At 45.6% G+C, this 57,671-nt stretch carries 38 protein-coding genes (1 of these 38 running past the window's edge); 20 read left to right on the top strand and 18 right to left on the bottom strand.

Going from position 1 to position 57,671, the window contains the following annotated elements:
• On the bottom strand, nt 1–1,210 hold the 5' portion of the coding sequence (locus QVD32_RS04395) for an aldehyde dehydrogenase (protein WP_021891537.1). 170 nt of this gene lie to the left of the window's left edge; only the first 1,210 of its 1,380 coding nucleotides appear in the window; the start codon lies at nt 1,208–1,210; the stop codon falls past the left edge of the window.
• Between the two features lie 278 nt (nt 1,211–1,488).
• On the opposite strand from QVD32_RS04395, the gene QVD32_RS04390 reads away from it, so the two are divergent.
• From QVD32_RS04390 to QVD32_RS04380, 3 genes are read left to right on the top strand one after another with little or no spacing between them, the layout of a single operon-like run.
• On the top strand, nt 1,489–2,919 hold the full coding sequence (locus tag QVD32_RS04390) for an efflux transporter outer membrane subunit (protein ID WP_021891538.1): 1,431 nt from the start codon (nt 1,489–1,491) through the stop codon (nt 2,917–2,919).
• Nucleotides 2,920–2,937: 18 nt separating this feature from the next.
• Nucleotides 2,938–4,074 carry an efflux RND transporter periplasmic adaptor subunit gene (locus QVD32_RS04385; RefSeq protein WP_021891539.1) on the top strand — a complete coding sequence of 379 codons (1,137 nt, stop codon included), beginning with the start codon at nt 2,938–2,940 and terminating at the stop codon, nt 4,072–4,074.
• Between the two features lie 22 nt (nt 4,075–4,096).
• Complete coding sequence (locus tag QVD32_RS04380) at nt 4,097–7,249, top strand: efflux RND transporter permease subunit (protein ID WP_195242035.1); 3,153 nt, start codon at nt 4,097–4,099, stop codon at nt 7,247–7,249.
• A gap of 699 nt (nt 7,250–7,948) precedes the next feature.
• Here QVD32_RS04380 and QVD32_RS04375 read toward each other — a convergent pair.
• The 5 genes from QVD32_RS04375 to purL all read right to left on the bottom strand — a co-directional run bounded on the left by QVD32_RS04375 (nt 7,949) and on the right by purL (nt 17,109).
• On the bottom strand, nt 7,949–9,652 hold the full coding sequence (locus QVD32_RS04375) for an acyl-CoA dehydrogenase family protein (protein ID WP_118687122.1): 1,704 nt from the start codon (nt 9,650–9,652) through the stop codon (nt 7,949–7,951).
• 90 nt (nt 9,653–9,742) lie between these two features.
• Entirely contained in the window at nt 9,743–10,762 is a 1,020-nt protein-coding gene (locus QVD32_RS04370) for an electron transfer flavoprotein subunit alpha/FixB family protein (RefSeq protein ID WP_021892435.1), read from the bottom strand.
• 34 nt (nt 10,763–10,796) lie between these two features.
• Complete coding sequence (locus QVD32_RS04365) at nt 10,797–11,669, bottom strand: electron transfer flavoprotein subunit beta/FixA family protein (protein ID WP_021892436.1); 873 nt, start codon at nt 11,667–11,669, stop codon at nt 10,797–10,799.
• Nucleotides 11,670–11,851: 182 nt separating this feature from the next.
• The gene (locus QVD32_RS04360) at nt 11,852–13,255 is read right to left on the bottom strand and encodes an amidophosphoribosyltransferase (RefSeq protein ID WP_021892438.1); all 1,404 of its coding nucleotides are present in this window, start codon (nt 13,253–13,255) and stop codon (nt 11,852–11,854) included.
• A gap of 89 nt (nt 13,256–13,344) precedes the next feature.
• A complete protein-coding gene (gene purL, locus QVD32_RS04355; protein ID WP_271696353.1) occupies nt 13,345–17,109 on the bottom strand; it encodes a phosphoribosylformylglycinamidine synthase in 3,765 nt (1,254 codons plus the stop codon).
• Between the two features lie 617 nt (nt 17,110–17,726).
• Between purL and QVD32_RS04350 the strand changes: the two genes are divergently transcribed.
• The gene (locus QVD32_RS04350) at nt 17,727–18,377 is read left to right on the top strand and encodes a LysE family translocator (RefSeq protein ID WP_008862239.1); all 651 of its coding nucleotides are present in this window, start codon (nt 17,727–17,729) and stop codon (nt 18,375–18,377) included.
• 5 nt (nt 18,378–18,382) lie between these two features.
• Nucleotides 18,383–19,033 (top strand): carbohydrate-binding family 9-like protein, encoded by a 651-nt coding sequence (locus tag QVD32_RS04345; protein ID WP_008862238.1) that lies wholly within the window; start codon nt 18,383–18,385, stop codon nt 19,031–19,033.
• 709 nt (nt 19,034–19,742) lie between these two features.
• Here QVD32_RS04345 and QVD32_RS04340 read toward each other — a convergent pair.
• The 11 genes from QVD32_RS04340 to QVD32_RS04290 form a co-directional block, all read right to left on the bottom strand.
• Nucleotides 19,743–22,583, bottom strand: a complete 2,841-nt coding sequence (locus QVD32_RS04340) for a M16 family metallopeptidase (RefSeq protein WP_118687124.1) — start codon at nt 22,581–22,583, stop codon at nt 19,743–19,745.
• Between the two features lie 21 nt (nt 22,584–22,604).
• Nucleotides 22,605–22,823: a helix-turn-helix domain-containing protein gene (locus QVD32_RS04335; RefSeq protein ID WP_008862236.1), complete on the bottom strand. Its 219-nt coding sequence runs from the start codon at nt 22,821–22,823 to the stop codon at nt 22,605–22,607.
• 9 nt (nt 22,824–22,832) lie between these two features.
• On the bottom strand, nt 22,833–23,471 hold the full coding sequence (locus QVD32_RS04330; RefSeq protein WP_040296053.1) for a DUF2975 domain-containing protein: 639 nt from the start codon (nt 23,469–23,471) through the stop codon (nt 22,833–22,835).
• 111 nt (nt 23,472–23,582) lie between these two features.
• Complete coding sequence (locus tag QVD32_RS04325) at nt 23,583–24,137, bottom strand: LuxR C-terminal-related transcriptional regulator (RefSeq protein WP_021892442.1); 555 nt, start codon at nt 24,135–24,137, stop codon at nt 23,583–23,585.
• Nucleotides 24,138–24,146: 9 nt separating this feature from the next.
• On the bottom strand, nt 24,147–24,857 hold the full coding sequence (locus tag QVD32_RS04320; protein ID WP_008862233.1) for a hypothetical protein: 711 nt from the start codon (nt 24,855–24,857) through the stop codon (nt 24,147–24,149).
• A complete protein-coding gene (locus QVD32_RS04315; protein ID WP_021892443.1) occupies nt 24,848–25,411 on the bottom strand; it encodes a 5-formyltetrahydrofolate cyclo-ligase in 564 nt (187 codons plus the stop codon). The genes QVD32_RS04320 and QVD32_RS04315 overlap by 10 nt, the downstream gene beginning before the upstream one ends.
• Nucleotides 25,408–27,045 (bottom strand): S41 family peptidase, encoded by a 1,638-nt coding sequence (locus QVD32_RS04310; protein ID WP_021892444.1) that lies wholly within the window; start codon nt 27,043–27,045, stop codon nt 25,408–25,410. Before QVD32_RS04310 ends, QVD32_RS04315 begins: the two co-directional genes overlap by 4 nt.
• Nucleotides 27,046–27,068: 23 nt before the next feature.
• Nucleotides 27,069–27,527, bottom strand: coding sequence for a deoxycytidylate deaminase (locus QVD32_RS04305; RefSeq protein ID WP_021892445.1), 459 nt, complete (start codon nt 27,525–27,527; stop codon nt 27,069–27,071).
• Between the two features lie 134 nt (nt 27,528–27,661).
• Nucleotides 27,662–28,552 carry a carbon-nitrogen hydrolase gene (locus QVD32_RS04300; protein WP_021892446.1) on the bottom strand — a complete coding sequence of 297 codons (891 nt, stop codon included), beginning with the start codon at nt 28,550–28,552 and terminating at the stop codon, nt 27,662–27,664.
• A 12-nt stretch (nt 28,553–28,564) separates the two neighbouring features.
• Complete coding sequence (locus QVD32_RS04295) at nt 28,565–29,596, bottom strand: agmatine deiminase family protein (protein WP_021892447.1); 1,032 nt, start codon at nt 29,594–29,596, stop codon at nt 28,565–28,567.
• Nucleotides 29,593–30,132, bottom strand: coding sequence for a ferredoxin domain-containing protein (locus QVD32_RS04290; RefSeq protein WP_008862227.1), 540 nt, complete (start codon nt 30,130–30,132; stop codon nt 29,593–29,595). Before QVD32_RS04290 ends, QVD32_RS04295 begins: the two co-directional genes overlap by 4 nt.
• Nucleotides 30,133–30,474: 342 nt before the next feature.
• Here QVD32_RS04290 and QVD32_RS04285 point away from each other — a divergent pair, with 342 nt between their 5' ends.
• The 13 genes from QVD32_RS04285 (at nt 30,475) to QVD32_RS04225 (ending at nt 51,644) form a co-directional block, all read left to right on the top strand.
• Nucleotides 30,475–30,711: a hypothetical protein gene (locus QVD32_RS04285; RefSeq protein ID WP_008862226.1), complete on the top strand. Its 237-nt coding sequence runs from the start codon at nt 30,475–30,477 to the stop codon at nt 30,709–30,711.
• Between the two features lie 313 nt (nt 30,712–31,024).
• The gene (locus QVD32_RS04280; protein WP_474113721.1) at nt 31,025–31,957 is read left to right on the top strand and encodes a glycoside hydrolase family 5 protein; all 933 of its coding nucleotides are present in this window, start codon (nt 31,025–31,027) and stop codon (nt 31,955–31,957) included.
• Nucleotides 31,958–32,042: 85 nt separating this feature from the next.
• Complete coding sequence (locus tag QVD32_RS04275) at nt 32,043–35,231, top strand: SusC/RagA family TonB-linked outer membrane protein (RefSeq protein ID WP_040296151.1); 3,189 nt, start codon at nt 32,043–32,045, stop codon at nt 35,229–35,231.
• An 11-nt stretch (nt 35,232–35,242) separates the two neighbouring features.
• Complete coding sequence (locus QVD32_RS04270) at nt 35,243–37,009, top strand: RagB/SusD family nutrient uptake outer membrane protein (RefSeq protein ID WP_021892451.1); 1,767 nt, start codon at nt 35,243–35,245, stop codon at nt 37,007–37,009.
• A 28-nt stretch (nt 37,010–37,037) separates the two neighbouring features.
• Nucleotides 37,038–38,228 carry a glycan-binding surface protein gene (locus QVD32_RS04265; RefSeq protein ID WP_046411495.1) on the top strand — a complete coding sequence of 397 codons (1,191 nt, stop codon included), beginning with the start codon at nt 37,038–37,040 and terminating at the stop codon, nt 38,226–38,228.
• Between the two features lie 85 nt (nt 38,229–38,313).
• Nucleotides 38,314–39,417 carry a glycoside hydrolase family 5 protein gene (locus QVD32_RS04260; RefSeq protein ID WP_021892453.1) on the top strand — a complete coding sequence of 368 codons (1,104 nt, stop codon included), beginning with the start codon at nt 38,314–38,316 and terminating at the stop codon, nt 39,415–39,417.
• Between the two features lie 8 nt (nt 39,418–39,425).
• Nucleotides 39,426–41,996 carry a glycoside hydrolase family 2 protein gene (locus tag QVD32_RS04255; protein ID WP_021892454.1) on the top strand — a complete coding sequence of 857 codons (2,571 nt, stop codon included), beginning with the start codon at nt 39,426–39,428 and terminating at the stop codon, nt 41,994–41,996.
• A 15-nt stretch (nt 41,997–42,011) separates the two neighbouring features.
• The gene (locus tag QVD32_RS04250) at nt 42,012–43,037 is read left to right on the top strand and encodes a glycoside hydrolase family 5 protein (RefSeq protein WP_021892455.1); all 1,026 of its coding nucleotides are present in this window, start codon (nt 42,012–42,014) and stop codon (nt 43,035–43,037) included.
• Between the two features lie 7 nt (nt 43,038–43,044).
• Complete coding sequence (locus QVD32_RS04245) at nt 43,045–44,400, top strand: glycoside hydrolase family 140 protein (RefSeq protein WP_287710153.1); 1,356 nt, start codon at nt 43,045–43,047, stop codon at nt 44,398–44,400.
• 33 nt (nt 44,401–44,433) lie between these two features.
• On the top strand, nt 44,434–45,597 hold the full coding sequence (locus tag QVD32_RS04240; protein ID WP_021892457.1) for a glycoside hydrolase family 130 protein: 1,164 nt from the start codon (nt 44,434–44,436) through the stop codon (nt 45,595–45,597).
• 6 nt (nt 45,598–45,603) lie between these two features.
• The gene (locus QVD32_RS04235; RefSeq protein ID WP_021892458.1) at nt 45,604–47,019 is read left to right on the top strand and encodes an MFS transporter; all 1,416 of its coding nucleotides are present in this window, start codon (nt 45,604–45,606) and stop codon (nt 47,017–47,019) included.
• Between the two features lie 17 nt (nt 47,020–47,036).
• Nucleotides 47,037–49,694 (top strand): alpha-L-rhamnosidase, encoded by a 2,658-nt coding sequence (locus QVD32_RS04230; protein ID WP_021892459.1) that lies wholly within the window; start codon nt 47,037–47,039, stop codon nt 49,692–49,694.
• An 18-nt stretch (nt 49,695–49,712) separates the two neighbouring features.
• A complete protein-coding gene (locus tag QVD32_RS04225) occupies nt 49,713–51,644 on the top strand; it encodes a sialate O-acetylesterase (RefSeq protein ID WP_118687125.1) in 1,932 nt (643 codons plus the stop codon).
• A 73-nt stretch (nt 51,645–51,717) separates the two neighbouring features.
• On the opposite strand, the gene QVD32_RS04220 is transcribed toward QVD32_RS04225, so the two are convergent.
• A complete protein-coding gene (locus QVD32_RS04220) occupies nt 51,718–53,259 on the bottom strand; it encodes a sulfatase (protein ID WP_021892461.1) in 1,542 nt (513 codons plus the stop codon).
• Between the two features lie 167 nt (nt 53,260–53,426).
• Between QVD32_RS04220 and QVD32_RS04215 the strand changes: the two genes are divergently transcribed.
• Both QVD32_RS04215 and QVD32_RS04210 read left to right on the top strand, forming a co-directional pair.
• Nucleotides 53,427–56,012 (top strand): glycoside hydrolase family 31 protein, encoded by a 2,586-nt coding sequence (locus QVD32_RS04215; RefSeq protein WP_021892462.1) that lies wholly within the window; start codon nt 53,427–53,429, stop codon nt 56,010–56,012.
• A gap of 85 nt (nt 56,013–56,097) precedes the next feature.
• Complete coding sequence (locus QVD32_RS04210; RefSeq protein ID WP_147401588.1) at nt 56,098–57,588, top strand: choice-of-anchor Q domain-containing protein; 1,491 nt, start codon at nt 56,098–56,100, stop codon at nt 57,586–57,588.
• The last annotated feature ends 83 nt before the right edge of the window (nt 57,589–57,671 follow it).

Genomic DNA, 57,671 nt, shown 5'->3' with positions numbered 1-57,671 from the left:
GGAGGTTTCCGTTGGCGGTTTGTACAATGGTGTCGTTGATACAGGCTCCGCCCGATGTGGTGTGTTGTATCATGTAGCGTGCCCGTTTTTTGCTGCGGGTAAAGTAGTAGAGGGCGAGGGGCTTTTCCCGGTCGTTGACGTATTCGACACAGTCGTCGATGTCGTCGAACGGGAGTACGGGGAGTATGGGGCCGAAGATTTCGTCGGTGAGCAGAGGGGATTGCAGGGGTATGTCGGTGAGCAGCGTGGGGGCTATGTATCGGTCGGCGGGATCGCTTGTGCCTCCGCAAAGTATCGTGCCGTGCGAGAGGAGCGCCGACAGGCGGTCGAAATGCCGAGCATTGACGATACGGGGATAATCGGGGCTTTGTTGTGGATTTTCGCCGTATTGGCGGGTGATTTCGTCACAGATATATTCTGTGAGTTTGTCTTGGACTTTGTGATGTACCATGAGGTAGTCGGGGGTTACACAGGTTTGTCCGCAGTTGAGGAACTTGCCCCATACGATGCGGCGTGCGGTGGCTTTCAAATCGGCATCGTCATCGACGATACAGGGACTTTTTCCTCCTAGTTCGAGTGTGACGGGGGTGAGGTGACGAGATGCGGCTTGCATGACGTGACGCCCGTATTCGACACCTCCTGTGTAGAAGATGTAATCGAATCGTTCTTGCAGGAGTAACTCGGTGGTTTCCCGATCGGCATCGGTAACGGCGATGTATTCTTCCTCGAAACATTCGTCGATAAGTTCTTGCAGAGCGGCAGCCGTACGGGGTGCTTCGCCCGATGGTTTGACGATGGCACAGTTACCGGCTGCTATGGCTCCGATAAGGGGGGATAAAGCTAATTGCAGCGGGTAATTCCACGGGGCAATGATGAGTGCACAACCGTAGGGCTCGTAGTGAATGCGACTTTTCGAGCCGAAGAGAAAGAGGGGGGTAGGACGACGTCGGTCGCGAGCCCAGCTTTGCAAGTGATTTTTTATTGTCCGTATTTCGTGGAGGAGGAATCCGATTTCGGTGGCATAGCTTTCGAATGCGGATTTTCCCAAGTCGGCATGCAGGGCTTCACCGAGTTGTTTTTCCCGACTAACGAGAGCTTCGGCCAAGCGGTCGAGAGCACATAGCCGGAATGGAATTTCTCGTGTGATGTGTTCGTTGAAGAATGCTTTTTGAAGTTTTACCAAACGGGTGTATTTGTCATTTGTCATCATTCGATTTTTTTTGATAAAGATAGCGAATTGTTTCGTAGGAAGGAAAATTAGGAACTGAATCTTTGAAGAGGTCGATTTTCTATGGTGTGACTCGATAAGCGTTTTTCGCTTTCTCTTACAGGTGGGAGAGGTTCGATAAAGGCGGAAGGAGGCAGGAGTTTGGATTTTTGTAAACTATTTCGAATTACGACCGTTATAATTTATTATCGAAAAAGGCGTTGTCTCGAAAATTTGTTTCGATTGAACGATATAAATCAATTAAGAAACTGTTTAACGTTATGTGTAAAGTTTTTTTTATTCGAAGTCGGCTTGTTGCGTTGGTATTGATTCTCCTTTGCGGAGGGGCTGTTTATGCCCAGCAACCGGCTACTCGTTATTTGTCTGACGACATACCGAAGGCGTGGACTCCCGATACATTGTTTTCGCAGCAGTTGCCTCCTGAGGATTTATGGTGGAGCGGATTTAACGATGCTTGTCTCGACACGTTGATTCAAGAGGCGGTGGACAGTAACCATAATTTGTTGGCGGCCGCTGATCGTATACGTATGGCCAGAGCGGCTTGGCGTATGGAACAGAGCGGTTTCTATCCGTCGGTGAATTTTTCGGCCGGTTGGACGAAGACCCGTAATAGCAGTTATCTGGGGCGAGAGGCTGCCGATAACACTTATTCCCAATATGCTTCGGGTGATTTGTCGGTGAGTTGGGAAATCGATTTGTTCGGTTCGATACGTCAGAGGGCCAAAGCGAAGAAAGAGTTGTTCCGTGCTTCCCGGGACGAATATAACGGGACGATGGTGTCTCTGTGTGCCCAAGTGGCGACCGCTTATATGACATTGCGCACGTATCAGCAACAGTATATCGTGGCCGAGAGCAATATCCAATCGCAACGGAGTATCCTGCATATTACGGAGGTGAGGTACGAGACCGGATTGGCGTCGCAACTCGACGTTTCGCAAGCCAAGACGGTTTATTTCAATACAAAGGCTTCTTTGCCGTCTCTTGAAGCGGGTATAGAGAAACAGATCAATATTATCGCTATTTTGTTGGGGAAGTATCCCGATGAGTTGCGTCCGATGCTTCGGACGACAAAGCCGTTGCCCGATTATCAGAGGTTAGTGGGCATAGGTATTCCCATGAATTTGCTTCGCCGCCGTCCTGATGTGAGGCAGGCCGAACGGACGGTAGCATCGTATGCGGCTTCGGTGGGTGCAGCCAAGTCTGATTTTATGCCGAAATTGTATTTGAACGGCAGTATCGGATTCGCTTCCAGAGATATGGACCATTTTTTCAATAAGAGGAGTATGACCTATCAGTTGGCTCCTACGGTCTCGTGGCCTTTGTTTCAAGGGACACAGCGCATACAGGCTTTGGCATCGGCGAGGGCTCAGCTCGATAGCGGCATAGAGCAGTATAACCAAACTGTGTTGACGGCTGTCCAAGAGGTGGAGAATGCCATGAACAGTTATACGCATATCGTCAAACAAATTTCGATGTTGAAAGAGCTGGTGGCCGAGGGTGAAAAGACGTTGTCGCTCTCGCTCGACTTGTATAAGCGAGGCTTGTCGGGGTTCCAAAATGTACTCGATGCGCAGCGCTCATTGCTTTCGTATCAAAATTCTTATGTGTCGGCGCAGGGAAACGCCATCAATGCGCTTATTCTTTTATATCAATCGCTGGGTGGCGGTTGGATAGATTCGAGTCAACCCTAAAATTAAAATTCATATTTTATGAGACGTTTGTTTTCTTATATGCCGATAGTGGCTGTGGCTGTATTGTTTTCGCTTTTTTCCTGCCAATCGAAAAAGGGGGAGAAGCAAAGTGGCGATGTTCGGCTGCCCGAAATATCGGTGGCTTATCCGGCGGTCGATTCGGTGGTTTTGATAAAGAGTTATCCGGGTTACCTTACTTCGTTACAAACCGTCGATCTGGTAGCTCGTGTGAACGGATATCTGCAACAGGTGGCCTATACACCGGGTGAGATCGTAAAGAAGGGACAGTTGCTTTTCGTTATCGAACCTTCGCAATACGAGGATGCAGTGGAACAGGCCGAGGCAGCGTTGAAAACGGCTCAGGCACAGTATGATTATGCAGAGAATAATTACACCCGAATGAAAGAGGCGGCGCAAAGCGATGCCATCAGTACGATCGATTTGATACAGGCGGAGTCGAAATTGGAACAAAGTAGGGCCTCTGTTCGGAATGCCGAGGCTGCGTTGTCGACGGCTCGCATACAGTTGGGGTATTGTTATGTGAAAGCCCCGTTCGAGGGCCGGATATCACGCAATTTGTACGATGTGGGTAATTATATCAGCGGGTCTTTGCAATCGACGAAGTTGGCGACTATTTATCAGGATAAGAAAATGTATGCCTATTTCAATATCGAGGATAATCAATATTTGAAAATGTTGCTGAACCAGAGTAAAGGTAAACATTCCGTACCGAGCGATCGTGTGGAGATCCTTTTTCAGGAGCCTACCAGCCGCAGTTATTACGGTAGACTCGATTATTTGTCGCCGAATGTGGACTTGTCGACGGGTACGCTTTCGATACGGGCCGAGGTGGATAATCCTGCCGGCGAGTTGAAGAGTGGTTTGTATATCTCTATCCGGTTGCCGTATGGTAGCCGCGAGCATGCGATATTGGTGAGGGATGCTTCTATTGCCACGGACCAACTTGGCAAGTATATGTATGTGGTGAACGATTCTAATGTGGTGGAATATCGCCCTGTGGAGACGGGACAGTTGGTTAACGATACTTTGAGAGTGATCGACGAGGGGATTTCACCGACCGATCGTTATGTTACGAAGGCTTTGTTGAAAGTGAGAGCGGGCATGCCGGTTCGTCCGGTTTTGGAAAAGAATTAATGGTTCCTAAAAATGAATGGGTATGATTTCGAAATTTTTTATTAACAGGCCTATTTTCGCTACGGTCATCGCCATTGTTATGGTGCTGGTGGGATTGGTTACCATCTATACGCTCCCGGTCGCCCAGTTTCCCGATATAACACCTCCTACGGTACAGGTGACCGCTGTATATCCCGGGGCGAGTGCCGAGACGGTGGCGAAAACGGTAGGTGTACCTATCGAGGAGCAGGTGAACGGTGTGGACGGAATGATTTATATGAGTTCGTCGTCTTCGTCGTCGGGGCAATATACGCTGACCGTTACTTTCGAGGTGGGAACCGATATAGATATGGCGACCGTGTTGGTACAGAATCGGGTGAACATAGCGCAGGGAAATTTACCGGAGGCTGTCATACAACAGGGAATTATCACGAAGAAGCAGTCTACCAACATCGTCATGTTCTTGGCGTTGGAATCGGATAATCCATTGTATAACAGTTTATATCTGTCGAATTATGCCAAGTTGAACATTACCGACGAGTTGTCCCGTTTGCCGGGAGTAGGCGGTGTGACGGTGTTCGGAGCCGATAATTACAGCATGCGTATCTGGCTCGACCCGGAGTTGATGCGTATACGGAGCCTTACGCCGGCCGATGTCTATTCGGCTATTCAGGCACAAAATATGGAGGTGTCGGCCGGTAGTGTGGGACAACCTCCTACGGATACGGACGAGGCTTTCCAGTTTACATTGGTTTCGAAAGGTCGCCTTTCTACGCCGGAGGAGTTCGGACGGATCATCATCAAGTCGTTGCCCGGCGGGGAATATCTGAGGTTGCGCGACATCGCTACCATAGATTTGGGAAGTGCGACTTACAATACGACATCGACTATTAACGGTAAAGAAACGGCGGCTATCGCCATTTATCAGTTGCCGGGGTCTAATTCTCTCGATGTGGCAAAAGCTGTGAAAGCGAAGATGATGGATTTGAGCCGTTATTTCCCGAACGATGTGCAATATAAGGTGGTGCTCGATACGACTCAATTCGTGAGTGCATCTATCGATGAGGTATTGGTTACGTTTGTGGAGACTTCTCTTATCGTGATGCTGGTCATTCTTATTTTCTTACAAAATTTCAGGGCAATGATTATTCCTTCTCTGACCATACCGGTTTCGCTTATCGCAACATTTGCCGTGATGAAGTTGATGGGATTTTCTATCAATACGCTTACTCTCTTCGGCCTTGTTTTGGCAATAGCTATCGTGGTGGACGATGCGATCGTAGTGGTCGAAAATTCGACCCGGCTTATCGATACGGGAAAGTATAGTCGCAAGGAGGCGGTCGAGAAGGCCATGGAGGAGATTACGAGTCCGGTTATCGGCGTGGTATTGGTGTTATTGGCCGTGTTTATCCCGACAGCTTTTATCGGTGGTATCACAGGAGAACTGTATAAACAATTCGCTTTGACGATCGCTGTCGCTACCGTATTCAGCGGGTTCAATTCGCTGACGTTTACTCCGGCTTTGTGCGCATTGTTTCTCCAACCGACCCGCGAACCTTCGTTTTTTTTGTACAAGTGGTTTAATAAGGGATATGGAGCGACTTTGAACGGATATGTGAAAGTTATCGGCTCGATGTTGCGTAAACCTTTGGTGTCGTTGTCGGCTTTTATCGTGTTGGCTTTGGCTGCTTTCTATGGATTTGCCAAGTGGCCGACTTCGTTTATTCCACAGGAAGATCAAGGTTATTTTATCGTATCGGTGCAGTTGCCCAATGCCGCATCCATGGAACGGACCCGCAAGGTTTGCGATGATTTGAATCGAATTATACAGTCGTACCCCGAAGTGGAAAATGCCTTGAATATCGTGGGTTTTTCGGCGTTACAGGGTGGAAGTTCGTCCAATTCGGCAACGTTTTTCGTGGTACTGAAACCCTGGGACGACCGGAAGGGGAAAGAACATAGCGTGTTTAATGTGGTGGAGCGGCTGAACCGGGATGCATCTGTTTTGCAAGAGGCTATCGTGTTTGCCGTCAATCCGCCAGCTATCAGCGGACTGGGTGTTTCGGGCGGTCTTGAAATGCAACTCGAAGATCGCAGCAATTTGGGGGCGGGCGAATTGGAATCCGCAGCGAATGCTTTGATCGGGAATATCGGTAGCGAACCGGCCTTGATGCAGATAAACTCGATGTTTCAAGGGAATACCCCGCAATATACATTGAATATAGATCGCGATAAGGTGGAAATGCAGGGGCTTACTCTCAGCAGTGTTTTCTCGGCTTTGTCGTATTATATGGGGTCGGCTTATGTGAATGATTTCGTGGAGTTTGGCCGTATCTATCAGGTGAAGTTGGGCGCTCAGGCCGGAGCGAGGGCTCATATCGACGATGTGATGAAACTGAGCGTGCGAAACCGGGACGGTAGCATGGTTCCGTTTTCTTCGTTTACACAGGTCGAGGAGATGATGGGACTGAATTTAGTAAGCCGGTACAATATGTATTCTTCGGCTGCACTCACGGCGATACCGGCTCCGGGGATAAGTTCGTCGGAGGGTATGGCGGCTATGGAGCGATTGGTCCGGAATACACTGGGTACGAATTTCGGATATAGTTGGACGGGGGAGGCTTATCAAGAGAGCCAGAGCGGTTCTACGGTAGGTCTTATCTTCGGACTTGCGATATTGATCGTGATTCTGGTGCTGGCTGCCCAGTATGAAAGTTGGACTAACCCGATAGCCGTGATACTGAGTTTGCCCACTGCCATATTGGGGACGGTGCTGGGGTGTATTGTCATGAGTTTGTCTATCAGTATTTACAGTCAGATAGGGTTGATTTTGCTTATCGCTTTGTCGGCCAAAAATGCTATCCTCATTATCGAGTTTGCCATGGATTACCGTAAGCAGGGCGAGTCTATCCGGCAATCGGCGATGGAGGCGGGGAGGTTGCGCCTGCGACCTATCTTGATGACTTCGTTCGCTTTTATCTTCGGGGTTCTTCCGCTGATGTTCGCGACAGGTGCGGGAGCCGAAAGTCGTATAGCTTTGGGTACGGCTGTCGTGTTCGGTATGGCGATGAATACGGTATTGGGTACGTTGTTCGTTCCTAATTTTTATGAATTGATGGAGACTGTTCAAGAGCGCTGGTTGTCGAAGGTATTCAAAGATAGTGGTGAAAAGGGGACACCCGATTCGGCAGATTAGGATACTATATCTTTATTCCTTTTTGTTATTCTTGCAACCCCTCCGTCTTTCGGACACTTTCTCTATCGGCAGGGGGAGGATTGTGCTACAAAGGACTTTCTTTCTCTGCCAAAGAAAGTCCTTGTTACACTAATTCACTTTATTTGTTCATTCTTCTCAACAGCGAGAAGAACGAACCAAGAAGCGCCGCCGCTGTTATCGGGCTTTTGGGTTCGTCGCTACGGTCGCCGTCGGGGTCTGCGGAACTCGCTTCGCTCGGACAGTCCTCGCCCTTTTTCCTCCGTCTTTCTTACGACTTCACCGACCGATAAAGGCGGGGATTTTGCTCGTGCTTTTGCTAGTCTTTTTAACCCCCTCGCCCTTCGGGCACTCCCCCTATATTCCTTTCAGGAACACAGAGGGAGAGGAGGGTTACCTCTATTATCTCCACTGAGGGTCTTTTTAAGACCTCTCCTCATCGCCATGCTCCTCGGCTCTCCCCTATATTTTGCTGCGCAAAAACACCCCGCCATGCTGCGGGACACAGGGGAGGAGGGTGAGATGTATTTCCCTTTCGCTTCTGCTCCGATTTTATGAGCCACACCCCGCAATGCAGCGGGATACGTCAGGGAAGAAGTGGAATCATACTGAATTTCCGATATAAAAAAGAGGTATTCCATTTATCTGGAATACCTCCTCGAATGATATGAAATGTTGCGTTTATTTGCGATAAGCGGCCATCATTTCGGGATTGAAACGTTCGATAAATGCGGCGTGTTTGGCAACTTCTGCTTCGCCGAAGTTAATGTATACTTCGGCCGACTGCCGGAACGATTCGTTACGAGTGGCATCGTTGAGCAGGAGGTGTCCCATGATAACATGACCGGCCATTTCGACCATGCGGCGTGCTTGGAAGTCGATGTATTCGTTGTCTTTCGTTGCAGTGACGGTTTCGACAGCTTTTACGTAGGCGGCTTTCATAGCTTTGAGGCGGTCGCGCAGAGGTTCCAGTTCGGGCGCGATTTCAGCAGCTTCGTATGCTTCGATCTGATGCAGATATGTGCCGGTGGTGACGTGGCGAATAGCTGCCACGACTTGCAACTGGGTGGTTCCTTCGTAGATGGAAGTGATGCGGGCATCGCGGTAGATGCGTTCGCAAGCGTAGTCTTTCATGAAACCGGACCCTCCGTGTACTTGTACGCAGTCATAGGCGTTTTGATTACAAAATTCACTGGACATGCCTTTTGCCATAGGGGTGAATGCGTCGGCCAATTTTTGGTAGGCTTTCATTTCGGCACGTTCTTCGGGTTCGAGCGAGCGTTCTTTGGCAATGTCTTCGTATGCTTTGTACATGTCTACGAATCGTGTCGTTTCGTAAAGCAGCGAGCGTGAAGCGTCGAGTTTGGCTTTCATCAAAGAGATCATTTCGAAAACGGCGGGGAACTCGATGATGGCTTGCCCGAATTGTTTGCGGTCGCGTGCATAGGCGATGGCTTCGCGGTATGCCGCTTCGGAGACGCCGACAGATTGTGCCGCGATACCGAGGCGGGCTCCGTTCATCAATGCCATGACGTATTTGATAAGACCCAATTTGCGGCTTCCGCAGAGTTCGGCTTTGGCATTTTTGAACACCAATTCGCAGGTGGGAGACCCTTTGATACCCATTTTGTTTTCGATACGGCGAACGGTTACACCGCCGTCGTTGCGGTCGTAGATGAACATGGAGAGTCCGCGTCCGTCTTTGGTTCCTTCTTCGGAACGGGCCAGCACGAGTGCAATGTGTCCGTCACCGTTGGTGATGAACCGTTTCACTCCGTTGAGATACCAGCAACCGTCGGCCTCGCTGTATGTGGCTTTGAGCATGACGGCTTGCAAGTCGGAACCGGCATCGGGTTCGGTGAGGTCCATCGCCATAGTTTCGCCGGCGCAAACGCGCGGCAGGTATTTTTGCTTTTGTTCTTCATTGGCAAATTCGTAAATGGTTTCGGCGCAGTCTTGCAATCCCCAGATGTTTACGAATCCGGCATCGGCGCGGCTTACCATGTCGGCAGCCATGATGTAGGGAACCAACGAGAAGTTAAGCCCGTTGTAGCGACGGGGGATAGAGATACCCATCAATCCGGCTTTTACCAGAGCGTCGAGGTTTTTTTGCGTACCTTTGGCATATACGACATGTCCGTCGACAACGTGCGGACCTTCGTGGTCTACGTCTTCGGCATTGGCTGCAACGATTTCGCCGCTTATCTCGCCTGCTATTTCGAGCACTTTTTCATAACTATCCATGGCATCTTCGAAATTGAAGGGCGCATAGTCGTATTTTTCGGCATCGGAGTAATTCCGTTCCCGTAAAGCCACCAGCTTCTTCATGAGCGGGTGGTTCAAGTGATGTTTGAGATCACTGTTATCTAAATAAAAATTAGCCATTGTTCTGTATTATTTATTGTATTATAATTTAACTCTCTATCTTTGATTTGTCGCAAGACTTTGTCTTATCGACAGAATCGAAAATATGTTTTATTTGGAGTTTTTCTTATAATATTTGATCAGCTTCGGAATTACTTCTTCGACTGTACCCGTGATCACATAGTCGGCTATCGTATTGATAGGTGCGTTAGGATCGCTGTTGATAGAGATGATGATGGAGCTGTCTTGCATACCGGCGATGTGTTGTATCTGTCCAGAGATACCGCAGGCGATATAGAGCTTGGGGCGAACCGTGACACCGGTTTGTCCGATTTGACGTTCGTGCTCGATGTATCCGGCGTCGACCGCAGCGCGGGAAGCTCCTACCTCGGCTCCCAATGTAGCCGCCAAGTCGAACAGCATGTCGAAGTTTTCTTTCGATCCCATACCGTAACCGCCGGCTACGATGATGGATGCGCCTTTGACGTTGGCTTTGGATTTTTCCATCTGGCGATCGATGACTTCTACCACAAAGTCGGTGTCGGAAACGTATTTTTTCGGATCCAGTTTAACAACTTCTCCCTTGTAAGCGGGATCGTAAATTTCTTTTTTCATCACGCCTTCGCGAACCGTAGCCATTTGAGGACGGCATTCGGGGTTAACGATCGTCGCTACGATGTTGCCTCCGAAAGCGGGACGAATCTGATACAACAGATTTTCATAGGTCTTATTGTTCTTTTTGTCCTCGTGAGGTCCTATTTCCAATGCGGTGCAGTCGGCCGTGAGTCCGCTGTGCAGCGAAGAGGAAACCCGCGGACCGAGGTCGCGACCGATACTGGTGGCTCCCATCAGGCAAACCTGAGGTTTCTGTTCTTTGAATAAATTTACCAATACCGAGGTATGTGGCAACGAGGTGTAGGGGTAGATGCGGGGATCGTCTACGGTATAAACGGTATCGACTCCATAGGGGAATACTTGTTTTTCCACACCGTCGAGGTTGCTACCGATCACCAGTGCTTCGAGTTTACAATTCAGTTGATTGGCCAGCGAGCGACCTTTTGTGAGCAGTTCGAGGCTCACATCGGCGATGATGCCGTCTTCTATTTCGCAATATACAATCAGATTGTTCATAATCGTTAGTTTTTTAGTTCATAGTACACGGGCATTAACCAATCGTGTGGTTGGCGATCAATTCTTTGACAAGGTCTTCGATTTCGTTATCGGCAGCCGTGAGTCGTTTGCTTTCCTTTGCTTGGAATACAACGTTTTGTACGGCTTTTACTTTGGTGGGAGAACCGGCAAGACCTACTTGATCGAGGTCGGCATCGACATCGTTTACACTCCATTCGTAAAGGTTGAGGGCCGGACGCTGTTCATAGAGTTTCAAGCATTCTTCGCTCAGTCCTTGTTTTTCGCTCGGTGTCTTGGCGTATTTGTAACGTTGTATGAGCTTCGCGTTGCGAGGACGGCATTCATCGGCCGAACCGTTGACCGTGATGACTGCGGGCAGGGGAACTACGACGGTTTCTACCCCGCGTTCGAGACGACGTTTCACGGTGGCTTTCCCGTTTTCTATGTTCAGAATTTGCTCGGCATAGGTGACTTGGGGTATTCCCAATTTTTCGGCGATTTGAGGGCCTACCTGAGCCGTGTCGCCATCGATGGCTTGACGACCTCCCAAGATAATATCATAATCTTTGATTTTGCGTACGGCACACGATAGTGCGTAAGACGTAGCCAATGTGTCGGCTCCGGCAAAGGCACGGTCGGTCAATACGATACCTCCGTCCGCTCCACGGAATAAACCTTCCCGAATAATTTCGGCGGCACGAGGAGGACCCATCGTAAGCAGGGTAATCGTCGATCCCGGGTTTTGTTCTTTCAGTTGCAGAGCCTGTTCCAAGGCATTCAAATCTTCGGGGTTGAAGATAGCAGGCAAGGCGGCACGGTTGATCGTTCCGTCCTCTTTCATGGCATCCTTCCCCACATTTCTGGTATCGGGCACTTGTTTTGCCAATACTACGATTTTAAGACTCATAATTTAATGTGAGATTTATGATTTATAAATATTCGTATATTCTGTGTCGATTCATTGACTCGCAAAATTACAAAAATGATTGTTATTTTCAATCTTTTAGGCGAAAAAACCGTTATGCCGCCCGGCGAGAACAGATGATCGGACGGCATAACGAGCCGGGGTTTTATTCGGTTCTGACGGGCTTATTCGTAGCTGCTGCCGTCGAAACAATGCGTGCAGATGCATTCCTTAGGAAGCCCGATCGATTCGACCAGCGTTTCTAACGGGTTGAATTTTAATGAGGTAATGTTCAGCTTTTTACAAATGCAGTTTACCATACAATTGTATTGGGGCGACCCGGTGCGTGCATAAGCTGCGACATTTTTATCGGGGTTACCCTCTATCTCGGCGATGGTGCGACGGGTAATAAGCTCCATTTCGCTTTTGGAGGCTGTGAAGTTAAGAAACTTACACGGGTACAGGAGAGGGGGGCAACTGATGCGCATGTGAACTTCTTTGGCTCCATAACGGTAGAGATCGGATACATTGTCTCTCAGTTGCGTACCGCGGACGATGGAGTCGTCGCAGAATACGACCCGTTTTCCGTCGAGCATGCTTTTGTTGGGTATGAGTTTCATTTTGGCTACCAGCTCGCGCATGGCTTGATTGGAAGGGGTGAAGCTGCGAGGCCAAGTGGGGGTATATTTGACGATACCTCTCCGGTAGGGAATTTGTTTACCTACGGCGTATCCGAGAGCCATGCCTACACCGGAATCGGGGATGCCGGAGACGAAATCGGCTTCGATGTCGTCTTTTTTACCCATTTCGAAGCCAGTGTGAAAGCGCATCTCTTCGACATTCTTCCCTTCGTATTCGCAGGCGGGATATCCGTAATATACCCATAGGAAGGAGCATATCTGCATTTTTTTACCGGGCTGGTTGAGCGATTCATAACCATCGGCTGTCAACCGGACGATTTCTCCGGGTCGTATGTCGTAACAGAGTTCGTATCCGAGGTTCGGGAAGCTGCATGTTTCGGACGATACGGCGTAGCCGTTATCTCCCCGCCCGACGAGGATAGGCGAGCGACCGTACTTATCGCGAGCGGCGATAATGCCTTGCTCGGTGAGTAAAAGCATAGAACAAGACCCTTTGATTTTTTCCTGTACCAAGCGGATGCCGTCGACATAGTCTTTTCCTTGACTGATAATCATCGAAACCAATTCGGATTGGTTGATGATATTGTTACTGTGTTCGCTGAAATGGTTTCCACTCGCCAGTAGTTCTTTTTCGAGTTCTTCTACGTTGTTTATTTTGGCGACGGTAACGATGGCGAATTTTCCCAAATGGCAACTGATGATGATGGGTTGTGCATCGGTATCGCTGATGACACCGATTCCCGAATTACCAGAGAATTCGGGCAGTTCGGCTTCGAATTTCGAGCGGAAGTAGGAGTTTTCTATATTGTGGATCGCCCGTTTGAAAACGCCATTTTCATACGTCACGATACCGGCACGTTTCGTACCTAAGTGCGAGTTGTAATCTACGCCATAAAAAAGGTCGGTAACGCAAGATTCTTTTTTTATGCTACCAAAAAATCCTCCCATAATGTAATGTTGTCGTGTTGATTATTATTTGATTAAACGAACAGAGCGAGAGGGACATTGTTTCCCTCCCGCCCTGCGGAATATACTTTTTATTTGGTGTGCTGTTCAACCCATTTGCGAGCATTGACAAAAGCTTCGATCCACGGGGTAATCTCGTCGGTTTTTCTGTCGGCAGGATAATGTCCGCACTGCCAGGGGAATATGGCTCGTTCGAGGTGGGGCATCATGGCCAAATGGCGGCCGTCGGCCGAAGCGATACCGGCTATCCCGTAAGGCGATCCGTTGGGATTTGCCGGATAAGCATCGTAGGTGTATTGGGCTACGATATTGTATCGTTCTTTGGCGTAAGGCAACTCGAATTTACCTTCTCCGTGGGCAACCCATATACCGAGTTTCGAGCCCGATAACGAGCCGAACATGACAGAGTTGTTTTCGGGAATTGTCAATCCGATGAACTGAGATTCGAATTTGTGCGAATCGTTGTGTCGCATTTTGGGCTTTTGTTCGTGGTCGGGGGTGAGCAGTCCCAATTCTACCATGAGCTGGCAGCCGTTGCAAATACCGAGACTCAGGGTGTCGGGGCGGTTATAGAAACGGTCGAGTGCAGCTTTGGCTTTCTCGTTCCAAAGGAATCCTCCTGCCCAGCCTTTTGCCGAACCGAGTACATCGGAATTAGAGAATCCACCGCAGTATACAATCATGTTGATATCGTCGAGCGTTTCGCGGCCACTGATGAGGTCGGTCATATGCACATCTTTCACATCGAATCCCGCCAAATAGAGCGAATAGGCCATTTCTCTATCTCCATTAACGCCCTTCTCACGAATGATGGCTGCTTTCACACCGGAGCGTGTGCGACGGTCGGCCGAGATACCGTATTGGGCGAGCGTTCCCGTGAACGAATCGGGGAAACGGAATTGCAGCGGTTGTTCCTTGTAGTTGAGGAAGCGGTCTTTGGCTGCTTTTTCTCCGCTTTGTTTGCGGTCGAGCAGATAGGACGACTCGAACCATACGTCGCGCAAATGATCGATGAAGAATTGATAATCGGCTCCGTCCTTGTGTATGAGCAGATGGCGTTCGTCACAGGGACGAGCCAGACGGATAAACGCTACGCCGGCTTTTTTCAATATCTTTTCGACTTCGTCGGTTTTTTCTACTTGAATCAAGATACCCGGGTTTTCGCTGAACAATATCTTAACAAGGTCTTTTTCGGGGATTTCGTCCAACGAAACTTCCAAACCGCCTTCGGTATTGGCAAAATTCATTTCGAGCATCGTGGTTATCATACCGCCGGCGGAGATATCGTGCCCTGCCAGAATCAACTCTTTGTTAATTAATTCTTGGACGGCATTGAACGCGTTGGCAAAGTATTCGCTGTCTTGTACAGTGGGAACTTCTTTACCTATTTTGTCGAGCGATTGGGCGAACGCCGAGCCTCCTAATTTGAGCTTGTCGAACGAGAAATCGATGTAGTAGATCGTACTGTTGACTCCCGTGCGGAGGACGGGAGATACGACTTTACGTATATCCGAGACTTCGGCTCCTGCCGAGATGATGACCGTACCGGGCGAATAGACTTTGTCCTTTCCGTATTTCTGAGTCATGGACAGACTGTCTTTTCCGGTGGGGATATTGATTCTGAGCGAGCAGGCAAAATCGCTGCATGCTTCGACTGCCCGATATAGGCGGGCATCTTCGCCTTCGTTTTTGCAGGGCCACATCCAGTTGGCACTAAGCGAAACGCTGTCTAAACCTTCGGAGAGCGGAGCCCAAACGATATTGGTGAGGGCTTCGGCGATGGAGAGAACAGATCCTGCGGCGGGATCGACCAATGCCGCTTGCGGCGCATGGCCGATAGAGGTGGCGATACCGGCGCGTCCTCGATAGTCGAGGGCAACTACTCCGCAGTCGCTCAATGGGAGTTGTATCTCTCCCTGACATTGTTGGCGGGCAATTTTTCCGGTAACGGAACGGTCCACTTTGTTGGTGAGCCAGTCTTTACAAGCGACTGCTTCGAGTTGGAGCACACGTTCCACGTATTCGTCGAGTTGCGTTTGATCGTATGTTACGTCTTCGTAGGTTTCTTCGACTGTTCTGTCTGTCATGACGGTACGGGGGGCTTTCCCGAACATGTCTTCCATCGCTAAGTCGATGGGCTTAACACCATCGGTCTGTTCGAATACGAAGCGATGGTCGCCTGTGGTTTCGCCAACTACATAGAACGGAGCCCGTTCGCGGTCGGCGATTTGACGAATGTGCTCGATGTCTTCTTCCCGAATGACGATACCCATACGTTCCTGACTTTCGTTACCTACGATTTCTTTGGCCGATAGGGTGGGGTCGCCGACGGGCAGTTGATCCATGTGAATCAATCCGCCAGTTTCTTCTACCAACTCGGAAAGTGCGTTCAAATGGCCTCCGGCTCCGTGGTCGTGAATCGAGACGATGGGATTTTCCTCGGCTTCGGACATCGCCCGAATGACGTTGGATACTCGTTTTTGCATTTCAGGATTGGCTCGTTGTACGGCGTTCAGCTCGATGGCATTGTCGTATTGTCCGGTTTCTACCGATGAGACTGCTCCTCCACCCATACCGATACGATAGTTGTCACCACCCATTACCACTACTTTTTCCCCGGCTACGGGCGTGCCTTTAAGTGCGTCGCGCATGTTGGCGAATCCTACACCGCCGGCGAGCATAATGACTTTGTCGAAAGCAAATTTTTTACCGTTCTCGGCGTGCTCGAATGTGAGTAGGGAGCCGCAGATGAGGGGTTGTCCGAATTTGTTTCCGAAATCAGAAGCTCCGTTAGAGGCCTTAATCAATATTTGTTCGGGCGTTTGATAAAGCCACGGACGAGGTTGCATGGAATCTTCTTCCCATTCCCGTCCTTCTTCCGTACGAGGATAGGCCGTCATATAAACTGCCGTTCCGGCAATAGGTAGGCTGGCACGTCCGCCACCGAGCCGGTCGCGTATTTCTCCTCCCGTACCGGTGGCAGCTCCGTTGAAAGGCTCCACGGTCGTGGGGAAATTGTGTGTCTCGGCTTTTAACGAGATGACTGTTTTGATATCTTTTATTTCGAAGAAGTCGGGTTGTTGGGGATTTATCGGAGCGAATTGCTCGACGGTAGGTCCGGCATTGAAAGCCACGTTGTCTTTGTATGCCGAAACCAACCGATTGGGATTATATTCCGAGGTCTTTTTTATCAATTTAAAAAGAGAACTTTCTTTTTCTTGACCGTCGATGATGAAGACACCGTTGAAAATTTTATGACGGCAGTGCTCGGAATTGACTTGCGAGAATCCGAAAACTTCGCTGTCGGTTAGTTTCCGTCCGATTTTTTTACTTAGGTCGTTCAGATAGTTTATTTCGTCGGGGCTGAGGGCCAGACCTTCCTGTTCGTTATATGCGGCAAGATCGTCGATGTACACAATGGGATCGGGTTGTTTGTCGATGTCGAAAATTTTACCGTCGATACCGTTGTACAACCGTTGTAGCATTTTGTCGAATTCGGCAGAACCGTCTGTTACAGGGAAAAATTCCTCGATGCGAGAGATACCGGTGAGTCCCATGTTTTGAGTAATCTCTACGGCATTGGTGCTCCACGGGGTAATCATCTCTTTACGGGGCCCGATAAACCAGCCCTTCAACGTTGAAGCAGGGAGAAGCTCGGCATTGTCGAAAAGCCACGATAATTTTTTAGTCTCATCTGCCGAAAAGCTGTGATCGGCCTGAACTGCAATAATGTTTTGAACGGAGGTTTTGAAAAAAATGACCATTGTGTCTTGTTTTTTAGTGGCATGTCTGTTTTTCTTTTTCCCGACTGAAAAATCGAGACAAAGAAAACGTATTTATTTTCGTTGCAAAATTAAGGAAAAACCCTCGTCCACTCAAAAAAAATAGGACAAAACAGTTCCTAATTTTTGGATATTATTCCTTGATGTTCGATTTTTCGAGTATAGGGGAGGGGGTGACTCAACGAGACTCTCAAATGAGGGAAGAGGAGGACGAGTCTTTTCTCTGTATTTGGTACGGTCGAATATAGGGGCATTTTTGCGTTGTGGTTGATGTATGCCTTTTTGCTGTGTCCAACCTTGCCTATGTTCGATAAAATAAGATAGGCGGCTGTTCAACAGAACTAAAATAAATTTTGTTCTGTGTTCACCTTTCATTATCTTTGCACAGTATGCGAAAATAGGATGCGGTTCGGCATAGCCAAGTCGGAAATGCGATTTCCGTTTGTCTCTGCGCTCACCTTTCACTATCTTTGCTTCACGAATCGAGAATAGGTTGTGCATAGGCATCTTCAAGAAAATAGGGGTTTGCCTTTTTCTTATGCCGTTTTTGACGGACAATAGAGGTGAGCTTTTGTTTTACAGGAGCAAAAATGAAATTTATTTTGTGTCAATGTCATACTATTTTGTGATTTATACCGTATTTCAATAGAATAAGGTAGTTTTTAGACTTTATGGACTTAACGCTATATACTATAATTCGAGGCTTAGCCATAGGCATATTGGTGTCGGCGCCGATGGGACCGATAGGGATATTGTGTATACAGCGTACGTTGAATAAAGGGCGATGGTCGGGCTTCGTGACAGGATTGGGTGCTGCATTATCCGATTTGATATATGCATTGCTTACGGGCTTAGGCATGTCTATCGTCATCGATTTTATAGAGGCTAATCAAAATATTTTGCAGATTTTGGGCAGTTTGGTTTTGGTGGGGTTCGGGTTGTATCTGTATCGCCAGAATCCGGCCAAGAATATTCGTAAAGCCAATTCTTCCATCAATACGTTTACGCAGGATTTCATTACGGCGTTTTTATTGACTTTTTCCAATCCTCTGATATTATTTCTTTATATAGGCCTATTTGCCCGGTTTAATTTTTTCTTGCCCGAATCACAATTGGGGCATCATGTGGTGGGTTATCTGTCTATTTTGTTAGGAGCTGTCAGTTGGTGGTTCCTGATAACTTACGTCATCAATAAGGTTCGTGCCCGTTTTAATGTGCGTAGTATTTGGTTAATAAATAGGGGAATCGGGATTATCATCATTATTATGTCTATTGTGGGATTTGTTTGGGGAATAAAAGATTATTTTTTGTATAATTTATAAACATCATGAAAAAAGTTATTGAAGTTCCATTTGTTGCCGGATTGTGCGACAAACCTTTGTCGCAGGTTTCCGAGATTTTGGAGGCACAGGGTGTGCGGCAGGCGATAGATTGCGTCGATTGGCCGAACGAGTTTCCGTATAAGCCTATTACCTCTTTTTATATAGCTCGTGATAAGGAGTGTCTCTACATCAATTATTTTGTAAAGGGCAATTATTTGCGGGCTGTGAACAGTACCGATAATTCTCCTGTCTGGGAGGATAGCTGCGTAGAGTTTTTCGTGCAGATACCGGGTGAGAAGTATTATTATAATTTCGAGTTTAACTGTATAGGAACGGCTTTGGCTGCCCGTCGCACCGGGCGGGAAGATGCCGAGCACTTCTCAGCCGATAAAATGGCTAAAATCAAACGTTATTCGTCGGTCGGTAATAAACCGTTTTGTGAGATGGAGGGGCTTTTCTCGTGGAATTTATTGGTCGCCATACCTTTTGAACTTATAGGGCTTGACGGCGGGCAGTTGCCGGAGAGTCTCTCTGCTAATTTCTATAAATGTGCCGATGGATCGTCTTTGCCTCATTATTTGAGCTGGTCGCCGATACCTATCGAAAAGCCCGATTTTCACCGTCCCGATTATTTCGGGGAATTGAGATTCAGATAGAAAATCGATCGTAAATAAAAAAAGCCTCTGAATACAGAGGCTTTTTTTATTTCGGAAGCCAATCGGGTAGCTATAAGGTTTAGCCATAAATTTCTTTTTAACAAACTCTCTCCGAAGAAACGATAGATTTTTCGGTTTCTCTTCCATATTCCTTTGCTTGTCGAAGATTCAACAATTTCGATTTAACCCCTCCGTCCTTCGGACACCTCCCCTATATTTTGCGTTGCAAAACACCCCGTAATACTACGGGACACGGCAGGGAGGAGGGTGATAGTAACCCTCCGCTTAAACAGTCCTCGCCCTTTTTCTTCCGTCTCCCTTGCGACTTCGCCGCCCGATAAAGGCGGAATTGGGGTTTGTGCTTTTGCTTGTATTCTAATCCCCTCGCCCTTTTCCCCCTATTGTTACCACAACTTCCCGCAATGCTACGAGACACGGCAGGGGGGAGGTTGAGAAGTATTTCACTTTTTGCCTTGCTTTGATTTTAAGTGCGATACCCCGCAATGCTATTCTTGCGGAAACATAAGGGGAGTGGCTAGATTAAAATTCGAGTGTAAAGGTGAGAAGAGGGTATCACAAACCAATTTTATCAAAGAAAGAGCCGTATCAAACTCTGTTTGGAGTAATGATACGGCTCTTCCTTTTTAGGTTTAGCAGTTACAAGCTGCAATTTTTCGGAACGGTCATTTTAGTTTTGACATTCTCGTTTTTATTTCGTTTCGTCTTCGACAACTCCGGTCATCGTTACTTCGATGATGTTTTTACCGTTGAAGAGTTTCTTTGTGAATTTCTTCATATCGTCGAGCGTAATGCCGTTAACAATGTTTTCGTAATCGGTATTGTTGTCGCCGTAACCGAGAACATCGGATTTGATAATGTTCATCCAATAGGAGTTTTCGCGAAGGTTTTGAGCATGTTGTTTAAGCATATACTCTTTTACTTTGTTGAAGTCTTTTTCACGAGGGCCTTCGGTAACAACTTTGTTTAGTTCGGCGTGAGCCCGTTCTGTCAAACGTTTTTCGTCTTGCGGGTTGGTATCGAATCCAAATAGGAACAACCATGAGTTGTTGACGGGCGATAAATTAGACGATGTCCCTACGCCGTAGGTTCCGCCTTCTTCTTCACGGATAGTTTCGGTATATACGATGTCCATGATTTGGTCGAGCATACTGAACATAATGTTACTGCGCAAGTCGTATTTTTGTTTTCCCGAATAGACGGCGTACACAGTGGATTTAGCCGTTTGCATGGGCAACGTGAAGTTGTTGTCGATAAGACCCGGTTGTATGGTGGATATTTTACCGACTTTGTCTCTATTCTTGTTTGCAGGCAGCGAAGCGATGTACTTTTCAACAACCGGTTTCAGAGAGTCGATATCGAAATTACCCACGAAGATGAAGGTATAATCGGCTGCATTGGCTGTGCGCTCTTTTGCAATTTCGAGAATGCGGTCGTAGTTAATCAGGTCGATATCTTCGGCTTTCAAGGGTTCCCGCATTATGTTATGATTGTAGAGCGTTGCTGAAAGCGAATCGCTGAAAATGAACTGAGGATCGTTCGCATAGTTTGTCAGTACCGCTTTCATTTGCTCTTTCCATGCGGCGAAGGCATCTTCGTCACGATGTATGTCGGTAAAGGTGAGGTATACCAATTGCATCATGGTTTCGAGGTCTTTGGTCGCGCAGGAGGCATTGATCATTTCCATAGGTTCTCCCAAAGAAAAATAGGTAGATACGGTTTTACCGGCTAATGCTTTCATCAAGTCTGTTCTTCCGTATTTCCCGAGTCCGCTCAATTCAACGATTTCATTGACGGCTTTCAGATTTTTAACCAAAGCACGATCTGTGTAATCATAAAGGGAAAGTCCTCCTTTGCTTACGGCTTGCATAGAGATTTCATCGCTCTTGAAGTCTGTCGGTTTGAGGATAACTTTCACTCCGTTGGAAAGGGTCCATTCGGTTGTTCCAAATTTCTTTCCGGCAGCACTTTTTACAATTTTACCCGCAACCGGTTCGTCGGAAATGAGCGGTTCGTTGGATACATTGTCGACATAGGGAGTAATTTCTTCTGCTTCGACTTCTTTGATAGCGGCAAGAACTTGGTCTTTGTCGGGATAGGATACTCCTTCTTTATCGGGACCGGTCAGTGAAATTACCATATTGTCTTCGCTAATAAGCGTTTTGATGTATTGGTTTACCATATCTACCGTAATGGCCGGAGATATTTGTTTGAGCAGGTTGTATTCCATTTCGATACCCGGAATATATCCGCCGTCGATGAAGTGTCTGATGTATTCTTCGGCGTAGTCGATGTTTTTGTGATTGTTGCGTTCTTTGTACATGTTTTCATACCGAGAAAGCAATGTAGCCCGGGCACGGTCGTATTCGGAAGCTGTGAATCCGAAACGGTCGATACGTTCTGCTTCGAGCATAATACCTTTTATGGCATCGATCGCTCCATTGTCTTTACCCAAAGCGATAAGAGTAAATGCATCTTTGGTTTTGGAAACGAAGAAATCTCCGTCGAAAATCGCTCCGGCAATGAAGGGAGCATCCGGTTTTTGAGTGATTTCGGAGATGCGGTCGTTAAACATGATACCGACAACTTGTCCCATATAGTCATTGATGGCCCCGTTGATAGTTCCTCTCATTTCGCGGGGCATGGGGTCGTGTTTCATATAGATATCCACCCGGGTGTATGTGGCTTCTTTGTCTTTGTGGAATGCAAAGATGGGCTCTTTGTTATCGGGTACGGTGTAGTAGATACGTTCTGCCGCGTTTTCGGGCATTTTGATTTTACCGAACAGTTCTTTGATCTGAGCTTCCATTTTGTCGGCATCGAAGTCACCGATAACGATAATGCCTTGTTGGTCGGGGCGATACCATTTGTGATAGTAGTCGCGTAGTGCCTGATAGGGGAAATTCATGACAACTTCCATTGTTCCGATGGGCATACGGTTGGCATATTGGCTACCGGCAAACATGACAGGAACCGTGACTTCCCATGTACGCCAATTGGCATCGGCGCGAGTTCTCCACTCTTCATGGATAACTCCGCGTTCTTCGTCGATGTCTTTGTCATTCAGAGAGATGGCACAGGCCCAATCGTACAGAACGAGTAGACAGGAGTCTACTAAATTTTGATTTTGAGTGGGGACATTGGATATACGATACACGGTTTCATCGAATCCGGTATAGGCATTGATGTCTACACCGAATTTGATACCTTTGTTTTCGAGGTAGTTTAACATGTTTTTACCGGGAAAATGTTCTGTCCCGTTGAATGCCATGTGTTCGAGGAAGTGGGCCAATCCGCGTTGGTCTTCGTTTTCGAGAATTGAACCTACCTTTTGTGCAATGTGGAATTCTGCACGATTCTTCGGCGTTTCGTTGTGACGTACATAATAGGTGAGACCATTATCGAGGACTCCGTAGCGTACGTTGGGATCGATGGGCAATGCTTCCATCTGAGGAGCTTGTTGTGCCGATACCCATTGGGCAAGGGCTACACAGGCAAGCACTAATCCCGATTTTACCATTTTCAGATTCATTTTTGTTTGATTTAAAGTGAGTTATATTGTATTTTCTTCGTCTTGGTATTCTAGGATATCTCCCGGTTGGCAATTCAGTTCTTTGCAAATAGCTTCGAGAGTGGAGAAACGTATAGCTTTGGCTTTCCCTGTCTTTAAGATAGAGAGATTGGCCGGAGTGATATCTATTTTGCCCGAAAGTTCATTAAGCGAAATTTTTCGTTTCGCCATCATTACATCGAGATTGACAATAATAGGCATGGTCGTTATTTATATAGTGAGGTCTAATTCTTCGCGTTGTTTATAGGCTATATTCAAAATTTCGGCTAGTAACAGCAAAATAAATGCAATAGTGACCGAAGCGCTCAATTCGGGATAGCAAATTTGATTGTCTCCCAACGAGAGGTGCGAACGATAATAGCTCGTGGTGATAAAGGAATCTATATAGCTAACGAGGTAGAATGTAATCATGAAATAGGAGAGTAATCTCAATCGTTTGATGTTTCTACGGTTCATAAGTCCATCTGAGGCAACCGATTTTATCAGTTGCACTAATTTAATAATCATACAAATAAGGGCGATGAAAGAAAGCCCAGTCAGTATTACGGAACTTATGCTCAGTGCTACGGGTGTAGTCGATGCCGGAAGGTAGAGAATATTGTCGGACGAGAGATTGAGACTTGGGATCGTTCCTATGTGGTTTAATTGCAATGAGTCCGGTTTGACCGTGCAAATCTGAAAAGTCGATTCTTCCAGCCCATTTTGGAATCCGATGACAGAGGAGTTGAGTCCCATCATAAATCCTTTGGAGAAATCGAGAAGTATGGGAATGAGAATGAGTAATGCGATTAGCAAATTCAATAATTGTATTTTTCTCTGTGTTCGTTTGTCGTAAAACATATACGTCATATTCTATATTGTCAGGACAAAGAAATAGAATATTTTCCGAATGAACAAGAAAAACAGTATATTTTTATCGAAAAACGATAAAAATAATTATATTCAAAAAATTGTATGGTGTTATTTATCGTCTATATCCGATATATAACCGTTCATCATTGCATAGAAGCTAAGCCCCGATACGGTCTTGATACCTAATTTGGCCGTTAGATTTTTTCGATGGCTGAGTACTGTGTTTATACTTATATTCAGGCGATCGGCTATTTCTTTATTCATGAGCCCTTTGGCTACCAGCCTCAATACTTCGGTTTCCCGAGGCGATAATTCGTGAGGCAGGATTTCGGATTGTTTGTCTAAATGCTCGATGAACTGTTGTATTTTTTCGAGCAGAGATTCTTCGCTTTCGTGTATGTCTAACGAAGTCATTGACGTTTCGGGCAGATGAGACCCATCGGAGGCGAGGAGTATGATTTTGCTTTTGCGAGGGAGGAAAAAATCGCTGTATCCGATGATTGTATCGGCAAAAAGAATATAGGCATCGAATTGTTCGGGCGCGTTATCGAAAAACTCGGAAATCTCGTTGTATAATATAGGAGTGGTGTCGAAGTATTTTTGTAGTAAATGCTTCAATCCTAAGTTAAGTAACGTGTATGGTGTAACGATGGCGATACGCATGGACTTCGATTACTTGAAACTTTTGTTTCGGCAGGCTTCCAACATACCGTCGGCAATGGGACGGAGTATTCTGTTTCTTATCCGGTTGTGTTGTTTGATATCTTTTTCGAGGCTGTATATTGCGAATATGACACCGTGGCAAAGATTGAGATCGTATTCGCCTTTTAGATGAATAACAAACAGGCTTTTAAGATCGTCTAATTTTTCTTCCAAAGAATCGTTTTCTTCTGTATCGGGTTGAAATTTTTCTCCGTAATATTCCCCGTGCAGGGTTTCGGCAGCGACTTTGATAGAGGGAAACCAGCAATTCTTGTCATTTTCTATGCGCGACAACAATTCTTTTTTCAGTTCGTCGAAGAATTGCTTCATAAGTTCGAGATTGTTGTTCTCGCTGTCGCTTTGGTTTATCAAGAAATTGAAATGTCGTTCTATATTGGGTATCTGGAATTGTTCATAGTAGGCATTCGTTTGGGTGAGGTAGTTTACTATTTGTGTAGCGCAAAATGATTTGAGCCTGTTTTCCGGGAAATAGTCTTCGTTGATAAAGGTGTTGAGTATGGTCACGAAAAACTCGCAGTCTAGATTTTTTTCTTCGCATACGGTACGTATGCTTTTGTCGCCGACCCCCAGAATAATACCGAATCGATTGATAACCGGTATGACGGAGGGTTCGTGCAAGATAACGTCGCAAAGCTTTGTCTCGGCGTTTATTAGTGCCATAATTCGTCCTTTCTATGAATGATATTGTTTTCGGTAATTATAAAGTCCATTTTTATGTCGTGGGGCTCTGCCGGTATTTCGTCGAACAGTTGCAGTCCATAGCAGATTCCAATTTTTGTGGCGGAGGTCTGGACGAGCAGTTTGTCGTAATATCCTTTTCCTCGTCCCAATCGATTCAGCTTTTTGTCGAACGCTACTCCGGGTACGATTATCCAGTCTATCGAACCGGGATCGGTTTCACGGGTGTCACCCGGCTCCCAAATACCGAAAGCCCCTTGTTTAAGGAACCGAGGATCGTAGGGGCTGACGATGAGATTGTCGCCGTTCACTATGGGTAGGTACAGTTGCTTTTTTTTGCTCCATCTGGATAACATTAAACCGGTATCGACCTCATCGGGCAAGGCGTGATAAAGCAGTATGCGCGAGACTGTTTCGAAACCGGGTAGCTTTTCTATTGCTGAACATATATTTTGTGATAAAGCTACTCGCTGTTCCGAGGAGATAGTCTGTTTCAACTGTTTGACCTGTTGCCGCAGTTGTCGTTTTTCGCTCATCGAGGAACTTGATTTTCTGCCGGCAATTCGGGATATCCTTCGCCTTTATTCACTATATCCCGAGCCTTTCGCAAGGTTTCGTCATCTCGTAGCAGCAGTTTGTAAAATGCTTCTTCTCCCAATATGTTCCGGGCTATGTATGCTTGTAACGTGTTTACGATCAATTTCCTTGAAATATTGATGTAAACGGGACGGGGGCGTATTCCTTTTTGGGCGGCGTATTGAACGAAACTGTTTAAGAGAGTGTTGGGTTCAAGTATACTCAATAGGGATTCGACATCTTTTGCTGTTGACAATTTGTCGCGGTATTTATCCGTGTAGTCGAATGCGTATTGATAGAGCAGTCCTTCGTTGGCTACGTTGTTGAAGTAGGAGGTGACTCCCGTCGTGTCTCGTGGAACGAATATGTCGGGCATAATTCCGCCTCCGCCGTATACTTCACGCCCGTTGACCGTGTGGAACACCAACTCTTTGTTCTGTTTGATACTGTCGGCATTGAAAAATTCACCGTGCATATATCTGTTTACGATATCCATGCTATAATCTTCGGATTTCCCTAATTGATATTCTTTTTGGATACAACGGCCGGAAGGTGTATAGTAACGAGCTACCGTCAGTCGAATGGCCGATCCGTCACGGAAGGGGATTTGTTGTTGTACCAATCCCTTGCCGAATGTTCGGCGCCCAATTATCAAACCTCTGTCGTTGTCTTGTATGGCTCCTGCGAATATTTCACTGGCCGACGCGGACCATTCGTCCGTGAGAACTACGACTTGTTCTTTTTGGAATGTTCCCGTGCCGTTCGAAACGGCGTCTTCCCGTTCGAATGCTTTTCCTTCGGCATAGACTATTAATCGGTTGGCAGGAAGGAATTCATTCGCCATATTGATTGCGGCGTCCATCAATCCTCCGCTATTGCCACGCAAGTCGATAATGAAGTTTTCGGCTCCTTGATTGTGTAGTTTGGAGAGGGCTGTAATAAATTCGTCATAAGTGGTTTTGCCGAATTTGCTGATTTTTATATATCCCGATTTGTCGTCGAGCATATAAGCCGCATCAACGCTGTTGACGGGAATATCTCCGCGCGTTACTTCATAAATGAGCGGATTTTTCGCTGTTTTGCGTAAGATTTCGAGTTTCACGGTCGTTCCCTTAGGTCCCCGCAAATTTTTCATGACTTTTTCGTTGCTGATGTTTTTACCAACGAAAGCAGAATCGTTGACCGAGATGATACGGTCTCCGGCCAGTATTCCTACTTTTTCGGAGGGGCCGCCGGAAATGACGCTGACAACGTTGATGGTGTCGTTCAGTATATTGAATTGTATCCCGATTCCACTAAACGAGCCTTCTAACTCTTCATTGACGCTTTCCAAATCTTTTGCCGGAATGTAGGCAGAGTGGGGATCTAACTCTCCTATGACTTTGGGCACGACATTTTCTATGAGATCGTTCCTGTTTACCGTGTCGACGTATTGTTGCTCGATGCATTGCAACAAACTTTCGATTTTGTCATACCTTGCCGTTTTGCCGAAAGAGGTTTCGGCAGAGAAAAATCGTCCGATTAAAATTCCCCCGGCGATAGCCACGGCTATTAGTAACGGGACCCAGACGAAACGAGCTTTTTCGTTATTCATATTTAATAGGATAGTTTAGCTTTTTACTTTATAGATTCATCGGCTTGCGGATCAATGAAATCCACTTGTATGCCGGCTTTTTGCAGAAGTTCGATACCGTCTTGGAGCCGGTAGTACTCCGAGAATACGACACGACTGATACCTGCTTGTATAATCAACTTGGAACATTCGATACAAGGCGAGGACGTCACGTATAGAGTCGCTCCGTCGCTGCTGTTGTTGCTGCGAGCGACTTTGGTGATGGCATTTGCCTCGGCATGCAAAACGAAAGGAAATGTGTGGCCGTTTTCGTCTTCGCAGCAGTTTTCGAATCCGGCAGGTGTACCGTTGTATCCGTCGGAAATTATCATCTTGTCTTTTACAATTAAAGCTCCGACTTTACGACGCTGGCAGTAAGAGTTTTCAGCCCAGATTTGCGCCATTCGTATATAACGCTTGTCCAATGCCAGTTGTTTGTCCGTGATATTTTTTTTCGTGTCCATATCTTGACGCTAATAATTTACAAAAATAGCTGTTTTGCGGAGATTTATGTCCTTTTTTATTATTTTATAACGAAGGTTCGGTACATCGGGGAATCGGGTGAAGATATTCCGTGCTTTTGTTTTTCGAGATACGGTTAGTCGATGAATCTTCGCAATATATCGTTGTACGAGTCGATACGGCGGTCTCGCAAGAACGGCCACCAGCGCCGAACGTTTTCGGAGCGGGTTAAATCTATTTCCACGACTTCACACCATTCGCTGTCGTCGGGAGCGGCGGCCAGTATTTCGCCTTGCGGACCACAGACGAAACTGTGTCCCCAAAATTGTATGCCGTTGGTTTGTCCAGAGGGATCGGGTTCATGTCCCACACGGTTGACAGCTACAACAGGTAGTCCGTTGGCGACGGCGTGTCCTCGTTGGGAAATAATCCACGCGTCTTGTTGTCGCTTTTGTTCTTGGGGGGTGTCGGAGCTTTCCCAGCCGATGGCCGTAGGGTAGATGAGCATGTCGGCTCCTTGCAGTGCCATGAGGCGGGCTGCTTCGGGATACCATTGATCCCAACATACCAATACCCCCAGTGTACCGATGGAGGTTTTTATGGGGGTGAATCCCAAATCGCCGGGGGTGAAATAGAATTTTTCGTAATAGGCCGGGTCGTCCGGTATGTGCATTTTACGATACTTTCCGGCGATAGAACCATCGGTGTCGAACACGACTGCTGTGTTGTGGTATAATCCGGCTGCGCGTCGTTCGAAAAGAGAGGTTACCAAGACGATGTGCAGCTCACCGGCGATACGACTGTAAAATTCGGTCGATTCTCCCGGTATGGATTCTGCCAAATCGAAATTATCGGTCGATTCTATTTGACAGAAATAGAGGCTGTTATGTAGCTCTTGCAGGACTACGAGCCGTGCACCTTTTGCAGCGCATTGTTCGATATGTTGTTTCAGCCTTTTTTTGTTGTCGGCGATGTCGCCGGTATTTTGTTGTTGGATAATTCCGACAGTGATTTTCTTTTCGGTCATGACAGGATATATTTATCGTAATACATTTCGAGGATATTGCATGGTTACGCAATGTAACGAACCATGTTGTCGAATGAGCGGTGAACAGTCTATTCCTACGACTTCCCGATTCGGGAACGCTTGTCGAAGTATTTCAAATGCCTTCTTATCGTTCAAAGGTTGTCGATAAGTGGGGTACAGGATTGCGTCGTTCAAGATGAGAAAGTTGGCATAAGTTGCCGGTAAACGCACTCCGTTTTCATCGTAAACGGCTTCGGGCATGGGTAGGGGAAGCAGATTATACGGTTTCCCGCCGATCGTTGTGAAGGTTTGAAGTTGTGCTTCCATTTTACGCAATGCTTCGTAGTGTTCGTCTTCCGAATCGGAGCATTGTACGTAAACGATTGTATCTTCGTCTGCAAATCGGGCCAGTGTGTCGATGTGGCTATCGGTGTCGTCTCCGGCGAGATAGCCGTGGTCGAGCCATAGTATGCGTTGCAGCCCGAATGTCCGTTTGAGGTATTCTTCGATAACGGGTCGTGTCCATTCTCCATTTCGGTTGGGAGATAGCAGACATTCGCTTGTGGTCAGCAAAGTTCCGGCTCCGTCACTTTCGAGGGCTCCCCCTTCCAGTACGAAATTGAGCTTATTTTCGTATAGGGCGTTAAAAACGTTTTCGTTATATAGAGTCGAAGTGATGAGGTTGTCGTAATTGGCTGCGAATTTGAGTCCCCAGCCGTTGAATTTGAAGTCGTATATAACGGGAACTCCGTCTCTGAATACCGTGATACCGCCGTGATCTCGTGCCCATGTATCGTTGGTGAGACATTCTATGAATCGGACGGATTCGATGTCGATCGTATCCTGTAATTGTTTTTTAACTTCGTCGGGGCAGGGGGTGACGATGATGAGCTTTTCCCTTTGGGAAATTTCGCTTGCCAACTTTTTATAACAGTCGGTAACTTCGTCGAGCATGTAGGCCCAATCGGTGTTTGGGTGAGGCCAAGTGAGCTGTATGCCCGATTGGGGATACCATTCTGCCGGAAAGGAAACGTTAGGGGTCATTGTTTCGGAGCTTGAAATTTACGGTCGAAAAAAGGGTTCTTGGACGATACACTCAATGCCAAAGCGATGATTTGGTTACAGCCGGGCAGGAGATTCATAGATTGTGCGGTTGTGCCTGCCGAGAACATCACCCGGGTGTCGATACGGAGGTCGGCTGCTTTCGAACAAGCCGATCCGATAGCGATTCCCACATCGATAGAGTTAATCGCACAAGGATTGCTTTCAGGATTTTCACCACACGTTTTCGCTCCACAGTATGCGCAATTCAAACCTAAGGGGTGTCGGCGGGTTCCGATGAGGATAACTGCGTCGGCTTGTTCTATATTATCGGCATCGCGCAGAAAAAACATCATGCCGCGTTTTTTCCCTTCGCTGCGCATATTTTCCGATAGAGTCGGAAGGCTATCGTGCGAGAGTGTAATTATTTCGATAATATCCACTCCTTTACCTTTGGGTGCTGTGCGGGCCGCCATCATGATTTGTTTAGCGGCTTCCAGCACAATCTCTTTTCGAATGTTCCGTTCGTTGTAAATCATGTTTGTATTTTCGCATTTTATGCAAAGATAGCGCAAAAGAAGGCAGAAACAAATTTATTTGATTGTGCGGTGCGCTGCTCTTTTGCTTCTGAAACAAAGATAATCATTCTTTTATGAAGTAACGATTCCTATATTCGAGAAATTTTGAACTTTTTAATCGAAAGTTCTACTTTTTTCTTGGTAAAGGGAATAATTTTTCTTATCGGTTTGCGTTTACATAGTAATGGCTGCATTCCGGGGAGTGATTAATTTTACATTTTTGTTTTTTGTAGAACTTTTTTTATGAAAGAATAGTTATATTTGTAAATACGAAGATATATTAATTGATAAATAGAAAAAGCCATGAGTAATGATATTACCATAACATTTGATGATATTATTAAACAGTATCGGACCCTCGATCTATCGGAAGATATATTCCGGTCGATGATGGCGGAGGATAAGCAATTGGAGGCCGATTATAAAGAATGGTGCGATACGTTGGGTATTCCAGAAAGAAAGGGGTTCGCTTATTACTATGAAGAATATATAGAACAACAGGACTCTATTTGGGATAGTTTAGATGATCATGATGAATAAATGGCTTTTGAATACCGTTCGAAAAATTTTAAATAAATCTTGAATGCTTTTTGTATAAAACATTTTATCGGGGCGGTCGTCTATTATAGTTTTTGTTGATAAACAGGTGCTTAGATCAATTGCAGATTTCTTGATTCGCTTCTCCTTTATTGAAAAATCACATTTGAGGTAAAAAAGTATCATTATCGGATAATAAAGTACTTTTTTGCGCTATTTTTTTACTATTATTTTGTAACGTAAATTTAATATCATGGTTATGCTTAAAAAACAGCTATTCATTATTTCGTTATTATTCGGTGTTATATCATCTGCTATGGCGGCTGATCCGGTAAAATTATACGGTCAGCTTCAAGTAAATGGAAATCAACTTTGTAGTGAGCAGGGAGAACCTGTCGTGTTGCGTGGCGTTAGTTATGGTTGGCACAATTTGTGGCCTCGATTTTATAATAAAAAGTCGGTAAAGTGGCTGAAAGAAGATTGGAAATGCACTGTATTGCGTGCTGCGATGGGAACTTGTATAGAAGATAATTATATAGAGAACCCCGAACACGCTCTTAATTGTATAAATGCGGTTGTAAAGGCTGCGATTAAAAATAATGTGTATGTAATCATAGATTGGCATACTTATTATCCTCAGAAGGAAGAGGCAAAGGCTTTCTTTTCGATGATGGCTCAGAAGTACGGAAAGTATCCTCATGTGATTTATGAGATTTATAACGAACCTATGGAAAATACTTGGGAGAGTGTGAAAGAGTATGCTACCGACATTATCACCCAAATAAGGAAATATGACCCCGATAATATAATATTGGTAGGAAGTCCGCATTGGGATCAAGATTTACATTTGGTTGCAGCCGACCCTTTGCAGGGTTTCAATAATATAATATATACGCTCCATTTTTATGCGGCTACCCATAAACAGGAATTGAGAGATAGAGCTACTGCTGCTTGGGAGCAGGGGATCCCTATTTTCGTATCGGAATGTGCCGGTATGGAATGTACAGGTGACGGTCCATTGGACATTGAAGAGTGGACTCGCTGGGTAGAGTGGATGGAAGCTCATAAAATCAGTTGGGTGAATTGGTCAATTTCGGACAAAAACGAGACTTGTTCGATGTTGTTACCGAGAGCCGACAAAAACGGTGGTTGGGACGAATCTCTCATTAAGCCGGCCGGTCGCCAAAGCCGCAAGTTTATACGGCAATATAACGAGGCTGTATATCGCACAAAGAAAGAGAAGAAATAATATCAAAATAAGATTGTTAATTTTAAATTTATTACAAATGAAAAGAAACCTGTTTTCTTTCCCACGTTCTCAAATGGTGGGTAAAATGCTCAGAGCTATGTCGTTTGTAGTGGCTGTGTTTTGGGCAACGACCGCTATGGCGGACATAGTGGTGAAGGGAGTAGTAGCCGATGATTCGGGCTTACCTATTCCCGGCGCTAATGTTACCGAGTTGAATTCGAAAGGTAACGGAACAATTACCAATGTAGACGGACAATATTCGATTGTGGTGAAAGGTCCTAAATCGGTGTTGCGTTTTTCATTTATCGGATATACAAAGGAAGACGTAACCGTGGGCAATAAAACACAGATCGACGTGCAGTTGAGTGAGGATTCAAAATCGCTCGATGAGGTTGTTGTCATCGGTTATGGTACGATGCGTAAGAAGGATTTGTCGGGAGCCGTCGCTTCTATCAAAAGCGAGGATTTAATGATCGGTAATCCGACAAGTTTCAGCCAAGCCCTACAAGGAAAATTGGCTGGTGTGCAAGTTAATTCTAACGATGGTGCTCCCGGTTCGGGTATGAGTATTACCATTCGTGGTGCAAACTCGTTTTCGACCAGTTCACAACCGTTGTATATCGTAGATGGTATCCCTTTCGATGCGGGTAGCGCACCGACGAGCGGCGCAAACGAAAACAACAACACCACTTCCAATCCGTTGTCGTTGATTAACCCCAACGATATCGAGTCGATCGATGTTCTTAAAGATGCTTCGGCAACGGCTATCTACGGTTCTCGTGGAGCCAACGGTGTTGTCTTGATTACAACGAAAAAAGGTAAATCGGGAGCTGCCAAAGTTGAATTCTCGGCGAACTTCGGTCTTTCGAAGATCTCGAAAATCGTGGAGAGCCTCAATGCTTATGAGTATGCCAACTTCGTGAACGAAGCTACGATCAACAACGCTTTGTACGACAACACTCCGTATGCTTACCTGCCTTACCGGGGTGACTGGAATTATCGTCGTGACCCGCAGAACAACATTATACCTGAGTCGGGTACGTATGAGCCCGCACCCGAAGACTTCTTGAATCCGGGTTGGCACGAGGACGAGTATGGAAACCGTGAGTGGGTCGAAGGTACTAACTGGTTGGACGAAATCTTGCAAGACGCCTTTACCCAAGAGTACAACATCAGCGTATCGGGTGGTAACGATAAATCGCACTATGCTTTCTCGGGTAACTATACCGACCAAACCGGTATTATACGCAACTCGGGTTACGACCGTTTAGCTGTGCGCGCCAACGTGGGTAGTCAAGTAAAATCGTGGTTAAATACCGGCTTGAATATCAACTTTACCAAGTCGAATACCCGTTTTGCCAAATCTAATTCCTATGATTACAGTATCATTCGTTCGGCCATGTTGTATCCTCCCACGATTTATGTGGGCGACCATACACAAGACGATGAATACTTCTGGCTGTCGGCCAACCCCCGTACCTATGTAAATACGGCTAAGGACGAATTGAAATCGATCAATGTCTTTACCTCGGCTTTCTTGGAGATTAAATTTACCGATTGGTTGCGCTTCCGTCAGAACTTCGGTATGAGCTATACCGACAACGAGCGTTCTACCTACTATCCCCGTGAAACAGGTGAAGGTAAAAACTACAACGGTCGTGCCGGTAAGAGTGATAACTTCTACCAAAATATAACGGCCGAGTCTGTGTTGACCTTCGACAAAACTTTTGCCGATATTCATCACTTGAATGTAGTAGCCGGTTTCACTTATGAAAATACCAACTGGGGTGGCAAGGCTATCAACGCCTCAAATTTCCCTACCGACATTACCGAAGACTACAACCTTTCGCAAGCGTTGACCATCGACGCTCCCACCAGTAATCGTGGCGAGGCTACATTGGTTTCATTGCTGGGTCGTGCCAACTATGTGTTGAAAGATCGTTACATCTTTACTGCTTCGTATCGTCGGGACGGTTCGAGCCGCTTCGCTCCCGGAAACAAATTTGCCAACTTTGCTTCGGGTGCTGTCGCTTGGGTGCTTTCGGAAGAAGATTTTATTAAAAACTTGAACATATTCAGCAACTTGAAATTACGTGCCAGTTACGGGCAGACCGGTAACCAGGGTATCAATAGCTATCAGACGATGGTTTCGTTGGGTTCGGCAAACTATCCTTTCGGAGGTATTACCGACAGCGGTTTCGCCGGAGATACTAGTAAAGGCCCGTTGAATAAAGATTTGAAATGGGAGACTACCGACCAATATAACGTAGGTTTGGACTTCGGTTTCTTGAAAAACCGTATCGCCCTCTCAGTGAATTACTATTACAAGAAAACCAGAGATTTGTTGCAATACGTGTCGATTCCCTCCTCGACTGGTTTTTCCAATATGTGGACCAACTTCGGCCATGTGACGAACGAAGGTATCGAACTTACCGGTCAATTCTATGCCATAGATACCAAAGACTGGGGATTGGATTTCGACGCCAACATCGCGTTCAACCGTAACCGCATCGGTGGTCTCACCGCCGACCAATATGCCAATAACCTGTGGTATAGTGCCAAAGAGGTGTTTATTCAACGTAACGGATTGCCCATCGGTGCAATATTGGGTTATGTAGAAGATGGCTTTTATGATAATCTTGCCGAGGTGCGCGCCGATCCTCTCTATGCTAACGTCTCTGACGTAGAGGCTCAACGTATGGTGGGTGAAATCAAATATCTCGATGTAAACGGTGACGGTAAACTTACGACCGAGGATCGTGCTATTATCGGTGATACTAACCCCGATTTTACGTATGGTCTTACGGGTAATTTCCGTTGGAAAAACTTGACTCTGAGCTTGTTCTTCCAGGGAACTTATGGCAACGACATCTTCAATGCCAACCTTACCAACATTTCCATGCAGAGTGTGAGCAACATTCCCAAGTTTGCGTATGAAAGTCGTTGGACGCCTGATAACACCGAGAATGCCAAATGGCCTCGTGCCACGATGGCTCAGACTCGTGAATGGAGAATTTCGGATCGTCACGTCGAAGATGGCTCTTATTTGAAACTTAAAACCATCAACTTGGCTTATAACTTCGGTTCTCCTTGCAAAGGAATAGAGAATTTGACGGTATTCGGTACGGTGAACAATGTGTTTACGATTACCGGTTACAGTTGGTATGATCCAGATGTGAATACGTTTGGCCAGGATGCTTCCCGCCGTGGTGTGGATATTTATTCTTATCCTGCAAGCCGGACATTCAGTTTAGGTGTAAAAGTAACGTTATAATTTGCAAGACAATGAAAAAGAAAAGATTATCGATATATGTGACCATGTTGGGGTTGGCGATGGCGACAGCGCCGGTCTTCACTTCGTGCGAAGATATGCTCGAAGAAAAACCCTACGACTTTATCTCTCCCGACGATGTGCCCGATTCCGACGACGGAGCCGATATGTGGACGACCGGTGTGTACGAAACGTTGCACTCCTCCATGTTCCGTTACGGGAATATGCCCCGTCCTTTCGACTACGATTGCGACAATGTGTCGGGTGCTACTTGGCAGTTCGACCAGTTCGGTAACGGTAACTTTCAAGGTTCGAACAACCATTGTGACGTAGTATGGACGGGTATGTACTCTGTGATCAATCGGGCCAACGAAGCCATCGAGCGAATCAATGAGATGAAGAACCTCACTGCCAGACACCGCGATAATGTGCTGGGCGAGTGCTATTTTTTGAAAGCTTGGGCCTATTTCATGCTGGTGCGCGCCTATGGCGATATACCCGTTTATTCGGTGAGTGTGAACCAGTCGCAACAATACACGAATAGTCCTCGTATACCTATTGAAGATGTCTATACGCAAACTATCATTCCGCTGTTGGACGATGCCAAAGACATGCTTTATAAAAACACCGACACCAATTTCCAAGCCGGTCGCGTGTGTGCTGCTTCGGCTGCCGGTCTGTTGGCAAAGGTATATGCTACGATTGCTTCGGCTGCCATGCCTGAGGGTGAAATCGTAACGGTGAAAACCGGTCCGCAATTTGTGATGCAGAACATCAACGGGACCAACACGAAAGTGTATACCGAGCCGGTTCCTATGGATTTCGCCAAAGACCAAGTGGCCGGTTACGAGTCGTTCAATTCGCAAGAGTATTATCAACTAGCCTACGATGTGGCCAAGGATGTGAAAGGCGGCGTTTACGGTACGCACAACTTGGAATCCTATGACCTGATTTGGTCACCCAGCGGTAAAACGTGCAGCGAGCATCTATTCAGCCTGCAATCCAAGTCGGGCGACGAGTTGTACGGAACCCTCTTTACCTACCACTATTGCGGTATGACAAACGAAAAAGGGCACATTGAAAACAGCCTCACAGTGGGTAACAGCAAACATTGGTACCTCCTCTTCGAAGAAGACGACTACCGGGTAGACAAAGGTGTGCTGCACTGCTGGATTCGCGAAGGCTCCGATACCAGCTGGGGCGGCGGTTCCTACTTCCCCAATTTCGGTAAATGGCAAGAGATGGTAACAAATCTCGAATCTCCATTCGACAATCCTGAGGTGACTGCCGGGTGGCGTTGCGACGAGGGCGGTTCGGAGCAGTTCTTCGCCTTCACGACAAAATACAGTCAGCAAGTGACCGATCAAACCCTGCAACGTACCGATGCCAACTATCCGTTCTTGCGTTATGCCGATGTTATTCTGATTATGGCAGAGGCTTCGAACGAGTTGAAAGGCCCGAATGACGAGGCTATCGGTTTGCTCAACGACGTGCGTAAGAGAAGTAATGCTACGCCGCGCGAACTCAAAAATTATTCGACCAAATCGGCTTTGCGCTCGGCTATCTTGGAAGAGCGTTCCATGGAGTTTGCCATGGAAGGCGATCGCCGTTGGGACTTGATTCGCTGGGGTATTTATTTGCAAGCGATGAATGCACTGGGTGGAACTGACGTGTGCGGAAACGTGAAGAGCCGTTCCGAGAAACATCTGCTTTTCCCCATTCCTACGCTCGAAGTTCTCACGAACCAAGCTATTTCGAGCAATAATCCCGGTTGGAGTTAATTAGTGTATAACCGAAAAATTGATAAAAATGAAAAATATAAAATATATGGCTGCGTGGGCGGCAGTGCTGTTTGCCTTTTCCGCCTGTCAGGACGTTGTGGAAGTGGAGGATCTCAAAGCAAAAGACGATATTCCTTCCAACGGAGCTCCTGAGATTACGAAAATCGTGCTGGCCAACGATAAAGAGTTTGAAATCGATGGCGCCGACTTTGAGGACATGGTGCGCATCGAAGGTAAAAATCTCGGTAATGTAGTGTCGGTCAAATTCAATGATGTGGAGGTCGACCCCAAAGAGATTTATGCTCGTTACGACATGTTGTTGGCTCCGGTTCCCCGTCAGTTGCCGGGCGAGGTGACCGATATGCTTTACATCACGACCAAGAACGGTTCGGTATCGAGACCTTTCACGGTATCGATTCCTGAGTTGAAAATCGACGGTTTGCAAAATGAGTTTACCAATCCCGGCGATACGACGGTGATTTCGGGCGATAACTTCGACCTTTACGGTATTACCGTCGAACAGGCCGATGTGCGCATAGGCAATGCGATTTGTACCGTAATCGACGCTACCCGCTCGGATATTACGCTGCAAATCCCCGCCAACGCCCAGCCCAATACCGACCTGACCATTCAGGGCGGTGAGATGGCTGAGCCGGTGGCTATCCCGTATATGAATACTGGGCATCAAATCTTCGATTTCAACGATTGGCCGGGTTCTGGTGGATTTACTCATTCCAGCCAATTCCCCGATAATACTCTCAACTTTTTGTGTGATGGTACAGAGGGAGATGGTTACCCCGAACCGTTGAATGAGGGTATGAAATACTTGCGTTTCCACGGGAATGTGGGCGCTTGGGGTTGGATGGTGTTGTGGGCAGGCTACATTCAAGTGCCGGCCGAGGTGGCTGCCGATCCTGCTGCGTATAACCTATGCTTCGAGGTTTGCACGAATGCTTCCTATCCGCTGAACTCGACCACGCGGATAGCTTTGGGTAATTTCATGTGGATGCCTGGTGCGAGTGGAATTCCTGTCAATACCTATGGCGGGTGGCGTACTATGCGCATAGGCTTGGACGAGGTAAGTGAAAATACGATTCTTCCCGATGGCTGTAGCCCGGCACCGGATAACACGGAGTGGAAAATTGTATTCACGCCGACCGATGCCATGGACTTCGACCTGAGCATGTGCAACTTCCGCTTTTCTAAAAAAATAGGCTGAGAATAACTGTGATAAGTCGGGTAGGACAACGTCCTGCCCCGGCTTATCGCTTTAATTAAACTATACACTATTTATTTTGATTTTTATGAAGGTTAAAAAGATTTTGACATTTGCTTTTGCCGCCGTGTTGATGGCTTCAATGACTTCCTGCGGCAATGAAGATGGCCCCGGGGGAGACGGCGGTAATGGTGGTGGAACCGAACATACCGAATACTTCGGTGTGAATATGTCGGGAGCCGAGTTTGGTAATGTATATCCCGGTGTTGACGGCACGCACTATGGCTATCCCACCAAAAAAGACTTGGAGTATTTCAAGGAGAAGGGACTGCGTATGATTCGTTTCCCGTTTCGTTGGGAGCGTATCCAAAGCGAAATGAATGGCCCGCTTATCACTACGGAGTTGGCCAAGATGAAAGAATTCGTGCAAGCAGCCGAGGACTTGAACATGAAAGTCTTGCTCGATATGCACAACTTCGGTCGTTATTGCGTCTATTCCAATGGTGTGAACTCTGACGATAACCAGTTCGTTGTTATCGGCAATGCTCAATGTACGGTTGAGAACTTCTGCGATGTGTGGAAAAAATTGGCTGCGGAGTTCAAAGATTACAAATGTATCTGGGGGTACGACATCATGAATGAACCTTATGGCATGTTGCGCACAACGCCGTGGGAGACCATTGCACAGGCTTGTATCAATGCCATTCGTGAGGTCGATACCGAGACTATGTTGGTCATCAGCGGTAATGAGTATAGCTCGGCCAGCCGTTGGAAAGAGGTGAGTGACGGATTGAAAAACTTGGTTGATCCCTGTGACAACATGATTTTCCAAGCTCACGTTTATTTCGATTGGGATGCTTCGGGAAATTATTCCAGATCGTACGATGAAGACGGTGCGACTATTCAAACCGGTGTGGCTCGTCTGCGGCCTTTCGTCGAATGGTTGAAAGAAAACGGCAAACGTGGTTTTGTAGGGGAGTATGGTGTGCCCGATGACGACGGTCGTTGGCTGGATATTCTCGATTCCGCTTTGAAATATTTGCAGGAAAACGGTGTGAATGGCACTTATTGGTCGGCCGGCCCTCGTTGGGGCGATTATAAATTGGCTGTACAACCTACCGATAATTATACGGTAGATCGTCCTCAGTTGGCAACGTTGTTGAAATATAAAACTACGGTACAAGTATATTAATAAGAAATATGAAAAGATTCATCACAGGTAGTTCTCTTATTTTAGTGTCTATTTTGTCAGGATTTCCCGTTCAAGCCGGGAAATCCTTAGACGAAATAGATAGGGAAGGTTTTGCTGCGAAATACATTCTCTCGGAGTTGCCGGGAATCTCGATGATTCAGGTTTCGTCGGTCGATACAGTTCGAAGTCCAGAGTCTCTCTCTCTCGATGGAATATGGCTCATGGCCGAAGGCGGCGATGAAAAATTCCGTCTTAAAGACGTTTGGACCGATGCCGTGGAGGCTGTTGTACCGGGAAGTGTACATACTGCATTGTTGATGAATCGTATTATCCCCGATCCTTATATCGGGCAAAATGACTCGATCGCCGAGCAACAGAGTTACAAGACATGGTGGTTTAGTAAAAAATTTACATTGAATGAACTGCTTGAAAATCCTATTCTTTCATTCGGCGGTGTAGCGAATCGTTGTACCGTTTGGCTGAATGGGAAAAAACTGGGTTCTCACGAGGGAATGTTCGGAGGTCCCGATTTCGCTGTGAAGAAATATTTGAAAAAGGAGAACACGCTTGTGGTGAAACTCGATCCGATTCCTCAGATGTTTTTAGGAAATTGGCCTCCTAACGCTAATGAAAGTTGGAAGTATACCGTGGTGTTTAATTGTGTTTATGGTTGGCACTATGCTCAAATTCCGTCATTGGGAATTTGGCGTTCGGTAAAACTGGAATCACAGGCTCCGGTGGAAATAGAGGCGCCTTTTGTATCGACCCGTTCTTTGCAGGGCGATATGCGGTTGGCAGTGACTCTCAAAAAAATAAATGCACCGCTAAAAGGTAAATTACAAATTAGGATCGTGCCTAAAAATTTTGAAGGTGCTCCTCAATTCTTTGAACATGAAATTAATTCGTCGAAGAAAACCGAACAGTTTTCATTCGATTTCAAAATAGATGCTCCCCGCCTTTGGTGGCCTAATGATATGGGAGAACAGTCTCTTTACGATATGACAGTCGCATTTATTCCTCGTAACGGAGCTCGCCCCGATGTGGAAAAGACATCGTTCGGTATTCGTACGATCGACATGGCTCCGTTTCCGGGAGGCGAGCGAGAAGACCGTTATAATTGGACTTTCGTCATTAATGGTAAACCTATGTTTGTGAAGGGAACCGGTTGGTGTACGATGGATGCTTTGATGGATTTTTCGCGAGAAAAATATGACCGCTTGTTAAGTATCGCTAAAAGTCAGCATATTCAGATGATGAGAGCGTGGGGTGGAGGATTGCCCGAAACCGATGATTTTTATGAATTGTGCGATAAGTATGGCATTATGGTGATACAAGAGTGGCCTACGGCGTGGAACAGCCATAATACGCAACCGTTCGATATGTTACAGGAGACGGTAGTGAGGAATATGAAACGTATCCGAAACCACCCTTCTTTGGTTATGTGGGGCGCCGGTAACGAATCAGATAAACCTTTCGGGCCGGCTATCGATATGATGGGGCGTTTGAGCTTGGAGCTCGACGGTTCCCGCCCGTTTCACCGAGGAGAGGCATGGGGCGGCAGCGATCATAATTACAATTGCTGGTGGGACGATGCTCATTTGAATCATAATTTAAATATGACTTCTCCGTTTTGGGGAGAGTTCGGAATTGCTTCTCTACCGCATATAGAGAGTGTGAGACGTTATTTGGCCGAAGAGAAAGATAGATGGCCGTCTCGTCCGGGCGATCATTTCCGTCATCATACTCCTATTTTCGGGACAATGGGAGAGTTTGGCAAGCTCTCGCAATATTCGGGATACTTCATGCCCGATACCATATTGGCCGAATTTATTACAGGGTCTCAGCTCGCACAAGTTGTCGGAGTAAGGCATACGTTGGAACGGGCTCGTACTTTGTGGCCCGAAACAACCGGAGCTCTTTATTACAAGATGAACGATAATTATCCGGGTGTCTCTTGGTCGAGTGTCGATTACTACGGAGCGATTAAACCGGTACATTATTTCGTGCAGAAATCTTTTGCACCATTGACGGGAGTTTTGCTTTTCGACCGGACGAATTTGTCGAGTCAAGAAGTATCGTTGCCGTTGTATTTACTCGATGATTGTCGTCGGTTGAACGGTAAAGATTACACGGTATCGGTGACAGTTTATAATGATCGATTGGATACTGTCGTATGTCGGGAGTTCAATGGGCATAGCGAATTGGAAACCGTAAAAAATTTGGGTAATCTCGATTTGAATCGAGTACAGACGAAATCGACCATGTTGTTTTTTGTTGTCGATGTTTGTTCGGAGGGTAAACGATTATCTCGTAATTATTATTTTACCAATTATGAAGTTCGTCGAGGGGTAATTATGTCGATGCCTCGTACAGAGATTACCATGAAGAGAGATGGGCGACAGATAACGGTGACGAATGTCGGGAAACTGCCGGCCATAGGTGTCTATGTGGAATCCCCCGGATATGCTCATGAATTTATTGCGTCGAAAAACTATTTGTGGCTCGATCCGGGAGAGTCGCAAATTATCGAGGTGAATGTCGACTATCCGGTTTGCGTGAAAGGTTGGAATATAAATTAGGAAAACAGATATTGTATGAAAAGAGTAGTTTTTGTAGTTGCGTTAGGTTTGTTATTGTGCAGTTGTAGCAATAAGGTAGCTAAAACGGAAGGTAAACCTTATGGTGTAAATATGGCTTGTGCCGACTTCGGTTCCAATTTCCCGGGTGTATATAATACCGATTATACCTATCCTCAGGCTTCCGATTTGGATTATTGGAATGAGAAGGAATTGAAATTAGTGCGTTTTCCATTTAAATGGGAACGTTTACAATATGAATTGAACGGAGAACTGAATCGTCATGATCTCGACAAAATGAAAGATTTTGTTGCTGCGGCAGCAGAGCGAGACATGGTTGTCATGTTGGATTTGCATAACTATTGTCGTCGTTATATGAATGGCGAGCATACGATTATCGGGACAAACGGGTTGACACCGGAACATTTGGCTTCGTTCTGGAAATCGCTGGCTACGGAATTTAAATCATTTGACAATATTTATGCTTATGGGTTAATGAACGAACCTCATGATTTGGATTCTTGCACGACTTGGTTCGAGATGGCGCAATTGTGTATAGACTCCATTCGTACGGTCGATATGGATACTCGTATTATGGTGGGGGGCAATCATTGGAGTTCGGCTGAACGTTGGGTTGAACTTAGCGATACGTTGAAATATTTGAAAGATCCTGCCGATAAGTTGGCATTCGAGGCGCATGTCTATTTCGATGCAGATGCTTCCGGTACTTACAAACGTGGATATGATGAAGATTCTTGCTATCTTGAAAAGGGTATAGACCGTGTGCGTCCCTTTGTGGAATGGCTGAAAGCCAATAAATTCGAAGGCATGGTCGGTGAGTATGGTATTCCCGATAGTGATTCGCGTTGGAACCTTGTATTGGATAAATTTCTGTCTTACTTGCAGGAAAACGATATAAACGGTTGTTATTGGGCTGCCGGACCGTGGTGGCCGAAAGACGAATTTATGGCGATTACTCCGGTAGACGGGAAAGACCGTCCGCAGATGGAAGTAGTGGGTAAATATTTGACAACGCAAAAATAAGATCAATATGCCCCGGTATGTATTCATATTGTTTCTTGCATGGATTGTCCCGGCTCTTGTCGAAGTACGAGCGGATAGTTGGTCGGGTAAATCGGTCGATTTTTCTCACGGAGACTTGTGTGTGTCTCCCAACGGGCGTTTTTTGCAACATACCGATGGAACTCCGTTTCTCTATTTGGGAGATACGGCTTGGGAGTTGATTTATCGATTGAACGAACCGGAGGTGGAACTGTATATGGAAAATCGTCGAGCCAAAGGGTTTACGGTGATTCAAACGGTTATATTGTCCGAGCTCGATGGTTCGGACGGGATTAACAGGCCATTGATAAACGGTTCTCCGTCTACTCCCGATCCTGATTATTTCAAATGGGTAGATCGTGTTTTAGAAATAGCCGGGGAGAAAGGGCTTTATGTGGGATTACTTCCTACGTGGGGTGATAAAGTGGATAAACAATGGGGTGCGGGACCAGAGATATTCGACGAGGCGAATGCTCGTGAGTATGGCCGATGGCTCGGACGTCGATATGCCGACACTCCCAATATTATATGGATTATCGGAGGAGATCGTAGCGGAGAGGGTAAGAACTTTACCGTTTGGAAAGCGATGGCCGAGGGCATTAAGGAGTGTGATAAACGGCATTTAATGACTTACCACCCGCAAGGGGAACATTCTTCTTCTTTTTGGTTCCATGATGAGACTTGGCTCGATTTCAATATGTTCCAAAGCGGACATGCTCAACGCGATTATGCCATATATAGGCGATTGCTACTGAACGATTTACAGAAACAGCCGATCAAACCGGTCTTAGATGGGGAGCCTCGGTATGAGAATATACCTATCGATTTTAAATCGGAGAATGGTAGATTCGATGATTTCGATGTCCGTATGACATTGTATCAAAGTATGTTTAGCGGAGCTTGCGGATATACTTACGGTTGTAATGAAGTGTGGCAGATGTATTCCGATAAGTATTCTCCGATGATAGATGCGCAAACAACTTGGAAAGAAAGCCTGGATTTAGCCGGGGCTTGCGATATGATACATTTCAGAAAATTGTGTGAGGCTATCGATTTTTTCCGAGGAAGACCATTGCAATATTTGATAGAGCGACCGGAACAGACCGATGACGATTATGCTGTGGCATACGGTGGAAAAGATTATGTTTTATTTTATATGCCTTATGGTCACAGCATAACGGTAAATCTGTCCGGTTGGACTCAACGAAAAAACGTTCGGTTGGAGTGGTTTAATCCGCGTAACGGGGAACTAATATTTTATAAAAATATCGAGACAAGTGAGGCTTTTGAAGTCGTATCGCCAACACAAGGACGAGGAAATGACTGGGTTTTGATAGCCCGTTGATTATAAGATTATTTATTAAGATATTATATGGTTATGGTACAAGAGTTAGAGAGATTGAGAAAAGAGTATGAGGCTCTTATTTCAAGAAAAAACGAGAAATGCAATAAAAATAACGGGGTTTACGTTCGATATAAGTATCCTGTATTGACTGCCGAACATGCTCCTTTGATTTGGAGATATGACTTCGACGAGAAAACCAATCCCTATATGGAGGAGCGTATCGGTATCAATGCGACGATGAATTCGGGTGCTATTAAATTGAATGGAAAGTATTACTTGGTGGTGCGAGTGGAAGGCGATGATCGTAAGTCTTTCTTTGCAGTGGCCGAGAGTGATAGCCCGGTGGACGGATTTCGTTTTTGGGACTATCCTATTTTGATGCCCGAAACAGATATTCCCGATACCAATATGTATGACATGCGTCTTACTGCACATGAAGATGGCTGGATTTACGGTATCTTTTGTGCCGAACGCAAAGATCCCAATGCACGTCCGGGAGATTTGTCGGCAGCAGTTGCTTCGGCCGGAATTGCCCGGACAAAAGATTTGAAAACGTGGGAGCGTCTTCCCGATTTAAAGACTCGCAGCCAGCAGCGTAATGTCGTTTTGCATCCTGAGTTCGTGAATGGGAAATATGCTCTTTATACCCGTCCGCAAGACGGTTTCATCGATACGGGAAATGGTGGAGGCATAGGCTGGGCTTTGGTCGATGATATTTGCCATGCAGAGGTACACGACGAAGTAATTATCAATAAACGGGAATATCATACGATTAAAGAAGTGAAAAATGGAGAGGGTCCTCACCCGATTAAGACTGAAAAAGGGTGGTTGCATCTTGCTCATGGGGTTCGTTGTTGTGCTGCCGGATTGCGCTATGTGCTCTATCTTTACATGACTTCTTTGGAGGATCCGACCAAAATGATTGCAGAGCCTGCCGGATATTTCATGGCCCCGGTCGATGAAGAACGCATAGGAGATGTTTCGAATGTTTTGTTTTCCAACGGTTGGATTGCCGATGAAGACGGGAAAGTGTACATATACTATGCTTCGTCCGATACGCGTATGCACGTTGCCGAATCGACAGTAGACCGTTTGGTGGATTATTGCTTGCATACGCCTGCCGACGGATTGCGTTCGATAGAATCGGTACGGACTATTATCGCTATGGTCGATCATAATAAAAAAATATTGAAATAAGATATCATGGAACACGTAAAATTAAGGGAAAAAATAGGGTATGGTCTGGGTGATGCCGCCTCTTCCATGTTTTGGAAGCTCTTCACCATGTATTTGTTATTTTTCTATACCGACGTGGTGGGAATCTCGGCAGCGGTAGTGGGAACCATGTTCTTGATTACCCGTATCTGGGATACATTCCTCGATCCTTTTATCGGGATTTTAGGCGATCGTACGCACTCTCGTTTCGGAAAATTCCGCCCTTATTTGTTATGGGGAGCTATACCTTTCGGGTTATGCGGCATATTGACTTTTTCGTCATGGGGTGGAGATTCCGAAATATCGAAAATCGTATATGCTTATGTCACTTATACGCTCATGATGATGGTGTACTCGTTTGTCAATGTGCCATACGCTTCGTTGTTAGGGGTAATGTCGCCCGACCCGCAGACTCGTACATCATTGTCTTCATACCGAATGACTTTTGCATTCGGGGGGAGTATTTTGGTGTTGTTCCTGATAGAGCCGTTGGTCGATATATTCAGTAAAATGAAAATAGTCGACGGCGTTCCGTCACAGGCATTCGGTTGGCAAATGGCTGCCGTCGTTTTTGCCATATTGGCGGCTATTATGTTTTTCCTTACTTTTTCGTGGACAAAAGAACGGGTAAAGCCTATCAAAGAAGAGAAAACATCTTTGAAAGACGATGTGAAAGATTTGGCTACGAACAAACCGTGGTGGATTCTTTTGGTGGCCGGTATCATGGTTATCGGGTTTAATTCTTTACGAGACGGTTCGGCAGTCTATTATTTCAAATATTATGTAGAGGCCTCCGACACGTTCTCTTTTACCTTTATGAGTGCTTCGGTTACGCTCATCACCATTTATCTTGTTTTGGGACAAGCTGCTAACATATTGGGTATTATGTTGGTTCCTACGTTTACACGGTTGATGGGTAAAAAATATACTTTTTTGACGGCAACGGTAGGGGCTACCATATTCAGTATCCTATTCTATTTCTTACCCAAAGACGGCATTTATGGAATATTGGTGTTGCAAATCATCATTAGTATTTGTGCCGGTATTGTTTCTCCGTTGTTGTGGTCGATGTATGCCGATATATCGGATTACTCGGAATGGAAAACTGGACGTCGGGCTACGGGCCTTATCTTTTCATCGTCATCGATGTCTCAGAAATTGGGGTGGACATTGGGTGGCTCTTTGACCGGTTGGCTGTTGTTCTATTTCGGGTTCGAGGCCAATACGATACAATCAGAATCGGCATTGACCGGGATTTGTTTGATGATGAGTATATTCCCGGCCATAGCGACCGGAATATCGGCACTTTTTATTTCGAGGTATCCTTTGAGCGAAAAACGATTGTCCGAGATTTCTTCCGATTTGGAGAATCGCCGTGAGATTGCCGAACAAAATAAAATCTAATTATATAGATATAAGCGATGATGAACAGGGTATTTAGTTACGGATTGAGCATATTATCAGGTTGTATATTGGCGGCTTGCAGTACAAGTCCCGAGGCTCCGTATTCCTTAATGTGTGAGTATTTGTCGGAACCGTTGGGAATCGATATGTCTTCGCCGAGATTGTCGTGGAAAATCCCGGTCGTGAAGACAGATTCGGTAAAGTCTTGTCGGGTATGGGTCTCTGCCGATAGTATGGCAGTGATAAACGGCTCTGGCCAATGTTGGGATAGCGGCGAGCTTCCGAGTGATATCCGCAGGATCGTTTACGCCGGCGATTCGCTGCAATCTTGGACTAAATATTATTGGAAAGTCGGATATAAAACGAAAAGAGAGGATCGCTTTGTTTGCTCACCGCTGTCGTCGTTCACCACAGGTATGATGTCTCCCCAAGAATGGGGCGATGCACGATGGATTAGCGATGGCCATGATAAGGATTATCGCCCGTCTCCTTATTTCCGAAAGGATTTCGAAGTGAGGAGAAACGTAAAACATGCTTATGCGGTTATCGCCGCTGCCGGTTTATATGAACTTTCTGTAAATGGTTCACGCATAGGGGACCATTTTTTGGATCCTATGTACACTCATTTCGACAAAAGGGTATTATCGGTTATGTATGATATAACGCCCAATTTGTCGGAGGGAGAGAACGTCATCGGGGTACAATTGGGAAACGGGTGGTATAATCATCAATCCACGGCAGTTTGGTTTTTCGATAAAGCCTCGTGGCGTAACCGCCCTGCATTTATTATGCAAGTACGAGTCGAGTATGCCGACGGAAGTATCGAAACTATATCGACCGATAGCAGCTGGGTAACGACCGACAGTCCTGTGATATTCAACAGCATTTATACGGCGGAACACTATGATGCACGGCAGGAAATCGAGGGTTGGAATACATCGGGAATCGATGTTTCACAATGGAAAAATGCTAAGGAAGTATCTGCTCCTACCCAGCGAATAGAGGCTCAATTAACTGTGCCGGTGAAGGAAATCGTCCGTCACAACGCTTCACGGTTTGTAAAAATAAACGATACTTGTTTTGTCTATCATTTCCCTGAGAATATGGCGGGAACGGTGGAACTTTCGGTAGAGGGGAAAGCGGGCATTGTTTTACGATTGAAACATGGGGAGATGCTGAATGAAGACGGTACGGTGAATTTAGCGAATATCGATTACCATTATCGTCCGACCGACGACAGCGACCCGTTTCAAACGGATATCGTCATATTGAGGGACGGGGAGACTCGATTTACTCCTAAGTTCAATTATAAGGGTTTCCAATATGTAGAGGTGACTTCGTCCGAACCGATAGCTCTCGATGAAAATAGTATCGTAGCATTGAAGATGCACAGCGATGTGCCGGAGATAGGACGGTTTCGTTCTTCGTCCGATTTGTTGAACAAAATATGGACGGCCACCAATAATTCCTATTTGGATAATTTGTTCGGTTATCCTACGGATTGTCCGCAACGGGAGAAAAATGGTTGGACGGGCGATGCACACATTGCCATAGAGATGGCTTTGTATAATTTCGATGCGATTACGGTTTATGAGAAGTGGTTACTCGATTTTATAGACGAGCAACGTGAAAACGGTGTTTATCCTTGTATCGTACCGACTTCGGTATGGGGATTCGATTGGGCGAACGGCGTGGATTGGACAAGCGCGTCTATCATTATCCCGTGGGAAATTTATCGGTTTTATGGTGATGAGACTCTTATGCGGCGTATGTATCCTTCGGCGAAGAAATATGTAGCTTATATCGAGTCTATTTCCAAAGATAACTTGACCGATTGGGGACTTGGCGATTGGATCCCGGTGAGAAGTAAAAGCGATGTGACTTTGACTACTTCTATTTATTATTATACCGATGTATCTATTATGGCGAAAGCTGCTAAACTCTTCGGTTATGTCGATGATGCGGTTTATTACGAAGCGCTTGCCGATAGGATAAAAGAATCGATCAACGACCGTTATTTGGACAAAGAGACCGGTCTTTATGCATCGGGTACTCAAACAGAGTTGGCTATGCCTCTTTATTGGAATATTGTTCCCGATGGATATAGGGAGAAAGTGGCAGAGCAATTGAACCGCAGAGTCGTACAGGATTCGTGCCATATCGATGTAGGGTTGCTGGGTAGTAAAGCTCTCCTCGGAGCCTTGTCTGATAACGGTTATCCCGAAACAGCCTATCGGGTGGCTACACAAGAAACATATCCTTCTTGGGGGTATTGGATAAAGAACGGGGCGACGACCTTACATGAAAATTGGCGAATCGATGTCGTTATCGATAATTCGTTGAATCATATCATGTTCGGTGAGATCGGGGCATGGTTGTATAAAACGTTGGGAGGTTTGAGAATCGATGAATCGAACCCGGCTTTCCGGCATGTTTCATTACGTCCGTATTTCCCCGAAAATTTGGACTATCTCGAAATCGAACATGAGACACCTTACGGTTGCATTTCGACTTCGTGGAAACGGGACGACGAGGGTAATATTCTTTATGAGTTCGATTTGCCCGAATGTGTGTCGGCAACGTTTACCCCGTTGGGAGACAATGTGACGTATAACGGCGATACGATCTTCTTTACGGGGAGTCATAAACTTAAATTAGAGACTGCAACACATTAATCTTTAATCGATATTTATATGAAAAAGGCTTTCTCGTTTTTGGTATTGGTTTTCCTATGTGGAACGTTTTCTGCAAGGCTTTCGGCCGAACTTTCCATGCCGCACATCTTTGCCGACCACATGGTTTTACAGCGAAACGAGGCAATCAATTTATGGGGGAGTGCGAGCCCGAAAGAAAAAGTTACTGTCGAACTGAATGGGCAGAAGACGAGTGTCCGTGCCGATGCATCGGGTAAATGGTACGCAACTTTGCGTCCTATGGAGGCCGGTGGCCCTTATACGTTAATCGTGAAAGGGAAAAAAGAATGCCTCGCTTTCGACGATGTTTTGCTGGGCGAAGTTTGGATATGTAGCGGGCAATCCAATATGGAGTTCCGTTTACATGCTGCGATGAATGCCGAAAAAGAGATTGCAGACGCCGAGAATTATTCTTTTTTGCGCTCGTTTAATGTGAAACAAGAGATGTCGCATCGTCCGCTTTCCGATTTGCAGGGTGAGTGGAGAGTATGTGATTCGGGGAGTGCTGGTGATTTTTCGGCAGTAGGTTATTTCTTCGCCCGTGAGTTATACCGGGAATTGGGTGTTCCTATCGGTTTTATCAATACTTCGTGGGGTGGAACTGATATTGAAAGCTGGATGAGTATGGATGCTATCGACAAGTTCCCCAAGTACAAACGATTGCAAGATCGTATGCGTTCTTCGCAATTCGAGGAATACGTTCGCCGTAGCGATGAAAATCGAGCTAAATTTATCGAATCGATGAAAGCCGAACCGGGTATTTCTGAAAAGTGGTATTTGCCTTCGTATTCCAAAGACGATTGGAAAGAAGTGAGTGTTCCCGGACTATGGTCCGAAGAAGAACTGGTCTCTCTCGATGGAGTGGTGTGGCAAACCTGTCGTTTTACATTGTCGGAGAATTATGTAGGGAAAGAGGCGGTTTTGAGTTTGCATGTGATTGACGATGATGATATTACATGGATTAATGGACAAAAAATAGGAGAGACCGTCGGTTACGACGTGCGACGCCTATACAGTGTTCCTGCCGGTGTCTTGAAAGAATCGAATGAGATTACTTTAAAAATATCGGATTATAGAGGCGGTGGAGGTTTGTATGGCCCGGCGAATGAAATTTATTTGAAGGTCGGGGATAAGACTATTCCTTTATCCGGAAAATGGAAATATAAAGTTTCGGCTTCAAATTCCGATTTCGATTTTGTAGAATATGGGCCTAATGCTTATCCCTCATTACTCTATAATGCTATGGTTAATCCTTTGGTGGGATTGAGTATGCAAGGAGTTATATGGTATCAGGGCGAAAATAATACCAATCGAGCCAAAGAGTATTACCACCTGTTCCCTGCTATGATTAATGATTGGAGAAAAAAATGGGGGAAAGACTTTCCATTTTATTGGGTTCAACTTGCTAATTATATGGATGTAGTTGAAGTCCCTTCGGAAAGTTTGTGGGCGCAAGTTCGTGAAGCCCAAACGCAAACACTTTCTTTATCTCATACCGGTCAGGCCGTAATTATCGATATAGGAGAAGCAAAAGACATTCACCCTAAAAATAAACAGGAGGTAGGACGTAGATTGGCTTTGCATGCCCTTCATAATGATTATGGATTTTCCGATGTGGTTTGTGAAAGTCCTATGCCTAAGACCGTTCGTCGGGTGCAAGACAAAATTGTCGTACAATTCGACAATGTAGCTGATGGGCTGATTGTAAAAAACAAATATGGATATTTAATGAGTTTCGCCGTTGCCGGAAATGATGGAGTATATAAATGGGTGCAGGCTAAGGTGGCAGGGAAAGATCGGGTTGTTCTTTCATGTCCCGATGTGATAGACCCGGTGTCGGTGCGGTATGCATGGGGCGATAATCCCGATGATGCCAATTTATATAATTCGGTAGGACTTCCGGCTACACCTTTTGAAATCAAGATAGAATAATATTTCCGTTAGAAAACATGAAGGGCAATAGACATCTATCTATTGCCCTTGTTAATAGTCCTGTAATTATGTCTTAAATTTCGTCCGGCCAGGGACAAGGTTTCCCTGTTTTTTTAAAAGAGGGGCGTTGTCCGTTCGTTTGTCGTAAGAATTTGCCGAGCTCTTTGGATAACTTGTTTATTATTTGAGGATATAAAGCTGCCACGTTGTTATTCTCCTCTATATCGTTCGGTATGTCGTATAGTTCTTTTTCTCCGGTTTCGTAGAAGTAAATCATTTTCCAATTGTCTTTTCGAATGGTACAGGACGGTCCTATTCCCGGTCCTTTTTCTCCCCATATATTCGGACAATTCCAATAAAGGCTGCGTCCCTGCGAAGGATTTTTGGTCTGTTTTAGCAGAGGAACAAAACTGATACCATCGATTTCTTGTGGAACATCGTAATCGTCGATACCGGCCATTTCGAGAATAGAAGGATAGAAATCTTCTATAATCAAATAGTCGTTGCACCGTGTGCCGGGTTGTACCGTGCCGGGCCAACGGACGATCATAGGTTCGCGTATTCCTCCTTCGTATGCAGAGCCCTTTCCACATTTTAACGGGAAATTTTGGGTATACAGAGGTTCGTCCCTCCAACCGCTTCCTGTCGCATATCCTCCATTGTCACTCATGAATATAACGATGGTATTGTCGGCTTCACCATTCTTTTCCAGCCAATCCATAATATCTCCTAGACTTTTGTCCATTCCTTCGATGAGCGAAGCATAAGCCGCTTCTTTGTCCGACAATCCTTTCTTTTTGTATTTGTCGTAGAAACGGACATCTTTGTCTATGGGAACATGAATGGCATAATGCGACATGTAGAGGTAAAACGGCTGATTGTATTTTTTAGCTTTATCGAGGGCTTTTAAGGCTTCTTGGGTGAGAGCTTCTGTCATAAATGTGCCTGTTCCCCAATATTTTTCTAATCCCGGGACGGAGAACAGCGATGTAGAATTGCCTGCTTCGTCGTATCCATAATTGCGCTCGCTCAGGTAAGTTGCCGGGCCACCGGCCGCATGTCCTGCAATGTTGGTCTCGAATCCGAAATGGTAGGGACTCTCTCCGGGAGTATCTATTGCACCCCAATGGGCTTTCCCGCAGTGGATCGTGTGGTAACCGTTGTCTTTTAACAATTGCACGAAAGAAGTAGCGATAAAGGTATTGTTTGTTCCATGAACTTGTGCTATGCCGTTGTAGTTCCAATCGGGAACTTCCAGAGTATTGCTGACGGCATCGGTTTTCGTGTTTTTCCGTAGAGTCCAATTCGTGACTCGATGGCGCGAGGCATTACACCCGGTCATCAAGCTGCATCGGGTGGGAGAACTTATACTGGAAGCATAGGCCTGAGTGAACATCATACCCTGCTGAGCCAATTTTTCCATATTAGGCGTTTCATAACGCTCGTTATACATGGTTCTTTGGGTCCAAAAGGGGAGAGACGTATCTTGCCACCCCATATCGTCTACCAAAAATAAAATGATATTCGGACGATTATCGGGTACATGGCTTGTACCGTATGTATGCATTACCGAGGCTATGGGTATTAAACTTAGTGTCAATAATGATTTATTCATGGTTATTCATTTTGTAAATACAAAGATAGATAAAAAAGGAATTATTAAAAATGGCAGTTGTCATTCGGTTGAATCATATTGATAAATTGAATATATAAAGTTGGGTATATTTTTCTGGTTTTATCGTCTTAACTCATAAAAAACTGTTATAGCTTAAATTGATATCCATGAAAAAAAATGTTTTGTTTTTCTTTTTCGTGATTTTATTTCCCTTAGTCGCTTATAGTTCAGGTAACGATGCTGTTGCTAATCCGGCAGCCGTAGTCGAGGAAGGTGATGTGCGATTTACCGTTTTGACACCGCGTGTTATCCGTATGGAGTGGGATTCTTTGCATAGGTTCACCGATGAGCGTTCGTTTATTGTGATTAATCGGAATTTGCCGGTCCCTGAGTTTAAGAAAATTATAAGGGGAGGTAAATTGACGATTCGAACGGACGAATTGGAACTGACATATAAATTGAATACAGGGAAATTTTCAAAAGAAAATTTAGAGATAAAATATCTGAACAAAAAAAGACCCTTTACGTGGAATCCGAGTGTTACTCAAAAGCAGAATTTGAAAGGGACTGCCCGCACATTGGATCGTATGGACGGTACGACCTTTATTAAGAGGAACGAACCGAGGCACGAGTTACAGTTGGAGGACGGTATTTTGTCTCGTGACGGTTGGACTCTTATCGACGATTCGTCCGGTTTGTTGTTCGATAATAGCGATTTTTCGTGGGTAAAAGAGCGGGAGAACAGAACGGTACAAGATTGGTATTTTATGGCTTATGGTTCGGATTATAAAGCTGCCCTCAAAGATTTTACTCTTTTTGCCGGAAAAGTACCACTGCCTCCTCGTTTCGTATTCGGGTATTGGTGGTCGCGTTATTGGGCATATTCCGACAATGAGATGAGAGATGTGGTTTCGCAATTCGAGAAATTCAATATTCCGTTAGATGTGTTGGTTGTCGATATGGATTGGCATGAGACCGATAGTTTATTCGCCAAACCGGACAAATGGGGACAACGTAAACATTGGACCGGTTATACATGGGAGAAGCGTTTGTTTCCCGATCCCGATCAATTTTTTGACTGGGCCAAGTCGAAGCATCTGAAAACGACCTTGAATTTGCATCCGGCATCGGGTATCGCTCCCTTTGAAAGCCAATACAAAGATTTTGCGAAACGTATGAATTTCGATATATCTACTCATGAAAATATTCCGTGGCAAGGCTCTAATAAGAAGTTTATGAGTACGTTGTTCGATGTCGTGTTGCATCCTATTGAACAGCAAGGTGTGGATTTTTGGTGGCTCGATTGGCAGCAATGGGTTTTCGATAAGGATATAGAGAAACTGAATAACACTTGGTGGCTCAATTATACTTTCTTTGAAGATATGAAACGCAATACCGATAAGCGTCCATTGATTTATCACCGTTGGGGAGGCTTGGGAAATCATCGTTATCAAATAGGTTTTTCGGGAGATGCTTATATTACGTGGAATACGCTCGAATATCAGCCCTATTTTACCAATACGGCTTCGAATGTTCTTTATGGATATTGGAGTCACGATATAGGAGGGCATAAGTTCATCGAAGACGATAATGTTTATCAATTTGATCCTGAGATGTATGTCCGTTGGGTACAATATGGCGCTTTGAGCCCGATTTTGAGAACGCACTCAAATAAGGATCCATCGTTGGTAAAAGAGATATGGAGATACCGCGACGAATATTTCGACGCATTGTATAACGCTGTAAGATTGCGTTATCAATTAGTCCCTTATATCTATACGATGGCAAGGGAGACTTATGAAACAGGAGTTTCGCTGTGCCGCCCAATGTATTATGATTATCCCGAAGACGAGCGGGCATATACTTATTCTCGCCAGTACATGTTCGGGGATAATATTTTGGTAGCTCCAATCGGGGCTCCGATGGAGAATGGGGTATCTGATGTGAAGGTTTGGCTTCCGGCCGGTAACGACTGGTATGAATGGCATACGGGCACGTTATTGAACGGCGGACAGGAACTTATCCGACAATTTTCTATCGAAGAATATCCTATTTATGTTAAAGCCGGTGCTGTAATTCCCATGTATGGAAAAGAGGTGAATAGTTTGGACGATAATCCGAAGAAACAAATTATCGGTATTTTCCCGGGTGCGGCGGGTGAGTTTTCTATTTATGAAGATGCAGGTAATGATCAGAGATATGTTGCGGAGTATGCTACAACACGGGTAACGTCGCAATTGGAAAATCGTATTCAACGGATTAAGATTGCTCCGAGGGAGGGTCATTATCGAGGAATGAACCATTCGAAAGATTATCTCGTCCGGTTGTATGGAGCCGAAATGCCTCGATCGGTTAGCTTAAATGGCATGAAGGTAAATTATACGGTGTTGCCCAATTCCAGTGAATGGTCATATTGCGGTAAAGAGTTCATGGTTTCGATTCCTATATCGAATGCCGATTGTAATAAGTCGTACGAAATTGTGGTTGAGTTTGATAAAGCGAATGTTGTTGATGTAAACGATGGAATGATTAAACAATTGAAAACTTTGCATCGAGCTATCGCCAATCGAAAATTTAAATATGCCGGTAATTATGTCGTGCCCGAAGTTACCGGTTTCTGTTCCGAAACGAATTTGAAGGTTTCGTATGACCCTGACAATTTCTGTCATTATATAAATTATTTCAAGACCCATTTTCAAGAAGCTATGGAAATCACGTTAAAAGATGATTTGGTAAGTCCTTTTGCCAAATGAGTAATACTTTAATAGGGAGAAGTGGGTATAAAATTGCGAATATATCGTCTTTACAACATAATTATTAATCTTAAATTTTAGTGACATGAAAAGGCTTTTTTTACTTGCGGGTGTATTGATGTTGATCGGAGGTTTGTCAACAATGAATGCCGAAGTTATTTATGTGACCGAAAACGGCGTGGGTGATGGTATGTCGTGGAATAGTGCCGCTCCTTTGGCGGATGCTCTTTCATGGGCTGCGAAAGGAGATGAGATTTATGTGGCAAAAGGTACTTATACCGGTAGCTTTGCGTTGAAAGTGGCAGCAACCGTATATGGTAACTGTGAGGGGACTGAAACCGAACCGCCTACATATACTTCGGCCGAAGGTCTTGAAACTTTTTTGAAAGGCGATGGTAAACGTGTCGTCCTTTTGGACGGAGGGGCAACGATTTATGGCTTTGATATATCTGGCGGGGACGCTTCGGAAGAGACTACCGGTATAGCTCGTGGCGGCGGACTTTATATCAATAGCGGGGGCGGTGTGGCCAAGTATTGTCGCATACACGATAATAAAGCTATCGACGGGACTAAACGTTTGTTGGAGGGAAATCGTATTCCACAGAGAGGTGTTGGCGGTGGTGCTTATGTGTGGAACGGTCGGTTGGAAAACTGTATCGTTGAGAATAACATCGCGACGACAGATCCGTGGCTGAAAGAAGATAATTCCGTATGGTCAATGGGTGTTGGCGGTGGTGTTTGCTTGGAATCTTCTGGCGATCCGGGAGATGCCGTAGTCGTTAATTGTATAATACGGAATAATTATACAACTCCAGATGATGACGAAAGTTCTTATTATCATCAAGGGGGTGGTATTGCCATTAAGTCGGGGTATTTGATTAATAGTCTTATCGTAGGGAATAGGGTGAATGGATCGAATAATAACCAAAATGTCGGCGGTGGTGTGTGTACTACCGAAAAGGAGGCTTATATAATTAATTGTACAGCCTATGACAATCATGTAAAAGGATTGGGTGGCGGTTTCGGATTCCAGTCTCAAAATGCAGATGGAATGAGGGCTGTCGTATCAAACTGTATCGCATGGGGTAACACTTGTCGAGATGACGATTATGGTACAGGTAATGCCAATATTCGTTTCGGAAACGCTCAAACCGACGGAGAACTTCCCAACCGAGTAACCATCAATGTGGTATGTGTTCCAGAGAATACAGTAAGTGCCAGTGCAATTACCTCCGATCCTATGTTTGTTGATGCAGCGAACGGTAATTTCCGTTTAGCTGAGGGTAGCCCCTGTATCGATGCCGGCGATGATCCCGCTATCGAAGGGTATGATACCGATTTGGACGGTAATGCCCGTATTTTTGGAGCAGCTGTTGATTTAGGACCGTATGAAGTTAATGACGGCAGTGCCATAGAAACCGCCGAAACCAATGGCGGTGAAATCGTTCGTGTTCAGTATTACACGATGCAGGGAATCGAAGTGACTTCCCCGTCTGTATCGGGACTCTATATTGTCAAGAAGACGTATGATACCAAGAAAGTAGTTGTTGAAAAAAACTTTATTTCGGTCAAATGACTTCGAGCCTTTCGAAATAGTATGGTGAATAAATAAAAAACTTAGAAAATAGTTTGAGAATGATGGGTATAAAATTTTATACC

This window comes from Barnesiella sp. (genome assembly GCF_022723415.1).
In the GTDB taxonomy this organism is placed as follows: domain Bacteria; phylum Bacteroidota; class Bacteroidia; order Bacteroidales; family Barnesiellaceae; genus Barnesiella; species Barnesiella intestinihominis.
The sequence above is the reverse complement of the archived record's forward strand: the minus strand, read 5'-3'. Positions and strand labels throughout refer to the sequence as shown.

Excerpts from the sequence above, each read along its gene's own strand:
- QVD32_RS04300 (WP_021892446.1), bottom strand. The coding sequence starts at position 28,552 with ATGACCGAAAAGAAAATCACTGTCGGAATTATCCAACAACAAAATACC.
- QVD32_RS04210 (WP_147401588.1), top strand. The coding sequence starts at position 56,098 with ATGAAAAGGCTTTTTTTACTTGCGGGTGTATTGATGTTGATCGGAGGT.
- QVD32_RS04285 (WP_008862226.1), top strand. The coding sequence starts at position 30,475 with ATGAGTAATGATATTACCATAACATTTGATGATATTATTAAACAGTAT.
- QVD32_RS04330 (WP_040296053.1), bottom strand. The coding sequence starts at position 23,471 with ATGACGTATATGTTTTACGACAAACGAACACAGAGAAAAATACAATTA.
- QVD32_RS04215 (WP_021892462.1), top strand. The coding sequence starts at position 53,427 with ATGAAAAAAAATGTTTTGTTTTTCTTTTTCGTGATTTTATTTCCCTTA.
- QVD32_RS04250 (WP_021892455.1), top strand. The coding sequence starts at position 42,012 with ATGAAAAGAGTAGTTTTTGTAGTTGCGTTAGGTTTGTTATTGTGCAGT.
- QVD32_RS04315 (WP_021892443.1), bottom strand. The coding sequence starts at position 25,411 with ATGAGCGAAAAACGACAACTGCGGCAACAGGTCAAACAGTTGAAACAG.
- QVD32_RS04230 (WP_021892459.1), top strand. The coding sequence starts at position 47,037 with ATGATGAACAGGGTATTTAGTTACGGATTGAGCATATTATCAGGTTGT.
- QVD32_RS04390 (WP_021891538.1), top strand. The coding sequence starts at position 1,489 with ATGTGTAAAGTTTTTTTTATTCGAAGTCGGCTTGTTGCGTTGGTATTG.
- QVD32_RS04335 (WP_008862236.1), bottom strand. The coding sequence starts at position 22,823 with ATGCCTATTATTGTCAATCTCGATGTAATGATGGCGAAACGAAAAATT.
- QVD32_RS04350 (WP_008862239.1), top strand. The coding sequence starts at position 17,727 with ATGGACTTAACGCTATATACTATAATTCGAGGCTTAGCCATAGGCATA.
- QVD32_RS04345 (WP_008862238.1), top strand. The coding sequence starts at position 18,383 with ATGAAAAAAGTTATTGAAGTTCCATTTGTTGCCGGATTGTGCGACAAA.
- QVD32_RS04375 (WP_118687122.1), bottom strand. The coding sequence starts at position 9,652 with ATGGCTAATTTTTATTTAGATAACAGTGATCTCAAACATCACTTGAAC.
- QVD32_RS04290 (WP_008862227.1), bottom strand. The coding sequence starts at position 30,132 with ATGATTTACAACGAACGGAACATTCGAAAAGAGATTGTGCTGGAAGCC.
- QVD32_RS04360 (WP_021892438.1), bottom strand. The coding sequence starts at position 13,255 with ATGGGAGGATTTTTTGGTAGCATAAAAAAAGAATCTTGCGTTACCGAC.
- QVD32_RS04265 (WP_046411495.1), top strand. The coding sequence starts at position 37,038 with ATGAAAAATATAAAATATATGGCTGCGTGGGCGGCAGTGCTGTTTGCC.
- QVD32_RS04240 (WP_021892457.1), top strand. The coding sequence starts at position 44,434 with ATGGTACAAGAGTTAGAGAGATTGAGAAAAGAGTATGAGGCTCTTATT.
- QVD32_RS04370 (WP_021892435.1), bottom strand. The coding sequence starts at position 10,762 with ATGAACAATCTGATTGTATATTGCGAAATAGAAGACGGCATCATCGCC.
- QVD32_RS04280 (WP_474113721.1), top strand. The coding sequence starts at position 31,025 with ATGGCGGCTGATCCGGTAAAATTATACGGTCAGCTTCAAGTAAATGGA.
- QVD32_RS04325 (WP_021892442.1), bottom strand. The coding sequence starts at position 24,137 with ATGCGTATCGCCATCGTTACACCATACACGTTACTTAACTTAGGATTG.
- QVD32_RS04245 (WP_287710153.1), top strand. The coding sequence starts at position 43,045 with ATGCCCCGGTATGTATTCATATTGTTTCTTGCATGGATTGTCCCGGCT.
- QVD32_RS04365 (WP_021892436.1), bottom strand. The coding sequence starts at position 11,669 with ATGAGTCTTAAAATCGTAGTATTGGCAAAACAAGTGCCCGATACCAGA.
- QVD32_RS04225 (WP_118687125.1), top strand. The coding sequence starts at position 49,713 with ATGAAAAAGGCTTTCTCGTTTTTGGTATTGGTTTTCCTATGTGGAACG.
- QVD32_RS04385 (WP_021891539.1), top strand. The coding sequence starts at position 2,938 with ATGAGACGTTTGTTTTCTTATATGCCGATAGTGGCTGTGGCTGTATTG.
- QVD32_RS04305 (WP_021892445.1), bottom strand. The coding sequence starts at position 27,527 with ATGGACACGAAAAAAAATATCACGGACAAACAACTGGCATTGGACAAG.
- QVD32_RS04295 (WP_021892447.1), bottom strand. The coding sequence starts at position 29,596 with ATGACCCCTAACGTTTCCTTTCCGGCAGAATGGTATCCCCAATCGGGC.
- QVD32_RS04275 (WP_040296151.1), top strand. The coding sequence starts at position 32,043 with ATGCTCAGAGCTATGTCGTTTGTAGTGGCTGTGTTTTGGGCAACGACC.
- QVD32_RS04260 (WP_021892453.1), top strand. The coding sequence starts at position 38,314 with ATGAAGGTTAAAAAGATTTTGACATTTGCTTTTGCCGCCGTGTTGATG.
- QVD32_RS04235 (WP_021892458.1), top strand. The coding sequence starts at position 45,604 with ATGGAACACGTAAAATTAAGGGAAAAAATAGGGTATGGTCTGGGTGAT.
- QVD32_RS04340 (WP_118687124.1), bottom strand. The coding sequence starts at position 22,583 with ATGAATCTGAAAATGGTAAAATCGGGATTAGTGCTTGCCTGTGTAGCC.
- QVD32_RS04255 (WP_021892454.1), top strand. The coding sequence starts at position 39,426 with ATGAAAAGATTCATCACAGGTAGTTCTCTTATTTTAGTGTCTATTTTG.
- QVD32_RS04310 (WP_021892444.1), bottom strand. The coding sequence starts at position 27,045 with ATGAATAACGAAAAAGCTCGTTTCGTCTGGGTCCCGTTACTAATAGCC.
- QVD32_RS04320 (WP_008862233.1), bottom strand. The coding sequence starts at position 24,857 with ATGGCACTAATAAACGCCGAGACAAAGCTTTGCGACGTTATCTTGCAC.
- QVD32_RS04220 (WP_021892461.1), bottom strand. The coding sequence starts at position 53,259 with ATGAATAAATCATTATTGACACTAAGTTTAATACCCATAGCCTCGGTA.
- QVD32_RS04380 (WP_195242035.1), top strand. The coding sequence starts at position 4,097 with ATGATTTCGAAATTTTTTATTAACAGGCCTATTTTCGCTACGGTCATC.
- QVD32_RS04270 (WP_021892451.1), top strand. The coding sequence starts at position 35,243 with ATGAAAAAGAAAAGATTATCGATATATGTGACCATGTTGGGGTTGGCG.